The 57671-nt window shown below is 62.5% G+C and carries 49 protein-coding genes and 2 pseudogenes (2 of these 51 running past the window's edge); 39 read left to right on the plus strand and 12 right to left on the minus strand.

Going from position 1 to position 57671, the window contains the following annotated elements; all coding sequences use genetic code 11:
- The 5 genes from mexE to QRN48_RS05125 form a co-directional block, all read left to right on the plus strand.
- Window positions 1-587: the 3' end of a multidrug efflux RND transporter periplasmic adaptor subunit MexE gene (gene mexE / locus QRN48_RS05105; protein ID WP_037009707.1), read on the plus strand. Its footprint begins 655 nt before the window's first position; the window shows 587 of its 1242 coding nt (coding positions 656-1242); the start codon falls outside the window, past its left edge; the stop codon is at window positions 585-587.
- A gap of 12 nt (window positions 588-599) precedes the next feature.
- Window positions 600-3791, plus strand: coding sequence for an efflux RND transporter permease subunit (locus QRN48_RS05110; RefSeq protein WP_285349240.1), 3192 nt, complete (start codon window positions 600-602; stop codon window positions 3789-3791).
- A complete protein-coding gene (locus QRN48_RS05115) occupies window positions 3791-5188 on the plus strand; it encodes an efflux transporter outer membrane subunit (RefSeq protein ID WP_191943826.1) in 1398 nt (465 codons plus the stop codon). The genes QRN48_RS05110 and QRN48_RS05115 overlap by 1 nt, the downstream gene beginning before the upstream one ends.
- A gap of 200 nt (window positions 5189-5388) precedes the next feature.
- The gene (locus tag QRN48_RS05120) at window positions 5389-6486 is read left to right on the plus strand and encodes a tetratricopeptide repeat protein (RefSeq protein WP_191943825.1); all 1098 of its coding nucleotides are present in this window, start codon (window positions 5389-5391) and stop codon (window positions 6484-6486) included.
- A 339-nt stretch (window positions 6487-6825) separates the two neighbouring features.
- Window positions 6826-7191, plus strand: coding sequence for a histone-like nucleoid-structuring protein, MvaT/MvaU family (locus QRN48_RS05125; RefSeq protein WP_037009701.1), 366 nt, complete (start codon window positions 6826-6828; stop codon window positions 7189-7191).
- Between the two features lie 453 nt (window positions 7192-7644).
- Here the strand turns inward: QRN48_RS05125 and QRN48_RS05130 are convergent, their stop codons facing one another.
- Window positions 7645-8199 (minus strand): DUF4946 domain-containing protein, encoded by a 555-nt coding sequence (locus QRN48_RS05130; protein WP_285349241.1) that lies wholly within the window; start codon window positions 8197-8199, stop codon window positions 7645-7647.
- A gap of 140 nt (window positions 8200-8339) precedes the next feature.
- Between QRN48_RS05130 and gloA the strand changes: the two genes are divergently transcribed.
- Window positions 8340-8870 (plus strand): lactoylglutathione lyase, encoded by a 531-nt coding sequence (gene gloA / locus QRN48_RS05135; RefSeq protein WP_037009699.1) that lies wholly within the window; start codon window positions 8340-8342, stop codon window positions 8868-8870.
- 163 nt (window positions 8871-9033) lie between these two features.
- On the opposite strand, the gene QRN48_RS05140 is transcribed toward gloA, so the two are convergent.
- Complete coding sequence (locus tag QRN48_RS05140) at window positions 9034-10857, minus strand: EAL domain-containing protein (protein ID WP_052074987.1); 1824 nt, start codon at window positions 10855-10857, stop codon at window positions 9034-9036.
- A 1408-nt stretch (window positions 10858-12265) separates the two neighbouring features.
- On the opposite strand from QRN48_RS05140, the pseudogene QRN48_RS25300 reads away from it, so the two are divergent.
- Window positions 12266-12388, plus strand: a pseudogene (locus QRN48_RS25300) (HAMP domain-containing protein); the annotation flags it as partial.
- A gap of 108 nt (window positions 12389-12496) precedes the next feature.
- Window positions 12497-13252: a methyl-accepting chemotaxis protein gene (locus QRN48_RS25305; RefSeq protein WP_502944576.1), complete on the plus strand. Its 756-nt coding sequence runs from the start codon at window positions 12497-12499 to the stop codon at window positions 13250-13252.
- 3 nt (window positions 13253-13255) lie between these two features.
- Here the strand turns inward: QRN48_RS25305 and QRN48_RS05150 are convergent, their stop codons facing one another.
- The 5 genes from QRN48_RS05150 to QRN48_RS05170 are packed head-to-tail and all read right to left on the minus strand — an operon-like array spanning window position 13256 to window position 18680.
- Complete coding sequence (locus QRN48_RS05150; RefSeq protein WP_285349242.1) at window positions 13256-14167, minus strand: SMP-30/gluconolactonase/LRE family protein; 912 nt, start codon at window positions 14165-14167, stop codon at window positions 13256-13258.
- Between the two features lie 16 nt (window positions 14168-14183).
- Window positions 14184-15140 carry an ABC transporter permease gene (locus QRN48_RS05155; RefSeq protein ID WP_191943820.1) on the minus strand — a complete coding sequence of 319 codons (957 nt, stop codon included), beginning with the start codon at window positions 15138-15140 and terminating at the stop codon, window positions 14184-14186.
- The gene (locus QRN48_RS05160) at window positions 15137-16126 is read right to left on the minus strand and encodes an ABC transporter permease (RefSeq protein ID WP_081955288.1); all 990 of its coding nucleotides are present in this window, start codon (window positions 16124-16126) and stop codon (window positions 15137-15139) included. The genes QRN48_RS05155 and QRN48_RS05160 overlap by 4 nt, the downstream gene beginning before the upstream one ends.
- Complete coding sequence (locus QRN48_RS05165) at window positions 16123-17580, minus strand: sugar ABC transporter ATP-binding protein (RefSeq protein WP_285349243.1); 1458 nt, start codon at window positions 17578-17580, stop codon at window positions 16123-16125. Before QRN48_RS05165 ends, QRN48_RS05160 begins: the two co-directional genes overlap by 4 nt.
- A 59-nt stretch (window positions 17581-17639) precedes the next feature.
- Entirely contained in the window at window positions 17640-18680 is a 1041-nt protein-coding gene (locus tag QRN48_RS05170) for an ABC transporter substrate-binding protein (RefSeq protein WP_285349244.1), read from the minus strand.
- 258 nt (window positions 18681-18938) lie between these two features.
- On the opposite strand from QRN48_RS05170, the gene QRN48_RS05175 reads away from it, so the two are divergent.
- The 6 genes from QRN48_RS05175 to QRN48_RS05200 all read left to right on the plus strand — a co-directional run bounded on the left by QRN48_RS05175 (window position 18939) and on the right by QRN48_RS05200 (window position 25016).
- The gene (locus tag QRN48_RS05175) at window positions 18939-20213 is read left to right on the plus strand and encodes a GAF domain-containing sensor histidine kinase (protein ID WP_191943817.1); all 1275 of its coding nucleotides are present in this window, start codon (window positions 18939-18941) and stop codon (window positions 20211-20213) included.
- Window positions 20198-20947 carry a response regulator transcription factor gene (locus tag QRN48_RS05180; RefSeq protein ID WP_037009690.1) on the plus strand — a complete coding sequence of 250 codons (750 nt, stop codon included), beginning with the start codon at window positions 20198-20200 and terminating at the stop codon, window positions 20945-20947. The genes QRN48_RS05175 and QRN48_RS05180 overlap by 16 nt, the downstream gene beginning before the upstream one ends.
- Before the next feature lie 818 nt (window positions 20948-21765).
- On the plus strand, window positions 21766-22830 hold the full coding sequence (locus QRN48_RS05185) for a M4 family metallopeptidase (protein WP_285349246.1): 1065 nt from the start codon (window positions 21766-21768) through the stop codon (window positions 22828-22830).
- Window positions 22831-22868: 38 nt separating this feature from the next.
- Entirely contained in the window at window positions 22869-23174 is a 306-nt protein-coding gene (locus tag QRN48_RS05190) for a protealysin inhibitor emfourin (protein ID WP_191943815.1), read from the plus strand.
- Between the two features lie 166 nt (window positions 23175-23340).
- Window positions 23341-24879 carry a cryptochrome/photolyase family protein gene (locus QRN48_RS05195; RefSeq protein ID WP_285349248.1) on the plus strand — a complete coding sequence of 513 codons (1539 nt, stop codon included), beginning with the start codon at window positions 23341-23343 and terminating at the stop codon, window positions 24877-24879.
- Window positions 24876-25016, plus strand: coding sequence for a DUF2256 domain-containing protein (locus QRN48_RS05200; RefSeq protein ID WP_070356507.1), 141 nt, complete (start codon window positions 24876-24878; stop codon window positions 25014-25016). The genes QRN48_RS05195 and QRN48_RS05200 overlap by 4 nt, the downstream gene beginning before the upstream one ends.
- Before the next feature lie 47 nt (window positions 25017-25063).
- Here the strand turns inward: QRN48_RS05200 and QRN48_RS05205 are convergent, their stop codons facing one another.
- The gene (locus QRN48_RS05205; RefSeq protein ID WP_037009680.1) at window positions 25064-25285 is read right to left on the minus strand and encodes a hypothetical protein; all 222 of its coding nucleotides are present in this window, start codon (window positions 25283-25285) and stop codon (window positions 25064-25066) included.
- 287 nt (window positions 25286-25572) lie between these two features.
- On the opposite strand from QRN48_RS05205, the gene QRN48_RS05210 reads away from it, so the two are divergent.
- Window positions 25573-26199, plus strand: a complete 627-nt coding sequence (locus QRN48_RS05210) for a TetR/AcrR family transcriptional regulator (protein ID WP_037009678.1) — start codon at window positions 25573-25575, stop codon at window positions 26197-26199.
- Window positions 26200-26321: 122 nt separating this feature from the next.
- On the opposite strand, the gene QRN48_RS05215 is transcribed toward QRN48_RS05210, so the two are convergent.
- Window positions 26322-29063, minus strand: a complete 2742-nt coding sequence (locus QRN48_RS05215) for a beta-glucosidase (protein WP_191943813.1) — start codon at window positions 29061-29063, stop codon at window positions 26322-26324.
- 469 nt (window positions 29064-29532) lie between these two features.
- Here QRN48_RS05215 and QRN48_RS05220 point away from each other — a divergent pair, with 469 nt between their 5' ends.
- From QRN48_RS05220 to QRN48_RS05300, 17 genes and pseudogenes are all read left to right on the plus strand, one after another.
- Complete coding sequence (locus QRN48_RS05220; protein WP_191943812.1) at window positions 29533-29760, plus strand: hypothetical protein; 228 nt, start codon at window positions 29533-29535, stop codon at window positions 29758-29760.
- A 92-nt stretch (window positions 29761-29852) separates the two neighbouring features.
- Window positions 29853-31571: a type II secretion system ATPase GspE gene (gspE, locus tag QRN48_RS05225; protein ID WP_285349419.1), complete on the plus strand. Its 1719-nt coding sequence runs from the start codon at window positions 29853-29855 to the stop codon at window positions 31569-31571.
- A gap of 2 nt (window positions 31572-31573) precedes the next feature.
- Window positions 31574-32776 (plus strand): type II secretion system inner membrane protein GspF, encoded by a 1203-nt coding sequence (gspF, locus tag QRN48_RS05230; RefSeq protein WP_285349251.1) that lies wholly within the window; start codon window positions 31574-31576, stop codon window positions 32774-32776.
- Between the two features lie 10 nt (window positions 32777-32786).
- On the plus strand, window positions 32787-33212 hold the full coding sequence (gspG, locus tag QRN48_RS05235; protein ID WP_037009669.1) for a type II secretion system major pseudopilin GspG: 426 nt from the start codon (window positions 32787-32789) through the stop codon (window positions 33210-33212).
- Between the two features lies 1 nt (window position 33213).
- Window positions 33214-33651, plus strand: coding sequence for a GspH/FimT family pseudopilin (locus tag QRN48_RS05240; RefSeq protein WP_285349252.1), 438 nt, complete (start codon window positions 33214-33216; stop codon window positions 33649-33651).
- A complete protein-coding gene (locus QRN48_RS05245; protein ID WP_285349254.1) occupies window positions 33648-34016 on the plus strand; it encodes a type II secretion system protein in 369 nt (122 codons plus the stop codon). The genes QRN48_RS05240 and QRN48_RS05245 overlap by 4 nt, the downstream gene beginning before the upstream one ends.
- Window positions 34013-34624, plus strand: a complete 612-nt coding sequence (locus tag QRN48_RS05250) for a type II secretion system protein GspJ (protein ID WP_285349255.1) — start codon at window positions 34013-34015, stop codon at window positions 34622-34624. Before QRN48_RS05245 ends, QRN48_RS05250 begins: the two co-directional genes overlap by 4 nt.
- Entirely contained in the window at window positions 34621-35349 is a 729-nt protein-coding gene (locus tag QRN48_RS05255) for a type II secretion system protein GspK (protein ID WP_285349256.1), read from the plus strand. The genes QRN48_RS05250 and QRN48_RS05255 overlap by 4 nt, the downstream gene beginning before the upstream one ends.
- Entirely contained in the window at window positions 35346-36377 is a 1032-nt protein-coding gene (locus QRN48_RS05260) for a PilN domain-containing protein (RefSeq protein ID WP_285349257.1), read from the plus strand. Before QRN48_RS05255 ends, QRN48_RS05260 begins: the two co-directional genes overlap by 4 nt.
- Window positions 36367-36957, plus strand: a pseudogene (gspM, locus tag QRN48_RS05265) (type II secretion system protein GspM); the annotation flags it as partial. The gene QRN48_RS05260 and the pseudogene gspM, both read left to right, overlap by 11 nt.
- A gap of 125 nt (window positions 36958-37082) precedes the next feature.
- Window positions 37083-37604 (plus strand): general secretion pathway protein GspN, encoded by a 522-nt coding sequence (locus tag QRN48_RS05270; RefSeq protein WP_285349258.1) that lies wholly within the window; start codon window positions 37083-37085, stop codon window positions 37602-37604.
- Window positions 37601-39946, plus strand: coding sequence for a type II secretion system secretin GspD (gspD, locus tag QRN48_RS05275; RefSeq protein ID WP_285349260.1), 2346 nt, complete (start codon window positions 37601-37603; stop codon window positions 39944-39946). Before QRN48_RS05270 ends, gspD begins: the two co-directional genes overlap by 4 nt.
- A 343-nt stretch (window positions 39947-40289) precedes the next feature.
- Window positions 40290-41270: an alpha/beta hydrolase gene (locus QRN48_RS05280; protein WP_285349262.1), complete on the plus strand. Its 981-nt coding sequence runs from the start codon at window positions 40290-40292 to the stop codon at window positions 41268-41270.
- A gap of 598 nt (window positions 41271-41868) precedes the next feature.
- Window positions 41869-42684: a DUF1206 domain-containing protein gene (locus tag QRN48_RS05285; protein WP_037009656.1), complete on the plus strand. Its 816-nt coding sequence runs from the start codon at window positions 41869-41871 to the stop codon at window positions 42682-42684.
- A gap of 168 nt (window positions 42685-42852) precedes the next feature.
- On the plus strand, window positions 42853-44247 hold the full coding sequence (gene nosR, locus QRN48_RS05290) for a response regulator c-di-GMP phosphodiesterase, NosR family (RefSeq protein WP_191943801.1): 1395 nt from the start codon (window positions 42853-42855) through the stop codon (window positions 44245-44247).
- 555 nt (window positions 44248-44802) lie between these two features.
- Window positions 44803-46197, plus strand: coding sequence for a UDP-glucose dehydrogenase family protein (locus QRN48_RS05295; RefSeq protein ID WP_285349264.1), 1395 nt, complete (start codon window positions 44803-44805; stop codon window positions 46195-46197).
- A gap of 424 nt (window positions 46198-46621) precedes the next feature.
- Window positions 46622-46915 (plus strand): winged helix-turn-helix domain-containing protein, encoded by a 294-nt coding sequence (locus tag QRN48_RS05300; protein WP_285349265.1) that lies wholly within the window; start codon window positions 46622-46624, stop codon window positions 46913-46915.
- 69 nt (window positions 46916-46984) lie between these two features.
- On the opposite strand, the gene pmrG is transcribed toward QRN48_RS05300, so the two are convergent.
- Window positions 46985-47746 (minus strand): lipopolysaccharide core heptose(II)-phosphate phosphatase PmrG, encoded by a 762-nt coding sequence (pmrG, locus tag QRN48_RS05305; RefSeq protein ID WP_285349266.1) that lies wholly within the window; start codon window positions 47744-47746, stop codon window positions 46985-46987.
- Between the two features lie 268 nt (window positions 47747-48014).
- On the opposite strand from pmrG, the gene QRN48_RS05310 reads away from it, so the two are divergent.
- From QRN48_RS05310 to QRN48_RS05320, 3 genes are all read left to right on the plus strand, one after another.
- Window positions 48015-48794: a phosphatase PAP2 family protein gene (locus QRN48_RS05310; RefSeq protein ID WP_285349267.1), complete on the plus strand. Its 780-nt coding sequence runs from the start codon at window positions 48015-48017 to the stop codon at window positions 48792-48794.
- A gap of 248 nt (window positions 48795-49042) precedes the next feature.
- A complete protein-coding gene (locus QRN48_RS05315; RefSeq protein WP_285349269.1) occupies window positions 49043-51745 on the plus strand; it encodes a GAF domain-containing hybrid sensor histidine kinase/response regulator in 2703 nt (900 codons plus the stop codon).
- A 152-nt stretch (window positions 51746-51897) separates the two neighbouring features.
- Complete coding sequence (locus QRN48_RS05320; protein WP_037009653.1) at window positions 51898-53319, plus strand: sugar porter family MFS transporter; 1422 nt, start codon at window positions 51898-51900, stop codon at window positions 53317-53319.
- A 25-nt stretch (window positions 53320-53344) separates the two neighbouring features.
- On the opposite strand, the gene QRN48_RS05325 is transcribed toward QRN48_RS05320, so the two are convergent.
- Together QRN48_RS05325 and QRN48_RS05330 are read right to left on the minus strand one after the other, a co-directional pair.
- Window positions 53345-54040, minus strand: coding sequence for a tRNA (adenine(22)-N(1))-methyltransferase (locus tag QRN48_RS05325; protein WP_285349272.1), 696 nt, complete (start codon window positions 54038-54040; stop codon window positions 53345-53347).
- Between the two features lie 104 nt (window positions 54041-54144).
- Window positions 54145-54561, minus strand: a complete 417-nt coding sequence (locus tag QRN48_RS05330; RefSeq protein WP_285349273.1) for a RidA family protein — start codon at window positions 54559-54561, stop codon at window positions 54145-54147.
- A 130-nt stretch (window positions 54562-54691) separates the two neighbouring features.
- On the opposite strand from QRN48_RS05330, the gene QRN48_RS05335 reads away from it, so the two are divergent.
- The 4 genes from QRN48_RS05335 to QRN48_RS05350 all read left to right on the plus strand — a co-directional run.
- Window positions 54692-55618 (plus strand): LysR family transcriptional regulator, encoded by a 927-nt coding sequence (locus QRN48_RS05335; RefSeq protein WP_037009649.1) that lies wholly within the window; start codon window positions 54692-54694, stop codon window positions 55616-55618.
- Window positions 55619-55634: 16 nt separating this feature from the next.
- Window positions 55635-56120, plus strand: coding sequence for a GNAT family N-acetyltransferase (locus QRN48_RS05340; RefSeq protein WP_285349275.1), 486 nt, complete (start codon window positions 55635-55637; stop codon window positions 56118-56120).
- Between the two features lie 67 nt (window positions 56121-56187).
- Complete coding sequence (locus tag QRN48_RS05345) at window positions 56188-56769, plus strand: TetR/AcrR family transcriptional regulator (protein WP_285349277.1); 582 nt, start codon at window positions 56188-56190, stop codon at window positions 56767-56769.
- A gap of 58 nt (window positions 56770-56827) precedes the next feature.
- Window positions 56828-57671, plus strand: the 5' portion of a protein-coding gene (locus tag QRN48_RS05350) for an alkene reductase (RefSeq protein ID WP_285349279.1). The gene runs 260 nt beyond the window's last position; only the first 844 of its 1104 coding nucleotides appear in the window; its start codon is at window positions 56828-56830; its stop codon lies beyond the right edge, outside the window.

Here is a 57671-nt window from a genome sequence, read left to right on the forward strand (position 1 = left end):
TGTTCCTCAAGTACAACCAGTTGGCGCGCGACGGCAAACGCAGCGCGACCACGCCGGTGTATATGGGCCTGTCCAACGAAGTCGAAAACCCGCACCTGGGCCAGATGAACTTCGTCGACAACCAGGTCAATCCGCGTACCGGTACCATTCGCGGGCGCGCCGTGTTCGACAACAGCAAGGGCGAGTACACCCCGGGCCTGTACGCCCGCTTGAAGCTGGTCGGCAGCGGCACTTACTCGGCGATGCTGATCAAGGACGAAGCCGTGGGCACCGACCTGGGCAAGAAGTTCGTGCTGGTGGTGGACAAGGACAACAAGGCGATTTATCGCAGCGTCGACCTGGGGCCGAAGCTTGAAGGCCTGCGCATCGTGCGCAGCGGCCTGAGCAAGGACGACCGCATCGTTGTCACCGGCCTGCAGCGCGTGCGTCCGGGTTCGCCGATTGACCCGCAAGACACGCCGATGGCCACCCCTGAAACAATTTCCGCACTGCAACAACAACGCCAGGCCTTTGAAGCCAGCAACCCACCGAAGGCGCCGTCGAAGCTCGACGCCAAGGTCGCTGCTTCCGCCACGCCACGCGGTTAAGGGACACATTCAATGAATTTCTCCAAGTTCTTCATCACGCGACCGATCTTCGCGGCGGTGCTTTCGCTGCTGATCCTGATCGCCGGTGCCATCTCGCTGTTCCAATTGCCGATCAGTGAATACCCGGAAGTCGTGCCCCCGACCGTTGTGGTCCGTGCCAACTTCCCTGGCGCCAACCCCAAAGTGATTGGCGAAACCGTTGCCGCGCCGCTTGAACAGGCGATTACCGGCGTCGAGAACATGCTCTACATGTCCTCTCAGGCGACCGCCGACGGCAAGCTGACCCTGACCATCACCTTTGCGTTGGGGACCAACCTCGACACCGCGCAGGTGCAGGTGCAAAACCGGGTCACCCGGACAGAGCCCAAGCTGCCCGAAGAAGTAACGCGCATCGGCATCACCGTCGACAAGGCCTCGCCGGACCTGACGATGGTGGTCCACCTGACCTCGCCGGACAAGCGCTACGACATGCTGTACCTGTCCAACTACGCGGTGCTCAACATCAAGGATGAGCTGGCGCGCCTGGGCGGTGTCGGCGACGTGCAGTTGTTCGGTATGGGCGACTACTCGCTGCGTGTCTGGCTCGACCCCAGCAAAACCGCTTCGCGCAACATCACTGCGACCGATGTGGTCAATGCCATCCGCGAGCAAAACCGTCAGGTAGCCGCCGGTCAACTGGGCGCACCGCCCTCCCCGAGCGCCACCAGCTTTCAGATGTCGATCAACACTCAGGGCCGTCTGGTCTCCGAAGAAGAGTTTGAAAACATCATTGTTCGCGCCGGCGACAACGGTGAAATCACCCGGGTCAAGGACATTGCCCGCGTTGAACTGGGCTCCAGTCAGTACGCCCTGCGCTCGCTGCTGAACAATCAGCCCGCAGTCGCCATCCCGATCTTCCAGCGCCCTGGCTCGAACGCCATCGACATTTCCAATGAAGTGCGCGCCGAAATGGAGCTGCTGAAGAAGAGCTTCCCGGAAGGCATGGACTACAGCATCGTGTATGACCCAACCATCTTCGTGCGCGGCTCCATCGAAGCGGTGGTTCACACGCTGTTCGAAGCGCTCATCCTGGTTGTTCTGGTGGTGATCCTGTTCCTGCAGACCTGGCGCGCCTCGATCATCCCGCTGGTCGCTGTACCGGTGTCGCTGATCGGTACATTTGCGGTCATGCACCTGTTCGGCTTCTCGCTCAATGCCCTGTCGCTGTTCGGACTGGTACTGGCGATCGGTATCGTCGTCGACGACGCCATCGTGGTCGTGGAAAACGTCGAGCGGAACATCGAACTCGGCCACGCGCCGATGGAAGCCACCCAGATCGCCATGCGCGAAGTGACGGGACCCATCATCGCTACAGCGCTGGTGCTGTGTGCGGTGTTTATTCCGGCGGCGTTCATCTCCGGCCTGACCGGGCAATTCTATAAACAGTTCGCGTTGACCATCGCCATCTCGACGGTGATCTCGGCCTTCAACTCCCTGACCCTGTCGCCTGCACTGGCGGCGGTGCTGCTGCGCGCTCACGATGCGCCCAAGGACCGCTTTTCGCGCGTGCTCGACAAGTTGTTCGGTGGCTGGCTGTTCCGCCCTTTCAACCGCTTCTTCGTCAAGGCCAGTAACGGCTATGTAAATTCGGTCGGCCGGGTGATCCGCTTCAGCGGTGTGGCGCTGGTGGTGTATGTCGGCCTGATTGTCATGACCTGGCTGGGCTTTTCGACCACGCCAACCGGTTTCGTACCGGCGCAGGACAAGCAGTATCTGGTGGCGTTTGCCCAGCTCCCGGACGCCGCGAGCCTGGACCGTACCGAGGAAGTGATCAAGAAGATGTCCGCGATCGCCCTGGAACAACCGGGCGTAGAAAACGCGATTGCCTTTCCGGGCCTGTCGATTAACGGCTTCACCAACAGCCCGAACTCCGGCATCGTCTTCGTCGCACTCAAGTCCTTTGAAGACCGCAAGGGGGCCAGCAAGTCCGCCGGTGCAATTGCCGGTGCGTTGAACGGCAAATACGCAGGTATCGAAGAAGCCTACATGGCGATCTTCCCGCCGCCGCCGGTACAGGGCCTGGGCACGATCGGCGGCTTCCGTCTGCAGATCGAAGACCGTGGCAACCTGGGTTACGACGAGCTGTACAAAGAGACGATGAACATCATCGGCAAGAGCCGCAGCGTGCCGGAACTGGCTGCGCTGTTCACCAGCTACACCGTTAACGTGCCGCAGGTCGATGCCGCCATCGACCGTGAAAAAGCCAAGACCCTCGGCGTGCCGATCAGTGACATCTTTGACACGCTGCAGGTTTATCTTGGCTCGCTGTACGCCAACGACTTCAACCGTTTCGGTCGGACCTATCAGGTCAACGTGCAGGCTGAACAGCAGTTCCGTCAGGACGCCGAACAGATCGGTCAGTTGAAAGTGCGCAACAACCGCGGCGAAATGATCCCGCTGGCGACGCTGCTCAACGTCACCAACACTTCGGGCCCGGACCGCGTCATGCACTACAACGGCTTCATCACCGCCGAAATCAACGGCGCCGCTGGCCCAGGCTACAGCTCGGGTCAGGCGCAGGTGGCGATGGAAAAACTGCTCAAGGAAGAACTGCCCAACGGCATGACCTACGAGTGGACCGACCTGACCTACCAACAGATCCTGTCGGGCAACACTGCCTTGCTGGTCTTCCCGCTCTGCGTACTGCTGGCATTCCTGGTACTGGCCGCGCTGTATGAAAGCTGGAGCCTGCCGCTGGCGGTGATTCTGATCGTACCGATGACCCTGCTGTCCGCCATTGCCGGTGTGATCATTGCCGGCAGCGACAACAACATCTTCACCCAGATCGGCCTGATCGTACTGGTGGGCCTGGCGTGCAAGAACGCGATCCTCATCGTCGAGTTCGCCAAGGACGAGCAGGACAAGGGCAAGACCCCGCTCGAAGCGGTACTGGAAGCCTGCCGTCTGCGTCTGCGGCCGATCCTGATGACCTCCTTCGCGTTCATCATGGGTGTGGTTCCGCTGGTGCTTTCCAGTGGTGCCGGTGCAGAGATGCGTCATGCCATGGGCGTGGCGGTGTTCTCCGGGATGCTCGGGGTGACCTTCTTCGGTCTGCTGCTGACGCCGGTCTTCTATGTCCTGATTCGCAACTACGTGGGACGCAAAGAGGCACGCAAGGCGGCCAAGGCTCAACGCGTTCAGACCATCGCTCCGGAGGCTCATTGATGAAGGCTGTAAAACTGTTCCTGCCGAGCCTGCTGGTCCTGGCGCTGGCGGCCTGCGCCGTCGGCCCGGATTACAAAAAGCCCGAGACCGCGGCGGCCAATATCCAGGCTGCCACACAGCGCAACTACGACCGCAGCCACATCGAAACCATCTGGTGGCAGCAGTTCGACGATCCGACCCTGAACAAACTGGTCGCCGAATCGCTGCAGGGCAACCGTGAGTTGCGCGTCGCCTTTGCACGCCTGAAGGCCTCAAGGGCCATCCGTGACGACATCAGCAACGACGCCATGCCGGTCGTGACCAGCCGCGCCAGCAGCCAGATCGGCCGCTCGCAAGTGCCGGGTGAAACCGAGCACCGGGTCAATCAGGAACGCTACGACCTGGGGCTGGACATGGCCTGGGAACTCGACCTGTTCGGGCGCATTCAGCGTGAGCTGGAAGCCAGCGATGCAGATCAACAGGCCGCCGAAGCGAACCTGTACCAGCTGCAGGTGACGATGATCGCCGAACTGGTGGATGCCTACGGACAGCTGCGTGGCGCTCAACTGCGCGAGAACATTGCCCGGGACAACCTGAAGAACCAGCAGGAATCGCGCAGCGTCACCGCACAACTGCGTGACGAAGGCGTGGGCAACGAGCTCGACGTGGTGCGTTCCGACGCACGTCTGGCCGCGGTGGAAGCGACCATCCCGCAGCTGCAGGCTGAACAGGTTCGCCAGCGCAACCGCATTGCCACCCTGCTCGGCCAGCGTCCGGACGCCATGACCGTGAGCCTCGCCCCGGCCAAGCTGCCGGCGATCTCCAAGGCTCTCCCGATCGGTGACCCGACCAAGCTGCTGGAAAACCGTCCGGACGTGCTCAGTGCCGAGCGACAACTGGCGGCGCAGACTGCACGCATTGGTGTGCAAACGGCCGACCTGTTCCCGCGGGTCAGCCTGAGCGGCTTCCTGGGCTTTACCGCCAGCCGCGGTTCGCAGATCGGCTCCGGCGCGGCGGCGGCATGGGGCCTGGGTCCGAGCATCACCTGGGCCGCTTTTGACCTGGGCAGCGTGAGGGCGCGTATTCGCGGCGCCAACGCCGATGCCGAAGGCGCGCTGGCCAACTACGAGCAGCAAGTGCTGCTGGCCCTGGAAGAAACCGAGAACGCCTTCAGCGACTACGACAAGCGTCAGCAGCGTCTGGTGTCGCTGGTGCGGCAGAGTGAAGCGAGTCGTTCGGCGGCCAATCTGGCAAACATCCAGTACCGCGAGGGCACGGCTGACTTCCTTGTGCTGCTTGACGCCGAACGTGAGCGCCTGGCGGCCGAGGACAGCCAGGCGCTGGCCGAGATCGATCTGTACCGGGGCATCGTTGCGATCTACAAAGCCCTGGGCGGTGGTTGGCAACCAAACGCCTGATCGGCACGCAGATGGCGGAACTGCCGAGCCGAGGCCGTTCTGCTGACCTCAAAAAGCCCCGGACCCGCAAGGTTCGGGGCTTTTTTCTGGCGGGTGTCGATCGCTCGCCCGCGCAACGAGAGGCCTGATGAACGACCTCAGCGTTTGACACCCGGCGGTGTCTCCCCGAAGCTGCTGCTCACGCAAACACGGAAACCGATATGTCTGAATCGTCTTCCCGGCGCACACCTGACCCGCTGGGGGCCCGACGGCGCTGGCAGGTGGCACTTGCGCTGGCGCTGTTGCTAATGGTCATCGGCCTCGGGCTGCTGGTTCGTAACTGGCATGCGCCGCCTGCCGCCCCGCAGGTCAATCACAGCTACGCCGAAGCGCTGGAGCAGGCTCACGGCGGCAGACCGGGCGCTGCCCGCGTGCTGTATCAGCAATTTACCCGCACCGACCTGTCCGACATCCGCCGTGCCGGGCTGCTCGCCGAACTGGTCAATTACCCGGGCCCGCAGGCGCTGAAGATTCTGCGTGGCGACCTCAAGCGCCCTGCTCCGCTGGTTCAGCAAACGGCGATCCAGGCCGTGACAGCCATGTTGCCTGAAGCTCAGCGCAGCCTGCTGCTCGGCCCGCTGCTCGAGGACCCTGACCCGTCAGTGCGCTTCGGCGCTGTAGAGGCATTGCTGGACCTGAGCCCGGATGATCTGGGTCTTTACTACGGCGCGCTGCAGGAGGCGGCCCGGCAGTACGAACAGGCCCTGAACGCTCAGGTACCGAGCGCCTCCCGCCAACTCGCGCTGTCCCGGCTCTACATCAACGACGGCGCCCCGCAAAAAGCAATCGAGGCGCTGCAGGTGGCAACCCGTCTGGAGCCGGACAATCTCGAGGCCGGGCTGGCGCTGGTGCTGTTGCTTGACCGTCAGGGGCAAACCGATCGCTCGCGCCAGCTACTCGCACAGTGGCTGGAAAAACACCCGCAGTCGTCCATGGCCCAGCACGCCCTCGGCCAATGGCTGCTGCGTCATCAACAGAATGAATATGCCCTGCTCGCCTTGACCCGGGCCATCGAACTTGAACCCGACAACACCGCTTATCGCTATGACCTTGCCGTGGCGCTGCACGACCTCGACCAGCTGGAAGCTGCACAGCGCCAGCTTGAGGACATCCTCAAGCGCGAACCCGCTGACCGTCGTGCGAGGATCCTGCTGATCCGCTATTGGAAAGACGCCGGACAATTGCAAAAAGTACAGGTGCTGCTGGCGGAGCTGGAGCAGTTGAACGCCGATGACCCGGCGCTGCAGCAAGGCCTTTAGCCGCACAGTTTCCAATAACGCCAAAGTATAAGAAATTACTTACAACGCTTTACGCCTATTATTGGATTTTTGTCAGACCGGTTTGGGCGCCAGCGGCTGTTTGATTTAACAATTAACCACCGCCTATTTTACAACTCCGAAAAAAAGTGCATTATTTGCCCGCACCCCACTGAACTACCTGTCTTGCTCCGACCCTCATCGTCATCAAGTTAGTGTCGGCAGTCGGATCCGATTCAACAGCCGGACAGGCAGCGGGGAAACCACAGGCAGTGACACTGACACGGTCACACACTTGCTTGCGTTGGGCTGACAACAGCCATTTATTGCCGGAGTACCATTTTGTCCAGACTTGCCGAATTTCGCGCAGCAGAAAAAGCCCTTCAGGAGCAGCTGGCCCAGCTGGAACACCTGAAGAATGATGCCGGATTGAAGAAGGAAATCGAGTTTGAGCAGCAGCTCAAGGCCCTGATGAGCACGTACGACAAGACTTTGCGCGACATCATCGCCATTCTCGACCCTGGCACCGCCACTCATGGCACGACCCCGGCCGCACCAAAACGCCGCCGACCGCGGGTGGTCAAGGTTTACCAAAACCCACACACCGGGGAAGTGATTGAAACCAAGGGCGGCAACCACCGCGGTTTGAAGTCGTGGAAACTACAATACGGCGCTGAGTCAGTGGATTCCTGGTTACGCGGTCGTTAGTCATGTGTTCCGTCGCCACAAGAAAGTTCTGCTGGCAGGGCTTCCTTGTGGGACTTTTAACCGATGAGTGACTCACTGAGTGTTCCGATTAAAGTCTTGTTCAACCCATGACTTTACGGGCAATGAATCACAGTTTTGATATCCAACCTGACAATTAGCTGAACAGCTTTCTATTAATACATCCCAGCGCTCTTAATGATTCACCGGTTTATAGCATGCTCAGTCATCGTCCCTCATTGGGACAGAGACTTCGATAACCAAAATTCGCTTACGGCCGGAAAGCTGGCCAAGGGCCTCTAGTGCGCGGAAATTTAAAAGGTGAACGGAGGCTGAACGGCACCTGAGCTTCACGTTTTTTTCACACCGGTTTGTAGAGGATAGAGGCTGCTAAAGGATTAGCGCCCCAATGCCCGCTTCGGCGGGCTTCTTTATGCCTGCGATTTGTGTGTGCCTCTAGGGCGCTTCACCCAGGCGCAGCGAATTCCTGATGTGCATCACCTGATCCTTGTTGGCCGCGTAGCCCTCAGCCGAGCCGGCATAGGACAACGACCACGCCAGCGCCGGGCTTGCCGCAGCCACCAATGTCTGCGTCATGACATGGTTGCCGTTCTGGGTGATTGTGCAGGTGGTTTCCATCGCCGGAATATCGCTCAGCGTACTGTCCTTCATTCGTGTGCAGACGCTTTGAAACCCGCCCCTGGCGAAATTCACCTGCACCGCCTTGCGCATTGCCAACAGCACTCCCTGTACGTTGACCGCATGACCGGGCTCCAGCCGGGTCTGTGTCAACTCGACGACCATGGCCGGGTCACCGTTCTGATCGTTTTTCACCGCGCGCTGTCGTAACTGCACGGCCGGCTGGCCCTCACTTGCCGGCGGCTGGGGCAGCGATTCGACCTCCCAGCCTTCGGGCCAGAGGATCATCGCGTCGGCCGACATGGCAACGCCCGGAAGGATCAGCAGTAAAGAAACAGCAGCGCGGACGCATAAGCGCAGTGTGGAAGGCATGAGCGATACCTGAATGGCGAGCCGCCAAGTGTGAGCCGCGCGCTCAGCGCCGACAAGCCGCGCTTTGGAAGTTTGGCGTTTGGCGCGCCACGCTTGAGCCCGTATCATTACGCAACATTTTAGCGTTAACGGAGACAACCATGAGTCTGAACGACCTCAACACCTTCCCTGGCGTCACGGCCAGCCCGGACGCCTCGACCGCAAAATTCGTGTTCAACCACACCATGTTGCGGGTCAAAGACATTACCGCCTCCCTGGACTTCTACACCCGGGTACTGGGTTTCAGTCTGGTGGAAAAACGTGATTTTCCGGAAGCTGAATTCAGCCTGTACTTCCTGGCGCTGGTTGACAAGGCGCAGATTCCGCAAGACGACGCCGCGCGCAACGTCTGGATGAAAGGCATTCCGGGTGTGCTCGAACTGACCCACAACCACGGCACTGAAAAAGACCCCGAGTTCGCTTACCACAACGGCAACACCGACCCGCGCGGCTTCGGTCACATCTGCATTTCTGTGCCCGACGTGAAGGTGGCGTGCGCGCGCTTTGAAGAGTTGGGGGTGGATTTCCAGAAACGCCTGACCGATGGCCGCATGAAGAGCCTGGCGTTTGTGAAGGACCCGGACGGTTACTGGGTCGAGATCATCCAGCCCACGCCAGTGTCGGGCGACTAAACGCGACGTCAGTGGGACCGGCTTCAGCCGGGAAAGACCGAAGGGTTTCGATGCGGCCTGACGCGCTCCCTGCCAAGGCGGTCCTGCAAGCTACGGGTCTGGAGGCTGAAGCCGGTCCCACTGGATTGCATGTGAACGTGGAACTGGCGTTAGCCGGAAAGGCTCACGCCGCTTCGGTCACCTGACCGTCGTCGAACACCGCCGCGTTGATCAGCTCCTCGTCGCCCCACGCTTCCGGGGGTTGGGCGATGAAGGTCAGCGCGATGTTCTGGCATTGCTGCTTGAGCTTTGCCAGGCCAAGCGGCCGGCTCAGGAAATAACCCTGGGCCTCTTCGCAACCGTATTCCCTCACCAGGCTCATGCAGCGAAACGTCTCGACGCCTTCAGCGACGGTGCGATAGCCCAGTTCGCTGGCCAGGTGCAGAACGGAACGCGCAATGATGCGATTACGCGGGTTGCTTTCGAGGTCGCTGACCAGCGACTTGTCCAGCTTGAGAATGTTGGCGGGGATTTCGTGCAAATAGGCGAAGTTGCTGTAACCGGCGCCAAAGTCGTCAATGGCCACATCGACACCCAGTTCGCGAATCCGGGTCAGCTGAGCGATCACTCGCTTGTCGGCACGGATCCACTCGCCTTCGGTGATTTCGACTTCCAGCCGCGCAGGTTCAACACCATGTTGATGGCAGGCGTCCTGCAGCGTTTGAGCGATGTCCAGCTCAGCGAAATCCAGTGGCGACAGGTTCAGCGAGAGGCGTACGTCCTGATCGATCCAGCCGCTGAGATCGGTGAGCGCGCGATCAATGACCCAGCGCGTTACCGTGCTGATCCTGCCGGCGCTTTCGATCAACGGAATGAATTCGGCGGGCCAGATCTTGCCGAGCAGCGGGTGGGTCCAGCGGATCAACGCCTCGACGCTCAGCAGTTTGCCGTCCTGGAGGCTGAAACGCGGCTGGTATTCCAGATAGATGTCGCCGCTGTCCAGTGACTCGTTCAGTTCATTGAGCAACAGCAGTGCACGGCGCTGGGCGCAATCTTCCGCTTCGTCATACGACGCCCACTGCACCTGGCGGTAGGTGGCCATTCCCACAGCGTGTATGGCTTTGCCCATCAGCGCGGCGGCAGAGTTTTCACCGTCGTCGCAACAGGCCAGGCCCACCGCCACTTGCTGATGGGTGAAAGGCTCGGTGATCAGCGCGAGCATCACCCGAATCAGCTCATCGCGCCGATGCCGTTCGCACGTCATGAGCAGGCAGAAGTCCAGCTCACTGACATGATAGAGCTCGGCAATTCCGTCCAGACGGCGGCGCAGGCAGTGGGCAATGTCACGGCGCTTTTGCTGCGCATCCAGGTTGCTGGTCACGCTGACATCTGCAGCGCTGGGCACTGCCTGTGTGCGCATGACCATCATCAGGCGCACCTGAGTGTCTGCCACCGCCACATTGTGGGTGTCCAGCAAGAACTGGTGCAGATTGGGCAGCTTGCTCACCGGATCGCGGTAGCGCATCAGTTGGCACTGCTCGATCTGCCCCATGACCAACTCGGCAAAATCTTCGAGAACCGTGATCTCAGCCGGGAGCAGCTCGCGCGGCACGCTGTCGATCAGGCAGAAACTGCCGAGCACTTCACCGTGCTGATTGCGCAGCGGCGCACCGGCGTAGAAGCGTATGCCACCCGGCCGGGTGACCAGCGCCGTGTCGGCGAAGCGCGGATCAAGGTGTGCGTCGTTGACCACCATGACCCCGGAATTCTGGATCGTGTAGCGGCAGAAGGACTGCTCGATCGGAGTCTGGCCCGCGTCGAAACCTACGCGACCAGGGAACCACTGCCGGTCCTTCTCCACTAGCGACACCAGCACGGTAGGCACGCCGAAATGAGCAGCGGCCAGACGGCAGAGCCGATCAAAATTCTCGTTATGCGCCGTTTCCAGCCATTGCAATGCATGCACAGCCGACAGGCGCTTCTGTTCGATTTCCAGCAAACAGGTCATGGCAGAAGCCCTCGGCTGTCAAAAATTTACGGAACCAATGATATCGCATGGCCATCACAGCTGGGTAGTTGATAAAGACGAAAGGTCGGTGACTCATGACACCCGTCAATAGCCACTGCTCGGCAACATGGATTGATATCACAAAGACACTAGTTAAACGTTTCAGTTCCGGAATTATACAAATATAAATTCTTGTACAAGTTTTCATAAAGTTAACCGGATCGCCGCCGACAGGCTGATAGAGCCTAGTGAAATCAGCCCCTCGCATGAGCTCCAAGAGCGTATCAACGCCACCCTAAAACCCGAGAAAAACGGAACGTTCTCACCGACAACCACCCAACGCGCCCCGCTCCGGGGCTGTGAGAACTGCATGAATATTCTTGCGCCTGCCGTGTACCTGACCAACCGCCTACGTTTTCCTGCCAAATTCGGAGTGCTTGCACTCATCGTACTGATTCCCCTGGCGCTGCTGGGCTCTCGCCTGCTCAGCCAGATCAACGAAAGCATCGCCGGCATCCACTCCGAACAGGTGGGCCAGCGTTACCTGACGGATGTGACGCCCGTGCTGCGCCTGTCGATGCTGCAACGCGCGCTGACCAATCGCCTGCTCAGCGGCGATCAGACGGCACAGGCTGACCTCACCGCGAACCAATCCAAATTGCTGGACGCCTTCACTGCACTTGAGAAGACCGACCGGCAGTACGCGACCGCACTCGAAACCGGTGACCGCGTCCAGCGCTTGCGCTCCTCGGCCGAGCGTCTGATCAACCAGAGCAAAACCGCAGCTGACCAGGCCAGCATGTTCGATGCGTGGAATGATCAACTCACCGACACGCTCAACTTCATCTACTTTGTGTCGGCGACGTCAGGGATGGTGCTGGACGAAGACTACGCATCGTTGTTCCTGATCGACCAAAGCACGTTGCGACTGCCACGTCAGATCAACGTGGTCGGGCAAATGCGCGGCCTGGCCAGCGGCCTGCACGAAGGACAGCCATTGACGGGGTCCGATCGGGGCGTCATCAAAGCGCTGCTCAAGCAGGAAAGCCAGATCCGTCAGGAGCTCCTGCAAAGCATCGCCTTGCTGCGCCGGGAAGAAGCGGGTCTTGCCGAACGCATCCAGTCGCCCGTTTCAAACGCCTTGTCCGGCCTGGACAGCTTCCGCAGCGATCTGGACACCCTGATCGCATCGAGCCAAGGCATCGTCACTGGCATGCAGGGCCTGGCGGGCAAGGGCAACGCTGTGGTGGCCGAACTGTATAAGGCCCAAGACGCGCTGCAGGGGGCTCTCTCCTCGGTGATGGAACAGCGCGTGCACGCACGCACCATGGAGCGCACCTACCTGCTGGCCATGTTTGCCATTGCCGGCCTGCTGCTGATCTACGCGTTCAGCGGTATCTACAGTTCCATGCGCCGGGCCATGGAGGAAATGCTCGATGCCACTCAACGCATCGCCAAGGGCGATTTGACCGCGCGTGTGCCTATCGCAGGCAAAGACGAAATGGCCGACATCGGCAGCGGCTTGAACCACATGGTGCAAGCCTTTGGTGAGTCCCTGGCCCAGGTTGAACGCAGCTCCAGCTCGGTGTCGGATGCAGCGACGCGCCTGAGCGCCTCCATCGACCGTGCCAAGCTGTCGATGAACGCCCAGCAAGGTGAAACCGAGCAAGTGGCCACGGCCATCAATGAAATGACCGCCAGCGTCGCCGACGTTGCGCAGAACACCGAAGGCGCTGCCCGTGCCGCGGAACAGGCCAGTCAGGCTTCCGGCAAAGGGCTGGGCGTGATGCAGCAGACCCGCCAGACCATCGAAGCGCTGGCTGGCGAAGTCGATCTCAGCGCGCAGAAAGTGGCAGCGCTGGCGGTGCACAGCCAGGAGATCGGCGGGGTCATAGAAGTGATCCGCAACATCGCCGATCAAACCAACCTGCTTGCGCTTAACGCCGCCATCGAAGCCGCCCGCGCCGGCGAACAGGGCCGTGGCTTCGCCGTGGTCGCTGATGAAGTGAGAACCCTGGCCTCGCGCACGCAGAACTCCACCGCCGAGATCCAGCGGATCATCCAGCAACTGCAGACGGCAACCAACGCCGCCGTCGAACAGATGAAGGCCGGCAAAGAGCGTGCGCAGGATTGCCTGACGTCCGCCGACCAGACCTCCAGCAGCCTGGACGCCATCAACGAGGGCGTGGAATCCATCGTCGGCATGAACACGCAGATCGCCAGCGCCGCTGTGCAGCAACATGCGGTATCGGAAGACATCAACCGCAATGTCACTGAAATCCGCAACGGCACCTTTTTGCTGATGGAAGGCATTGAGGACAACGCCGTGACCGCTGATGAGCTGTCGCTGCTGGCGGGCGAACTGCGCACCGTGGTCGGTCGCTTCAAGCTCTGAGCCTCACGGCACCTGTGCCCCCGCCACCGCCACATACAGTGAATACAGCGACGTATTGGCGGTGATGAACAGGCGGTTGCGGCGCGGGCCGCCGAAGGTCAGGTTGGCGACCTTCTCCGGCAAGCGGATCTTGCCTAGCAGCGTGCCGTCGGCGGCGAAGCATTGCACGCCGTCGCCGGCGCTGGTCCAGACGTTGCCCTGAACATCCACGCGCATGCCGTCCGGCACCCCCGGCTCGATGACCGCAAACACCGTCGACTTCCCCAGCTCGCGTCCGTCGATCACCTCGAAGGCGCGAATATGGTGGGGACCGTCGGGGTCATGGGAGCGGCCAGAATCGGCGATGTAGAGCGTGTGGCCGTCGGGTGAAAACGCCAGGCCATTGGGCTGCACGAAATCATCGGCAACGCAGGTGACCTCACCGCTAAGCGGGTCGATGCGATAGACGTGGCGGCCGGATTGTTCTTCATCCGCCTGATAGCCCTCGTAATCGCTGAGGATGCCGTAGCTGGGGTCGGTGAACCACACCGCGCCGTCCGGGTGTACCACCACGTCATTGGGTGAATTCAGACGTTTGCCTTCGAAGCGCTCGGCCAACACGGTGATCGAGCCGTCCGGTTCAGTGCGGGTGACGCTGCGCGTACCGTGCTGGCAGGTGATCAGTCGGCCTTGCAGATCACGGGTGTTGCCGTTGGCGAAATTTGAAGGGCTGCGGAAGGTCGATACGCCCTGCTCCGGGGTCCAGCGCAACATGCGCTGGTTGGGGATATCGCTCCACAGCAGATAACCGCCGTCGTTGAACCACACCGGCCCTTCGGCCCAGCGGCACTGATCGTACAGGCGCTCAAGCTGGGTGTTGGGCAGGATCAGGCGGTGGAAGCGCTTGTCATGGCATTCGTAGAGGTCGTCGGACACGGGATTGATCCTTGGTTCAGGCGCGGGCATTTTTGCGTCCGCTGACAGCGGTAATCACCGCGATGATGATCAGCCCGGTGAGGATCAGCCGCACCCCGGCGCTGGCGCCGAAGGTGTTGAGCATGCTCACCAGCAGGTAAAGAAACAGCGAGGCGCCCCAGATTCCGGGGACGTTGGAAAACCCGCCGGCCACCGAAGTACCGCCGATGACCACGACGGCGATCGACGCCAGCAGGTATTCCTCGCCCATGCCCAGCGATGCACCGCCGGAAAAACCCGCCAGGGTCAGGCCACAGAGGCTGCCGAACACGGCGCACAACACGTAGGTCGCGAAGCGCATCCGGCCGACGCGAATGCCGGCCAGTTCAGCTGCGCGAGCGTTCTGACCGATGGCCAGCACCGAGCGACCGTAGCGGGTGCGGGTCAGCACATACCCCATGAGCACCGCCACACCGATGACCACCAGGGCAAGGTACGGCACGCCAAACACCCGGCCGGTGGCGAAGCTGTAAAAACTGTCCGGCGGTGGCACCCGCACGCTGCGGCCGTAGGCGATGGCCAGCGACTGCAAGATGAAGCTTGCCGACAGGGTCGCGATGATCGGCGGAATCCGCAGCAAGCGGATCAGCACGAAATTGCCGCAGCCCACCAGCACTCCGATGCCCAGCACGCCGACCACGCCCAGCCAGACGTTGGCGTCCTGGCCATCCATGAGTTTCATGCCCAGTGCGCCACTCAGGGCGATGTTGGCCGGGATCGACAGGTCGATGTTGCCAGGCCCCGTGCTGATGACGAACATCTGGCCGATGCCGACAATCGCGAAGAACGTCGAAAACGCCAGCGCACCGGACAGCAATGCACCTGCGCCCTGCCCGCCGGTGAATACCAGCGTCGCGCCCCAGATGAGCAATGCGGCGAGAAACGACCACAGCCACGGCTTGCCGCGCAGGGCTGTCAACGTTGATGTGCTCATACAGGGCGTACCTCCAGACGATTGACCGCCGCACGCAACGCCAGCACGAAAATCAGAATCGCGCCCTGAGCGCCGATCTGCCAGTCCGGCGAGATGCGGATGAACGACAGCAGCGAACCGGCCAGTACCAGCGTCAGCGCGCCCAGCACCGCGCCGATAGGCGACACGCGCCCGCCGACGAATTCACCGCCACCCAAGATCACTCCGGCGATCGACAGCAGCGTGTAGCGCAGCGCCACGTTGGCGTCCGCCGACGTCGTCAGTCCCACCAGAAACAGCCCCGACAACACACCGAAGCTGCCCGCCATGGCGTACATCGCCACTTTGATGCGCAGCAACGACCAGCCCGCCTTGGCAATCGCCAGCGGGTTGCCCCCGGCCCCGCGCAAGACCACGCCCACGGTCGAGCGCATCAGGAAAAAATGCATGGCAACCCCCAGCACGATGCACGCGATGATCGCCAGCGGGACCAGCGGCGGCTTGATCCGCACCATTGCCTGCAACCACTGCGGTGCGGTTCCGCCCGGCGAAGGCAGCAGCAAAATCGCGCCACCGACCCAGATGAACGACATGCCCAGCGTGACGACAATCGACGGCAGATTGCGGCTGTGAATCAGCGCGCCGAGCAGCGCATACACGCCGACGCAGCCGGCCAGCGCCAGCCAGCCGAGAAACGGATGCTGATCGAGCAACGTCACCGAAACGCAGGCGACGAAGCTGATGAAACTGCCCATGGACAGGTCCAGATCGTTGACGCTGATGATCAGCATCTGGGCGATGGTCGCCAGCGCGATGGGCACCGCCAGGTTGAGCATCAGGTTCAGGCCCATGTAGCTCATGGCCCGGGGCTGCATGATGAAAATGGTCGCCAGCAACACGACCAGCGACACCGCCGGCAAGGCGGCACGCAGCATGCGCGCCCGCCGTGCGGCGGGGTTGCGAGTTGCCACGGGGGCGCTCGCGACGGTGTTCAACGGGGCATTCATGCGGTTTCCTCGGCGAAGGAGCTGCGCAAAATCCGCTCCTCGCTCAGTTCGCTGCGCGGCATGTCCAGCACGGTCTGGCCGTCGCGGAATACGTACACATGGTCGCAATAGGTCAGCTCTTCCAGCTCGGTGGTGTACCAGATGAACGTGCGACCGCGCGCCGCCTCCTCCATCAGGATCGAATACACCTCGCGCTTGGTGCCGACGTCGACGCCGCGCATGGGGTCGTCCATCAGGATGATCTGGCTGTCGGACGCCAAGGCACGCGCAAACAGGGCTTTTTGCTGGTTGCCGCCGGACAGCGAGAGGATCGGATTGCGCATGTCGGGGGTGCGGATGCTCATGCGCTTCATCCAGTCATCGGCCATGGCCTGCTCGGCGTCGGGGTTCAACAGCAGGCCGCGCTTGAGCTGGTTGAGCGAGCCGACGGTGATGTTCTCGCCGATGGACCACAGCGAGAACACACCATCGGTCTGCCGGTCACCGGCGACGAAGCTGGCGCCCGTGCCGCGCTTGACGCAATCGCGCAGCACCTGGGTCAGCCACTGGCTCTGGCCATGGCCGGCGAGACCGGACAAGCCGACGATCTCCCCGGCAAACGCCTGCACGGTGCGCCCGTCGGTTTGCCGGGCCGGCTGCTGTTGCACGCGGGGGCTGCCTTGCTCCCGGCGCGATGCAAACACCTGAGCGGCCGCCTGAGTCTCGCGGGCAGTGCCGCCCATGACTTCCACCAGCGAGTCATGGGTGAAGGCGCTCGCGGCACGGGTTTCCACCACTTTGCCGTCACGCATCACAGCGATGCGGTCACAGGTGCCGAGCATTTCGCCGAGGATGTGGCTGATCAGCACGATGCTGCCGCCGCCCTCGACGAAGCGCCGCACATGGCGCAGCAGTTGCTCGGCCACGCGTGCGTCCAGCGACGAGGTCGGTTCGTCAAGAATGACCAGGTCCAGACGCTCGTCCACGTGAATGAACGCGCGGGCGATCTCTACCATTTGCCGCTTGCCGATGGACAGATCAGAAACGATGTCATCGGCGTCGATGCCGTGACCGGGGAAAATCTGCTCCAGCATGGCCTCGATCAGCGCCCCTGCCCTGCGCCGCCAGCCAAAGCCGCGCAGGGCCGGTGACATCAAGCGGGTGTTTTCCGCCACGCTCAGGTTCGGGCACAGCGAGAGCTCCTGAAACACGCAGCGGATGCCGTGCTGACGAGCCACCTGCACCGAATAGCCGTCGCGCACGTCGCGGCCTTCGATCAATAGCTGCCCACAGTCAGCTGCAAGGGTGCCGGCAAGCACTTGCATCAGGGTCGATTTACCCGCGCCGTTGTGGCCGATAAGGCCCAAACACTCGCCGGCGCGGATGCTCAGATCGACGTCAGTCAGGGCGCGCACGGCGCCGAACGATTTGCCGGCGCCAGCGAAGGCGACCCGCACAGGTCCATTTGCGTTCATGTCGGAAATTCCTTGGCGGGCCGCAGGCAGCGCGGCCCGCGGTGCTCAGATGGAAACGCTCACAGGGAAGCGGCAGGCTTGAGCTTGGCGACGTCGTCGACGGTGTAGGTCTCGCTGACGATCCCGCCTTTTGGCAGGTCCTTGAGGCTCGCGTCGAGGGTCTGCTGGGTGACGGTCACCGCTGGCGAGAGCAAGTCATGGGGCATGGTCTTGCCGTCGAGTAGCTGCTGCGCGACATAAAACGCCAGGCTGGAGATGCTCGGTCCGCTGCTGATCGAGAAACTCTGATACCCCTGCGTGTCGCTCTGCTTTTTCCACCAGCTCAGTTCTTCTTCGCGGTTGCCAAAGATGATTGCTGGCAACGGACGGCCCGCTGCTACAAAGGCCTGCGCAATACCCACCCCCTCGCCGCCCTGGGTGACCACCGCGTCGACTTTCGGCAGGCTGGGCAGCACGCCGGACACGGCTTTCTGTGCCACGGTGGGCGACCAGTTGCCGTTGACCTCGCCGACGACTTTCAGGTTCGGGTGCTTCTGCGCGCCGGCGGTGATACCGGAGTGAATACGCTCATCCACGGAGACGCCGGCCAGCCCGCGGACCTCCAGCACATTGGCGCCCTGGGGAAAGCGTACGGCCAGATAGTCCATCTGCTCGATGCCGGTCTGCTTGAAGTCCATGGAGATGCGGTACGCGCAGGGTTCGGACACGGTGCCGTCGAAAGAGACCACGATAATCCCGGCATCGCAGGCCTGCTTCACCGCGCCGTTGAGCGCTGTCGGCGAGGCTGCGTTGATGACGATGGCGTCATAGCCCTGCAGGATCATGTTCTGGATTTGCGCGGCTTGCTCGGTGGCCTGGTTTTCGGCGGTGGTGAAGGTGTCGGCCGATTTGATCACGCCATCCTTGACCGCCTTGTCGGTGGTCTGTTGCCAACTGGCGAGCATCAGTTGGCGCCAGGAGTTACCGGCGTAATTGTTGGACAGCGCGACCGTTTTATCAGACGTGTCGGCGTGGGCAGCGACAGGCAGAGCCATCAGGGGCGCTACGGCCAGTGCAGCGCAGAGCAATGAACGGCGTAGCGGATGACGACGACTTTTCATAGTTGAACCCTTGTTATTTTTGTGGGGCTGCAGAGTGGCCGACGGCGTCGGTCGCACCTTCTTACGAACAGTACGCGGCGAGTCTGCACTGCCCGGCGCGGAGCGTCAGGGGTCAATCGTGCAGACCTGATGCGGGATCCCGCAACCGGGCTGCTGGATCCTGCGTTCTTTTTAGCGCACAAGGGCCATAATGGCGCGACTGCCCCTCGTTCGATGCAAAGACGGGTCGATTCCAAAAATAAAAGCAGGTTGGAGCTCATGGCACAGCGACCGCACACCCTCGCCGAAGACGTGCTGCACCACTTTCTCGGCATCTCCCGCGCCCTGGCCGGCCAGCTGGACTTCCAGTCGATGATCGACGCCGTCTCGCGGGAGATCAGCCCGATCCTGCCCCACGATCACCTCGATGTGTGTCTGTTCGTCCTCGATGGCCGCGAGCACATCACTTATGAGAGCGGCGTGCACACGCTCTGGGGTGATGTCGCACAGCCCATGCCGGTGCACACCAGCCCGATTCGCACCGTGCTGCTGGGTGAACAGGCGTTTCTCCTGACCCACGATGCGATGAACGATGCCCGGTTTGCCTTTCCCGGCGCCATCAACCACCCGATCTTCGATGCCCGTTTGCGCAGCCGCCTGCATGTGCCTCTGCGGGCGCGCGGTGAAATCATCGGCGCGTTGAGCTGCTCAAAACACACCGAGCATTTCTACACGCTGGATGACGTTCGCCACACCCAGCACGTTGCCGATCTGCTGGCCTCCTACGTATATGCCCTGCGACAGACCGAGCAGGCCAAGCAACTGGCGATCGCCGAGGCCCAGGTGCGCGCCCGTGAAGAAGGGTTGCGTCAGGGTGCATTGCGCCTGACCGAAGAGCTGGAGCGCGAGCGTCAGCGGGTCGGCATGGACTTGCACGACCAGACCCTCGCCGACCTGACCCGCCTGCATCGGCGCATCGCCCGCCTGGAAACCCTGCCCAACGTGCCGGGGGAAGACTTGCGCGGGATCGCGCGGGCGCTGAAAGACAGCATGCAGGAGCTGCGGCAGCTCATCGACGCGGTGAAGCCAACGGTGCTGCAGCTGTTCGGATTTGAAGAAGGCCTTGAGGATTTGTTGCGGCGCAGCGTGCGCGACAGCGGGCTGAGCATCGCGACGCGGCTGCAGGACAGCACGCAGGGCATGGGCGACCGCTTGCCGGAGTCGGTGAAGGTCGCGCTGTTTCGGATCATTCAGGAAGCCGTCAACAATGCGATCAAGCACGCCATGCCGGACAGCATCGTCATCAACATTGGCCAGACGCGCGAGGGTTTGCAACTGACCATCGACGATGATGGCGTGGGCCTGGAGGCCGATCAACGCTTCAACACGGGGGGCATCCAGAACATGCAAGTGCGCGCGCAGCTGATGGCGGCGCAGTTGCAGATCGAGCCGGGGCCCGGTGAGCGCGGCACCCGGGTTCGTGTGTGCCTGCCGCTGACAGACTTTGCGCTTGAACCTGTTATCGCGCCGGAGGTGCCATGCAAGTCTTGTTGATCGAAGACGACCCGGTGCACCGGGCGTTCCTGCGCGAAGTGATCGAGGTGGCCCTGCCGGAATGCACGCGCCTGCTGGAGGCCGAAGACGGTCAGATTGGCGAGCGGCTGTTCAGCCAGAGCCCGGTGGATGCCGTGGTCATGGACCTGCAGATGCCTTGCCGCACCGGCGTTGAGGCAGCAAAAACCATCTGGCGGCTGCAGCCGGACACGTCAATTTTGTTCTGGTCCAATTATTCGGACGAGGCCTATGTACGCGGGATTGCGCGGATCGTGCCCCAGGGCGCTGCTTACGGCTACATCCTCAAAACCGCGTCGGAAGAGCGCTTGCGTCTCGCGTTGAGGGGGCTGTTCATCGAGCAGCAATGCGTGATCGACCGCGAAATTCGCGGCGTGCAACTCAAGGCCCATGACCAGCTCTCCGGGTTGAGCGATGGCGAGTACGAAGTGCTGCAAGACATCGCCCTGGGGCTGACCGACCGCACCATCGCCACGCGGCGCAACCTGTCACTGCGCAGCGTGCAGAACCGCTTGCAGCAGCTCTATGAAAAACTCGGCGTGTACCAGCCCGACGACGCCAGCGAGCGCAGCACCGCCTTCAACCTGCGCGCCCGCGCCGTCAACGTCGCCCTGCTGCGACGGCTGCTCAACCGCACCGCGCTGGAACAGGCTGAAGCCGAGCTGCAACTGTGGCTGAAAAACCCGCCGCCACTCGCCGAAAACGCGCGGCCGTAGCCGGGAATGCAGCGCCCGGGGCTCTGCGTCCTGCGGCGCGGGATTCTTCAGCTGGTACCCGATGACGCAGAGCGTCGCGGCATGCATACCCACGCGGACCGTGGGCACGATTGTCCGCACGATGAGCCTCTTTGTAGGAGCGCGCTTGCCCGCGAATGCGGCGTGTCAGCCATGCAATAGGTGGTTGAAGAAACGCATTCGCGGGCAAGCGCGCTCCTACAGGGTGAATGCGTTTCTTCAGTCACCCACTTGATGATCGTTCTCACGCTCTGCGTGGGAATGCAGCTCCGGACGCTCCGCGTCCTCCCGCCCAGACTTCCTCAACGGTCCTACTAAGCAATCGCATACATCCAGTGCGATGTGCGCCGACTGTAGGACCGGCTTTAGCCGGGAAGCTGTTGATCTGCTTTTGATCTTCATGCACATAACATTCAGACGACACCAATCGCGACTTGGGCGCTGGCCGAACGCAGACGATGCGCAGTGGGCCGAGCCGCATGGATGCGGCGAGAGCGCCGTCAGGACAGGGATGTCCGTTCGACGCGGGCCCACGGAGCGTCGTCGGAGTGAGGGTATTCCGACGCAGGAGGAACCAAGCCAGGAGCAGACACCCTTGGTTACTTGGGGATGGTGCGACTTTCGATTTTTCCAAGTAACTCGCCGAAGGCGAAACAGTCTGCCCCCAGGCAGACGCTCTTCCCGGCTAAAGCCGGTCCCGCTAACGGCAAGCGGGGAACGCCGCACCCTCCGCACTTGTCGATTAAAGCGAGACCGAACCGTGTCGCCCACCCGAAACAGGTCACTCAGGAGCATTGTCCATGTGCAGGAACCACACCCGAAACCCTGTTCTTTGCCTCATCCCTCCCTACCTGCTGGATCAAATTGCGCGCAACGGCAGCAAAGCCCAACGCGAAGCCGCCCTGCGCACCCGGGCCAAGGACAACACCTTTCGGTCACTCCGCCTGAGCGCCCAGCCTGATCGGCGCCTGGTTCATCTCGCCGCCACTGCGCTGACCGGCAAGCGTCGCTCGATCTACACCGCAGATGGCGGCGAAACCCTGCCCGGCACTCTGGTTCGCGGCGAAGGCCAGCCGGTCAGCGGCGACGTGGCCGTTGACGAAGCCTATGACGGGCTGGGCGCCACCTTCGATTTCTTCTCCGAAGTCTATGAACGCAACTCCATCGACGATGCCGGCATGGCCCTCGACGCCACCGTGCATTTCGGCAAGGGCTACAACAACGCGTTCTGGAACTCCGCGCAAATGGTGTTCGGCGACGGCGACCAGTCGCTGTTCAACCGCTTCACCATCGCCCTCGACGTGATCGGCCACGAACTCGCCCACGGCGTCACCGAGGACGAAGCCGGGCTGGTCTACTTCAACCAGGCCGGCGCGCTGAACGAATCGATGTCGGACGTGTTCGGCTCGCTGATCAAGCAGTACGCCCTGAAACAAACGGCCCGGCAGGCCAGCTGGTTGATCGGCGAAGGGCTGTTCACCGACAAGATCACCGGCAGCGCCCTGCGATCGATGAAAGCGCCTGGCACTGCCTTCGACGACAAGGTACTGGGCAAAGACCCGCAGCCCGGTCACATGGACGACTTCGTCCACACCTATGATGACAACGGCGGCGTGCACATCAATTCCGGCATCCCCAATCATGCGTTCTACCAGGTCGCAACACGCCTCGGCGGGCATGCATGGGAGAAGGCCGGGCGCATCTGGTATGACGCACTGCGCGATTCGCGGCTGCGCCCCAACACCGGCTTCGTGCGTTTTGCGCGGATTACCCACGACGTCGCCGGCCGGCTGTACGGTGTAGGCGAGACAGCACAAAACGCGGTAAAAGAAGGTTGGGCGGCCGTGGGCATCAACGCACAATGATCCGCCGCGACGAGGATCCACCCGGAGGAACCGCGAACATGCGTATCTCATTCAGTGAAAGCGGCGGGGTCGCCTACTTCCCGGGCTTGAACAAGCCCAACACCATTGAAGTGGACGCCCTGCCCGAATGTGATCAGCAGGAGCTGCGGCAATTGGTGGCCGCGTCCAGGTTCTTTGCGTTGCCTGAAGGCCGCCGCCCGGCCCGCGCGCTGCGTGGCATGCAGCATTACACGCTGACCATCAGCGAAGGCGACCGGGAGCGCACGGTGTGCGTACCGGCGCCGGTCGAGTCCGGACCGTTGCAGGGTCTGATGCAGTGCGTCAAACGCCACGTCGCGGGCTAATCCCCAGCGCCGCCGTCCACCGCCACTATTCTCGACGCGATACGCCGCTGGGCTGACCAGCGACGGGCGTCCTTCGAACGTCCAGGAATCCCGTGTCCGAGCTCATCGCCCTGCCAGTCGCGCCTTCACTACCCGGCATGCCGTCGTGGCTGTCAGGCTCACACGAATGATGCCCGTGCGCCGCGTGTGCCTGGTGCTCGGCGACCAACTGTCTTTTGACCTCGCTTCCCTCGCCGACCTTGATCCCAGACGCGACGCCGTCCTGATGGTCGAAGTCATGGAGGAAGCCACCCATGTCGGCCATCACCCTCAAAAAATCGCCCTGATCTTCAGTGCCATGCGCCATTTCGCCCAGGCGCTTCAACAGCGCGGCATCTTGGTGCAGTACGTCACACTCGACGATCCACTGAATACAGGCTCGGTGCCCGGTGAACTGCAGCGCTGGCACGCGTCGCTGCACGCCCAAGAAATCCACGCCACCGAATGCGGCGACTGGCGTCTGGAACACGCCATCAAGACCAGTGGCCTGCCCATCACCTGGCACAGCGACAGTCGTTTCCTCTGCTCGCGCGCCGAATTTGCAGCCTGGGCCAGCGGCAAACCCCAGCTGCGCATGGAATTCTTCTACCGCGAGATGCGGCGCAAACAGCGGCTGCTGCTCAATAACGATGGCTCCCCCGTCGGTGGTGCATGGAATTTCGACGCTGATAACCGCAAGGCGCTGCCGAAAAAAGTCATGGCGCCCTACCCCGCACGCTTCGCCCCTGACGCCATCACTCACGAAGTCCTGATGCTGGTCGGCGAGCGCTTTGCCAGCCATTACGGCTCGCTGGAAGGCTTCGATTACCCGGTAACTCACACCGACGCGCAGGCCCTCTGGCAGTACTTTCTCGATTATGGCCTGGCCGCTTTCGGTGATTATCAGGACGCCATGGCCATCGACGAGCCGTACCTGTTCCACGCGCGCATCAGTGCGGCGCTGAATATCGGCCTGCTCGACCTGCGCCAGTTGTGCAGCGACGTGGAGTCTGCGTACTGGTCAGGCAGCGTCGGGTTGAACGCCGCGGAGGGTTTTATCCGCCAACTGATCGGCTGGCGGGAATACGTGCGCGGTGTCTACTGGCTGAAGATGCCGGACTATGCCGAAGGCAATTCCTTCGGCAACACCCGCGCGCTGCCCGAGTTTTACTGGACCGGGCAGACCACCATGAACTGCATGCGCCAGGCCATCGGGCAGAGCCTCAAACACGCCTACGCCCATCACATCCAGCGGCTCATGGTGACCGGCAACTTCGCCCTGCTGGCCGGCATAGCACCCAGGCAGGTCTGCGAGTGGTACCTGGCCATCTACATGGATGCCTACGACTGGGTCGAACTGCCGAACACGCTGGGCATGGTCATGCACGCGGACGGCGGCTACCTCGGCTCCAAGCCCTATTGCGCCAGCGGCCAATACATCAAGCGCATGTCCGATTACTGCGGCGGCTGCGCTTACAAGGTCACCGAGAGCACCACCGATGACGCGTGCCCGTTCAACGCGCTGTATTGGCATTTCGTGATGCGCCACGGCAACGTGCTGCGCGATAACCAGCGCATGGTCATGGTGTACAAGAATCTCGACCGCATGGACGCAGCCAAACAGAACGCGCTGTGGCAGCGGGGCGAAACGCTGCTGAGCCGGCTCGACGCCGGGGAGGCGTTGTGAAAAAGAGCGAACTGCCGGTCAAGACCTGCGCGGTATGCGGGCTGCCGTTCACCTGGCGCAAGAAATGGGCGCGCTGCTGGGACGAGGTTCGTTATTGCTCGGAGCGATGCCGACGCGGCAAGCGCTCCGAGCCTTGAGGGGTGGGCTGAAAAGCCGTGGGCATGCAGCGTCACACACCGATCGATCAATGAATCTGCGCGCGGCTGGCCCTGCCGATGAGTCGGATCAACAACTGCTGCTTGGGCCCCACCGGGGTCTCGCGAGCGACCTTGATCAAGTATTCCTGAGGAATGAGCCCGCCCGCCTCGGCAAGCGCTTCATAGATGGCAAACAGGCGAGAATCGATGGTCGTCTCCTCGGCACATTCAATAAGGTAGGCAACTCCGGGACTGGCTTGGTCGTTCACAATGGATCCTCTTCATAAGGCGATTACATCAACGGAGAGGCGCGCGCTGCGGGAGTTCCCACTTTCTGGACCGCGCACAGCCGAACGGCGGGCAGGCTTGCCGCGCGCAGGCAGTCGTCAGTTTTTGCTTGCCAAAAAACGGTCGCCCCCTTAAACAGGGCGTGCCGTTTCTGCACCCTCGCGACTGGCTGCATCCTTGCCCTCCTGCAAGGCCGCCAGCTGCCGTCGCGACAGCCCTGCCGAAACCCTACGACACCTGCAAATCATGGAGGCGCCAGGTAAACCCGATGACAGGAAATTCGTCAGACACATTGCCCCGCACGCGCCGGGCACCCAAGGGTGAAAAGCGCCGCGAAGAACTGCTCGACGCCGCACTGCAACTGTTTTCGCTGGAGGGCTACACCGGCGCCTCCATTGCCCGCATCGCCGATCTGGTCGGCATCTCCGTCGCCGGCGTGCTGCATCATTTTCCGAACAAGGTAGCCCTGCTGATGGGTGTGCTGGCGCGCCGCGACGAGGTTAACCACAAGGTGGTGAGCAGCCTGCACAGCGAGCCAACGCTGCAGGGCTTTGTGAGTGGCTTGCGCCAGATCAACCGGTCCAACGCAACGGCGCCGGGTGTGATTCGCGCCTTCAGCATGCTCAACGCCGAAAGTCTGGTGGACAGCCATCCGGGCTGGGAATGGTTTCAGTCCCGTTACGTCACTATTCACGGGCGCATGCGTGCCCGGCTCGACCACTTGGTGGCCACCGGCGAAGTGCGTGGGGATGTGGACCTGGACGCGATCATCCACCAGATCCTGGCGATGATGGACGGGCTGCAGCTGCAATGGCTGCGCTTCCCGGAAACCGTAGATCTGGTGCAGCGTTTCGACAGCTACATGGCTCAGGTCGAACGCGAGATCCGCGCGTAAAAAAAGAGGCGATCCAGGTGGCTGGATCGCCTCTTTCATGTCACTGACTCAGGCCCTGATGCCTGCCCCGGAACACAGCCCCGGCGCAGGCGGGTCAATCAGCCCTCGTCCTTCACGGTCAATCAGTACTCGGTGTTGCCGTCGTAGTCGGTGTTGCCGTTGCCTGCGTCGACGTTCTCGCTCTGATCGAACACACCGCCGGTCTTCACCGCCGGCAAGGTCACTTTGACCGAGTTCAGCGCCGAACGTGGCAGCGGGTTGCTGGTGGTGGTCGACAGTTCCTGACGGAACGAGTTAACCAGCTTGGCATTCAGACGGATGTCGTCCGAGGCCGAGCCCAGGCTGATGTTGAAGGTGTCGGCATCGACCACCCACTGCTTGCTCGCCTCGTCGAAGTACGCCAGCGAACGGTCGTTGAGTTCGATGGTGACGCGACGGGTTTCGCCCGGCTGCAGGAAGACCTTCTTGTAGCCCTTGAGCTCCTTGACGGCGCGCTCGACTTTCGGGTTCTGCTGGCCGACGTACAGCTCGGCGACTTCGGAACCGGCACGCTTGCCGCTGTTGGTCAGGTCGAACGAGACCTTGATCGGCGTGTTGCCCACTGCAACGCCCGGGGTGACCGAGATGTTGTTGTAGGTGAACTGGGTGTACGACAGGCCGTGACCGAACGCGAACAGCGGTTTGGTGTTGGTCTTGTCGTAGCCACGGTAGCCGAGCATGGTCAGGTCGTTGGCGTAGCTGATTTCCTTGACCTGGGTGCGGGTGTTGTCGAAGTTCGGGAAATCCTTGTACAGCGGGTTGTCTTCGATGTTGCGTTCGATACTGATCGGCAGCTTGGCCGACGGGTTGACCTTGCCGAACAGGATCTCGGCCAGGGCCTGACCACCGTTCTGACCCGGGTAAAACGCGTGCAGCGCAGCCGGAACCTGATCGATCCAGTCGCCCATTTTCAGCGCGGTACCGCCGTGCATGGTCACCACGGTGTTCGGGTTGGCCTTGGCGATGTTCTGGATCAGCTCGTTCTGGTACTCAGGCAGATCGAAGCTGTGGTCGAAACCTTCACCTTCGTATTCGGCGCTGTTACCCACGGCAACCACGACCGCGTCGTACTGCGACAGGTCAGAAGGTGCAGTCAGAGACGCGGTCGACAGCTGCACGCCCACCAGGCCGCCCATGGTCGACAGGTAGCCGTCACGGCGCGAGTACTCAAGCTTCACGTCGTAGGCTTTGCCGGCTTCCAGCTTGATCTTGCCGGAAACAGGGATGGTCGGCGGAATGCTCTTGTTGGTGATGTTCTCACCGTCGCCGTTGTCGATGACCTTCTCGCCGTTGACCCACAGACGCACGGCGCCGTCGGCACGCACTTTGAAGACCTGGTCGCCACTGATGGTCGGGGTGACCTGACCGCTCCAGCGAATCGAGGTGTTGGCGGTGTCGCCATTGCTCGGCACGGTGTCGGTGGACCAGTCCAGATTAACGTACGTGTCGATCTGGGTGGCCGATGGGTCGCCGGACCAGGTGGCGTTGTTGAAGTACTCGGTCTTCATGCCAGCGACGCTGTTGCCTTTGCTGTCGGTGGTGGTCCAGTGCATGGCTGTCGGGTCGAGGGACAGGGTGTCGAGGAACTCGACCTTGGCGCCCGGTGCGATCTGACGCAGGCCGCTAAGCTCGCTGATGTAACGCGTGGCATCAACGTGAGCACTGCCGAAACCGGTCGGCGGCGCGTACTTGGCCAGATCGCCCACGACGGCGATGCGCTTGACCTTGTTCTTGTCCAGTGGCAGCACGTCGCCCTGGTTTTTCAGCAGCACGATGCCTTCGCGAGCGATGTTCAGGGCGACCTTGTTGCTGGTGGCGCTGTTCATGTTGTGCGTAGTCAGCGGCGCGAACTTGTCGAACTGGTACAGGTAGATGTTCTTCAGGATGCGGCGGACTTTGTCGTCCACGGTCGCCATGTCCAGCTCGCCGCTGTCCAGGTACGGCTTCAACACGCGGCTGTTCATCTGGCCGCCCATCATGTCCAGGTCGGTGCCGGCCTGTGCAGCAGGCAGACCGTGAACCACGGCGTTGTAGTCGCTCTGTACCAGGCCCTTGAAGCCCCATTCCTTTTTCAGGATGTCAGCGATCAGGTGCTTGTTCTCGCACGCATATTCGCCGTTCACCTTCTGGAACGAGCACATCATCATCGCCACGGTGCCGTTCTTGGACGCGGATTCGAACGGCGGCAGGGTCATCTCGCGCAGTACGCGTTCCGGCATCACCTGATTGAGGATGAAGCGGTTGGTTTCCTGGTCGTTACCGGCGTAGTGCTTGGCTTCTGCCCAGACGCGACGCTGCTGGATACCGTTGATGACCGCTGGACCCAGGCTGGCGCCCAGGAACGGGTCTTCACCGGAGAGGTATTCGAAGGCGCGTCCGCTCCACGGCATGCGGTACAGGTTCATGCCCGGACCTGTGACGAACTGATAACCGCCGCTGGCGGTGTCGTAGCCCAGTGCGCGACCGAAATCGATGGCGCGACGCGGGTTGAAGGTAGCGGCCAGGTTCGGACCGGACGGATAGACCACGCCCGGATCGTTGCCTTCGCTGGTGTAACGGATGCCTGCGCCGCCATCAGCGCCATGGATCTGCGGAACGCCATACTGTGAAAGCGGCTTGACGTCCCAGCCGCCGATACCGCCGATGTAGGCCAGCTTTTCTTCCTGGGTCATCTTGGCCAGGGTTTTTTCTGCTGCTTTGTCAGCGCGCAGTTCTTTGGCAGCCAGTTGCTCTTGGGTGGTGGTGTCGGCTGCGTTGGCGTGGCAGATGGCCAGGCTCAACAAAGCCAGTGCCGAGTGGGCACCGAAAGTTTTACGATTTCGCATGGGGGACGCTCTCCAGATACCGCCCGCGCTCATTTGTCGCAGTTGACACGCCACAGCCCTTTGTTTCAGGCAATACACAGCCTATACCGAAGTTTCAAATGGAAACATCGATCAACGAAAAGTGACGTAACAACCGGATAATAAGTGTGGGCGATAAGATCTTCTATAACTTACGTTTATGGCAATGAGCCACCGAACTGCACGAGCGATGCCCGAGACGTTTAAATTAAGGCAATTGTTTTCAATTGATGTCAAACAAAAAAATCATCCGAATACAAACTCGACATTTTTTGATACATCCACTGAACTCTCGCTAAACCTATAGGTCTGTAGGTTTAGCAATTTTTACGAATCGTCGCCCCGGACCCCGTGGATCCGGGCATTTCACCCCGGACCGGGTGGCGATTTCGCGCTGAAGGCCAGCGCGGCGATCACTTCTTACCCCTGAAGAACATTGGAGAAACATCACATGAAACTGCCAGTACTGGGCGCTATCGCCGCACTGACCCTGTCGTTTGCAACCGCCAGCATGGCCGCAGACTCCGACACTCAGGAAACCATTTCCGGCGCACCGGACTCCACCGTCATGACCCAGACCCAAGACGCCAAAGCGGTGAAGAAGTCCACGAAGCAGAACCAGGCTGACGAAAACAAGCGCGGTCGTCCGACAGCCAATAGTTCGTCTGCGACAAACTAACGCAGCAACGCTTAGTTATTGCATTCAACGTTTTTAATTAACCCAAGAGGTCTCGTGAGAGGCCTCTTATTATTTGAACCGGTGCTGTGTCCATTAACCTGTCTCCTATCAATAGCCAACAACTCAGCGCGCATTCTGTTGAAGCGCTGTGCGCGTGGCTGTTGGCGAACGCCGGGCTCAAGGCAGGTGATCTGGAGCGGGCACAGCGTCTGGCCCTTGAGTCGGAAGGTAGTTCGCTCACCGAATTGCTGACGCGTCTGGGCCTGGTGTCCGAACTCGATCTCGCCCGGGCCTGGGCCGCTGCCCTGCAAGCGCCGCTGCTGCTGTCGGAAAATCTCTCGCTGTCCGGCGAGGCCCTGCCGGAGCTCAGCGAGCGCTTTTTGCGGCACTACCGTTTGCTGCCCATCGGCACCCATGCCGACGGCGTGCATGTGTTGGCGGCCAACCCGGGCAATGCCTATGGGCTGGACGCCGTGGCGTATGCCTGTCAGGCGCCGGTCTACGTGTCGGTGGGCGCTGCCAGTGAGGTCGACGCACTGATCGAGCGTTTATATGGACAGGGCCGTTCGGCGATGGGCTCGTTGATCGAGACTCTCGACGAGCACGGCGGGACCGAAGAAGACATCGAGCATCTCAAGGACCTCGCCTCCGAGGCGCCGGTGATCCGGCTGGTCAATCTGATCCTGCAGCGCGCCGTTGAGCAGCGCGCTTCCGACATTCATATAGAGCCGTTTGAAAGCCAGCTGAAGGTGCGCTATCGCATCGACGGCGTACTTCACGAAGCCGAAGCGCCGCCGTCCAGCTCGTCGGCGGCAATCATTTCGCGACTGAAGATCATGGCCCGGCTCGACATCGCCGAGCGTCGCCTGCCCCAGGATGGCCGCATCATGCTGCGCATCCAGGGCAAGGAACTCGACCTGCGGGTGAGCACGGTGCCCACCAGTTTCGGCGAGTCGGTGGTGATGCGTCTGCTGGACCGGCAGACCGTCAGTTTCGACTTCCCCAGCCTGGGCATGGACGGCGAGCGCCTGCAGAACTTCCTCGACGTGCTGGAAAATCCCCACGGCATTCTGCTGGTCACCGGCCCTACCGGTTCCGGCAAGACCACGACGCTGTATACCGCGCTGTCGCGGCTCAACACCGCCGAGCGCAAGATCATTACCGTTGAAGACCCGGTCGAGTACCAGCTTGAAGGGATCAACCAGATTCAGGTCAAGCCGGCCATCGGTCTCGATTTTGCCGGGGCCCTGCGCTCCATCGTCCGGCAAGACCCGGACGTGATCATGATCGGTGAGATGCGCGACCTGGAAACCTGCCGCATTGCCATTCAATCGTCGCTGACCGGTCACCTCGTGCTGTCGACGCTGCACACCAACAGCGCGGCAGCGAGTATCACGCGGTTGCTGGACATGGGTGTGGAAAGCTACCTGATCGCGTCCACCGTTAAAGGCATCCTGGCCCAACGACTGGTGCGAAGGCTTGATCCGCTGACGCGCGTCGCCTTCGACGCACCCCCCGAGTTGGTGGCCGAGCATGGCCTGGACCGTTTCACCGAGCAGCGCCCGATCATCCTCTATCGCCCCGCCAGCGAATTGCCCGGCGGCGGCTATCACGGCCGCAGCGCGATCACCGAATTGCTGGTGATGAATGAAGAGCTGCGCGGCCTGCTGATGCGTCAGGCCGATGCTGCAACGCTGGAGCAGGCCGCCCGGCGTGGCGGCCTGCGCACACTTTATGAAGAAGGCCTGCGTCAGGCCGTGGCCGGTGTTACCTCACTTGAGGAGGTGCTGCGCGTCACGCGCGGCGACTGACCATGGCTCATTTCAAATACCGCGCCCTGGACGCCGACGGCGTTGCGCAGCACGGCACCCTCGAAGCTGCCGATGAAACCGCCGCGACCGCCATCTTGCAGAAGCGTGGCTTGTTGCTGATGGGCCTTGAGGCCAGTGCGAACAGCGGCTTGCGCGCGGCCATGCGCCGGGGCGCCATGAACGGCGCGGCGCTGGTCAGCTTCACCCAGCAACTGGCGACCCTGCTCGGTGCCGGTCAGCCGCTGGAACGCGCCCTGACCATCCTGCTCAAGCAGACCCACGAACCCAAGCGTCAGGCGCTGCTGGAACGGATTCGCGAACAGGTCAAAGCCGGCAAGCCACTGAGCCAGGCGCTGGAGGAAGAGCACGGCCAGTTCTCCAGCCTCTACATCAGCATGGTGCGCGCGGGTGAAGCCGGTGGTTCGCTGGAAAACACCCTGCGCCAGCTCAGCGATTACCTGGAACGCAGCCAGATGCTGCGCGGCGAAGTCATCAACGCGCTGATCTACCCGATCTTTCTGGTGGTCGGCGTGCTCGGTTCGCTGGCCTTGCTGCTGGCCTACGTGGTGCCGCAGTTCGTGCCGATCTTCCGCGATCTGGGCGTGCCGATCCCGTTCATTACCCAGGCCATTTTGTGGCTGGGCGAATTTCTCAGCGCCTATGGCCTGCTGTTGCTGGGCGCCATCGTCGCGCTGATCTGGGGCGTGGCGGTGCTGCGCCGCGACCCGCAACGGCGGCAACGGCACGACCGGCGCCTGCTGTTCATCAAAGTCATCGGCCCGCTGTTGCAGCGGATCGAAGCCGCGCGTCTGGCGCGAACCCTGGGCACCTTGCTCAGCAACGGCGTCGCCTTGTTGCAGGCGATGACCATCGTCCGTCAGGTCTGCGGCAACTACGCCCTGCGCGCTCAAGTCGAGCAGGCCACTGAGTGGGTCAAGGGCGGCGGCACGCTGGCGCAGGCGTTCGGCGAACAGCCGCTGCTGCCGGAGCTGGCCTTGCAGATGATCGAAGTCGGCGAACAGGCCGGCAATCTGGACGGGATGCTGCTGAAAGTCGCCGACGTGTTCGACGTCGAGGCCAAGCGTGGCATCGACCGTCTGCTCGCCGCCCTGGTGCCCAGCCTCACCGTCGTCATGGCGGTGATGGTGGCGGTGATCATGCTCGCCATCATGCTGCCGCTGATGAGCCTTACCAGTAACATTTGAGGAACTACACATGCCACGATTCAACGCTGCCCAAGGCCGTCGCCAGGGCGGTTTCACCCTGCTGGAAATGCTCGCCGTGATCGTGCTGCTGGGCATTGTCGCCACCATCGTCGTGCGTCAGGTCGGCGGTAACGTCGACAAGGGCAAATACGGCGCGGGCAAGGCACAACTTGCCAGCCTGGGCATGAAAATCGAAAGCTATGGCCTGGACGTCGGTACGCCGCCGGCCAATCTGCAGCAACTGGTCAGCAAACCGGCCAATGCCAGTGGCTGGGCCGGCCCGTACGCCAAGCCTTCGGACCTGAAAGACCCGTTCGGTCACGCATTCGGCTACCGCTACCCGGGCGAGCACGGCAGCTTTGACCTGATCTTCTTCGGTCAGGACGGGCAGCCTGGCGGTGACGGCTACAAGGCCGACATCGGCAACTGGGAATAACATGCACGCCCTGCCCCGCGCCCGCGGTTTCACCCTGTTCGAATTGCTGGTGGTGATCGTCTTGATCGGCATCAGCGTCGGCTTGGTGAGCTTTGGCGTGGGTCGCGGTTTGCATTCGGCAGGCGAGCGTCGCGCCTTGAGCGAAGTGGTGCAGTCACTGCGCGCCGCGCGAGTGCAGGCAATCGTCAGCGGTCAGCCAGCGCAGACCCGCTTTGATCTGCGCAACGGTCGTTTGCAGGGCCCGCACCTGAAAGCCGTGCAACTGCCCGCCGACATGCGCGTGCAATTACAGACCGCTGATGGCCTGGGCTCGGCGTTCGAGTTCTACCCCGACGGCGGTTCCAGCGGCGGCCATTTGCTGCTGGCCCGTGGCGATAAGCACTGGCGGGTCGACATTAACTGGCTGACCGGCAACGTTCAGTTGCGCACCCTCAATTGAGTCGTCAGCGCGGTTTCACTTTGCTGGAAATGCTCGCCGCCCTCGCTGTCCTGGCGGTGTGCAGCAGCGTGTTGGTGGTGGCTTTCGGGCAGAGCGCGCGCGCGTTACAGCAGGCGCAGCGCAGCGACCGCTTGAGTCTTGCGGCACGCTCGCTGATGGATGAAGCCAGTGCTGGTCGGTTGCAGCCCGGTCGCACCGAGGGCAAGTGGAGCGGCGTGAACTGGCAGATGGACGTCAGCGCCCTGCCCCGTGGCAATGCGCCCGCGAGCGCATGGCGACTGGATCTGGAAGTGAGCGACGGTGCGCGCCGCGCCCACTACAGCAGCCTGCAAGTGCGCAGTGCCGGTTCGGGTGCCGGTCAATGACGCGCCGAAGCCAGGGTTTCACCTTGCTCGAAGTGCTGGTGGTGCTGAGCCTGCTCGGCGTGCTGCTGACCATGGTCGGCGCCGCGATCACCGGGGCCAATCGGGCCATGGCCAAGGCCGAGCGCTACAGCACGCGGCTCGATGAGATACGTTCGACACAGAACTTTTTGCGCAGCGCGATCGGTCAAGCGCTACCACTCGCGGCCGGCGGATCTGAGCCAGGCCAGGCGCCGGTGTTCGAGGGCGACGCCCGGAGCATGCGTTTTTATGCGCCGCTGCCGGCGACATTGGGCGGTGGTTTGTACCGGCACAGCGTGACGCTGGGGGCCGGTCAGCGGTTGCAGATCAGCCTGGAGCGCTTGCGCGGTCAGGGCCTGTTGGCCGCCGAAGAGCCTCAGGTGCTGTTGCATAACGTGCGGTCGCTGCAATTGAGTTATCGCGGCGTGTCGCCCACCGGGGAATCAACGGCGTGGCTGGACCACTGGCCATGGCCGGGGCGTCTGCCGGTCAGCGTGCGCATCGACGCGCAGCTGGCAGGGCCGGTGCCGTGGCCGTTACAAAGCGTCAACCTGCGCCTGGACCTGTCTGGCGAGGCGCACACGTTATGAATGACCGTCGGCAAAAAGGCGTGGCGCTGCTGTTGGTGTTGTGGGTGCTGGCACTGCTCAGCACCCTGCTCGCCGGTCTGCTCGGCTGGGTGCATTTGCAGAATCGCCAGGCCCTGTGGCAGCGCCAGCACACGCAAGCCGTGCTGGCGGCTGAAGCTGGCATCGGCATGGCGGTCCTGGCGCAACTGAACCGCGACCCGGCGCGTCACTGGAAGGCGGACGGTCAGCCCCACGGTTTGCGCTTCGACGACGCCGCGCTGGCGGTGAGCCTGGGCAGCGAGACCGGCAAGCTCGACCTCAACGCCGCCCCGGCCGAGTCGTTCGCCCGTCTGCTGGTGGCGTGCGGCGCAGCCCCGGGGCTGGCGACAGAGGTTGCCCAGGGCCTGGAGCAGCGCCGCGGCGGTGGTCGGGCGCCGCTGCGCATGGTCGAGGAGGTGCGCGAACTGCCAGGCATCGGCCAGCCGCTGTATCAGTGCGCCAGCCCGCACGTGACCTTGTGGAGCGGGCAGACCGCACCCGACGCGCGCATGGCGTCGCCCTGGCTGCGGCGCGCGCTGGGCCTGCCGCAAGCGGGCCCGGCCACAGAAGACGCAGGCCCGGTCATCAGCATTCAAAGCCAGGCGACATTGCCCGGCGGTTACACCACGACGCTCAACGTCACGTTGTTATTGAACCCATCGAAGGAGGGAGCGCGACCGTATCGCGTTCTGCGTTGGCAAGAATGAAGCAATCATTTTTACAGCAACTCGCGCCCTTGCAGGCCCGCGTGCGCAATCAGTGGCGCGACAGCCCGGCGCAACAGTTGTGGCAGGTCTGGCTGCAGGAGTTGCAGGCGATGCTGCCGGCCAATGTGCGCGCACGGCTGATGCCCAAGGTGCGGGTATGGCTGCTCGATTGGCCCTTGCCGGAAGCGCTGCCACCGATGACCGGCGAGCGTCTGATCCTCATGCTGCCGGCGAGCATGGTGCTGGCGCAGCCGCTGCAATTGCCGCTGGCCGCGCTGCGCGATCTGCACAGCGTGGTGGGCTTTGAACTGGACAAGTACACGCCCTACCCGCGCGAGCAGATGCAGTACGTGGCCCGCGTGACCGGCAAGGGCAAGACCCTGGCGCAGGTGCTGCTGGTGGCGATACTGCGTGAGCGTCTGCAGCCGATCATCGACAGCTGCCGCGAGCAAGGCCTGTCGCTGTATGCGGTGGATGCACGCCACGCCAACGGCGAACGGCTGAACGTTGATCTGCTGCCCGCCGACATGAAGCCGGCCGCTGCGGGCTCGGCACGCCTGCCGCGTTTTCTCGCAGTGGCGTGTGGCGTCTTGCTGCTGACGTGCATGGTGCTGTGGCTGGATGCGCGCACGGCCAGGGTCGAGGCGATGCAAGCGCACGTCGACGAACAACGTTCCCAGGTGCAGGCGGTACAGAACCTGCGTCGCGAGCTCAACAACACCCAGGGCGCCGCACGCTATCTGGCCCAGCAAAAGGCTGCGCAACCGACCACCTCCAGCGTCCTCGCCGACCTCACCGGTTGCCTGGGCGCCGACACCTGGGTCGAGCAGCTGGAGATCGCCGATGGCGGCAGCGTGTCGATCACCGGTCAGAGCGCCAAGGCGAGTGCCCTTATCGGCCGCATGAAAGACTGCCGCACCCTCAGCGATGCGCAGTTCCAGGGGATCATTCAGCCCGATGCACAGACCGGCAAAGAGCGTTTCTCGCTGCGCGCCCAGTTGCGCAAGGAGACCGCCAATGCGCCGTGAACTGACCCCACGTGAGCGCCGTGGCGCCGCGCTGATCGCCTTGGCGCTGGTGCTGTGGGCCGCCTGGTGGTTGCTGGTGCAAAGCTGGTTTCTCGACCCGTTGAGCGACCTGCAGGAGCAGGCCGACACCCTGCGCCATCAGGAGCAACGCTATGCCGGCGCGCTCGCCCAACGTGACCGCCTTGAGCAGCAGTTGCAGGCCGCCCGCCGCGATCCGTCGAGCCGCAGCAGCCTGTTGCCGGGTGAAGACCCGAGCGCCGTGGCCGCCGACCTGATGCAGCGCAGTCTGGACCTGGTCAAGGCCCACGCCGATCAGGGCCCCGGTTGCCAGGTCACCCAGCGCATGCCGATCACCCCCGAACGCGACAGCGCCGAGCCGTACCGCCAGGTGAAGGTCAGCCTGACCCTGGACTGTGCCATGGAGCCATTGGTGACGTTGCTGCATGACCTTGAATACGGTCAGCCGTTTCTGTTCGTCGACAACCTGAGCATTCGCCGTGCGACCACGGCCCCTGCCTCCGGCGGTGCCGGGCGTTTGCAGGTGCACCTGCTGCTGCGCGGTTATCTGCAACAAGCAGCGCCGCACAAAGCTCAGGCTGCCGAAGCGACAGGCGAGGCGCAGAGCACATCGCCGCCCGATCAGGCGGATCAAGCCGATCAGCCTGATGAGCCCGATGAATCCTCAGCGAGCGAGGCGCCTGACGCATGAAGTTCGACACCTTGAGTCTCACCCTTGGCGCCGCCACTGCGCTGCTGGCCGCTGCGGCGGTCAGCCTGAGCATGGGCGCCGGTCAGGACATCGACTGGTTGCCAGCCAGCGCAGCCCGTGAAACCGCTGTGGCTGCCGGGCCTGCCGCATTGCCCGCGCTCTCGGCCCAGGCGCTGACCCTGACCCTGACCTGGCAGCAGTCGATGTTCAGCCCCGACCGCAAGCCCGATCTGGTCAGCGGCAAAGCACAGGCCTCGTCGCTGGACGGCATCAGCCTGAGCGGCGTGATCGTTGACGGCTCGTCGCGCTGGGTGCTGCTGCAACTGCCGCAAAAGCGCCGCCTCAAGCTGGCCGTCGGCAGCACGCTGGACAACGGCTGGACCCTGGATTCGGTCACGCCGCAAAGCGCCACTTTCAGCCATCAGGGCCAGACCCGCGAACTGCGCCTGCCCCTGCTGCGCCTTCCGCCGCCGTCGCAAGTCCCCCCTATTACTCTTCCACACGTACCCACACCATGAACAATCGCACCCCTGAGTTTTCCCGTCTGCGCAGCCCCCTGTTGTGCCTGGCCACTGCCGTGGCGCTGGCCGGATGCGCGTCCACCCCGGAGCGTTTTGAAAACGACCCGGCCCTGATGCAGGAAGCACTCAACGGTACCGGTTCGCAGCGAGGCCCGGTCAGCGATCCGGTCGAAGCACCGAGCCCGAACAACGCGGGCGCCAGGCCTGCGCCGGCACGGCAGCAGATCATTCGCGGCAACCAGACGTTCGTGCGCGGCTCGAACCCTGCCCCGGGTACAGCGGGCAACAAAGGCGCCGCGTCGGCCGCTGGCGACATCAGTTTCAACTTCGCCAATCAGCCCATCGAAGCGGTGATCAACACGGTCATGGGCGACCTGCTGCACGAGAATTACAGCATCAATCAGGGGGTGAAAGGCGACGTCAGCTTTTCCACCTCGCAACCGGTGAACAAGCAGCAGGCAATGTCGATCCTGGAGACCCTGCTGTCGTGGACCGACAACGCGATGATCCGCCAGGGCGACCGCTACGTCATTCTCCCGGCCAATCAGGCAGTGGCCGGCAAACTGGTGCCGGAAATGCCGGTGGCGCGGCCTTCCAGCGGCCTGTCGGCACGCCTGTACCCGCTGCGCTTCATTTCGGCAACCGAAATGCAGAAGCTGCTCAAGCCGTTTGCCCGCGAAAACGCGTTTCTGCTGGTCGATCCGGCGCGCAACGTGCTGAGCCTGGCCGGTACGCCGGATGAGCTCGCCAACTATCAGGACACCATCGACACCTTCGACGTGGACTGGCTCAAGGGCATGTCCATCGCGGTGTACGGCCTGCAGCGCGCCAGCGTCGGCGAACTGATGCCCGAACTGCAGAAGATGTTTGGCCCGGACAGCGGCATGCCGTTGGCGGGCATGGTCAAGTTCCTGCCGATCGAGCGGACCAACTCGGTGGTGGCGATTTCCTCGCAGCCGCGTTACCTGAGCGAAGTCGGCGACTGGATTCACACCATCGACGAGGGCGGCGGCAACGAGCCGCAGATGTACGTCTACGACGTGCGCAACATGAAAGCCTCGGACCTCGCCAAGTACCTGCGCCAGATCTACGGCAACGGCCAGATCAAGGACGACAGCGCGGCCAAGGTTGCACCCGGCCTGCGCACCCGTTCGTTGTCATCGCTCAACGGCAGTGGCAATGGCAGCAGCGGCGGCATGGGCGTGAGCGGTCAGGGCCTCAATGGCAGCTCGGGCATGGGCGGCGGGATGAATGGCGGCATGGGCGGCGGGCTCGGCAATGGCGGCAGCGGCAACTTCCAGGCCGGCGCGCAGCAGGGCGATGAAGAGCAGGACGGCGAAACCTCCGAGGACAGCGCCGACAGCAGCCAGAGCGACAGCGGCGATGCGACCGGCAGCGGCTCGGGCGCCAGCAAGCGGCTGGATGACAGCACACGCATTACCGCTCAGCAGAGCAGCAACCAATTGCTGATCCGCACGCGCCCGGCGCAGTGGAATGAAATCGAAGCCGCCATCAAACGGCTGGACAACGCGCCGATGCAGGTGCAGATCGAAACGCGGATTCTTGAAGTCAACCTCAGCGACGGGCTGGACCTCGGCGTGCAATGGTACCTCGGGCGCCTGGCGGGAAATTCCGGCAGCACCACGGTGGCCAATGCGCCTGGCAGCCAGGGCGCGCTGGGCGGCGGCGGCGCGGGCCTGGGCGCCGACTCGCTGTTTTATTCATTCGTCAGCAACAACCTGCAGGTCGCGCTGCACGCGCTGGAAACCAGCGGTCGCACGCAGGTGCTGTCGGCGCCGTCGCTGGTGGTGATGAACAACCAGCAGGCGCAGATCCAGGTCGGCGACAACATCCCGATCAGCCAGACCACGGTCAATACCAACACCTCGGGCACTACCCTCAGCAGCGTCGAATATGTGCAGACCGGCGTCATCCTCGACGTCGTGCCGCGGATCAATCCGGGCGGTCTGGTGTACATGGACATTCAGCAGCAGGTCAGCGACGCCAACGACGCGAACGGCACCGACACTAACGGCAACCCGCGCATCTCGACGCGCTCGGTGTCCACGCAGGTGGCGGTGCAGAGCGGGCAAACCGTGTTGCTTGGCGGCCTGATCAAACAGGACAACAGCGACAATGTGTCGGCGGTGCCTTATCTAGGGCGCATTCCGGGCCTGCGCTGGCTGTTCGGCAATACCAGTAAAAGCAAGAAACGCACCGAGCTGGTCGTGCTGATCACCCCGCGCGTGATCACCAGCAACAGCCAGGCCCGACAGGTTACTGATGACTATCGCCAGCAACTGCAGCTGATCAAGCCGACGCCGGCAGGCCGGTTGTAACGACCCGCGAGGCGTTTAGCACGGGTGACGCGGAGCGTCGGGGGATGCAGACCCACGCGGAGCGTGGGCACGATCATCGGCAGGCAGGTTTCACGATTCGGGTGATACCAACGCGCAATCTCGTGTAGGAGCGCGCTTGCCCGCGAAGACGGTATCCGGACGCAATAGAGGCGGCGGATGCACACACCTTTTCGCGGGCAAGCGCGCTCTTACAGGCCGAGGCCGCAACTGATCGCTGTGCGCCCAGATGGTCAGGTTGGGCGTCGCGATCACGGGCGTGAAACTCTCGAGCCTCGCCAGACACCAAGAGATACCCGACTGGCGGGTTCATTCACAAGAGAGCATGCATTTGGACAGCAACGATGGTTTGCGTTTTCAAGACGATGAATTGGCGCAAGCCCGGCAGTTCAACAAGAAGCTGGCCTGGATGCCGCGCTTTCGCATCCGCAACCGCTTCGCGCCCCTGCTGATTCAGTCGCTGCTGCGCGTCGGTCAATTGCGCGGTGCGGCCAAGCTGGCACGCTACGGCCTGCATGCACAAAGCGCGACGGCAAGCGTTGACGGCCGGCAGGTGCCCGTACGGATCATTCGTCCCAAAGGCCAACCTAAAGGCGTGGTGCTGGATATACATGGCGGCGGTTGGGTGATCGGCAACGCGCAGATGAACGACGACCTCAATATTGCGATGGTGCGGGCCTGCAACGTCGCCGTGGTCTCGGTCGACTATCGGCTGGCCGGGGCGACACCGGTTGAGGGCCTGATGGACGATTGCCTCGTCGCCGCGCGCTGGCTGCTGGGCGAAGGTTGCCCGGAATTTGCTGGCCTGCCGGTGATCGTCATTGGCGAATCGGCCGGCGGACATCTGGCTGCGGCTACGCTGCTCCAGCTCAAGGCTTGGCCGGCGTTGTTCACCCGCGTGTGCGGCGCCCTGCTCTATTACGGCGTGTATGACCTGACCGGCACACCGAGCGTGCGCACCGCAGGCCGCGACACGCTGGTGCTGGACGGTCCAGGCATGGTCGAAGCCCTGCGCCTGTTGACCCCGGGCATCAGCGAGGAGCAGCGCAAAGCGCCACCGCTGTCACCTTTGTATGGGGACTTCGCAGGGTTTCCGCCGTCGCTGATGTGGGTCGGCTCGCTGGACCCGCTGCGTGACGACACGCTGCAGATGGCAGAGCGCTGGTCGAAACACAGCGGGGTTGAAATTCATCTCGTCCCGGATGCACCCCACGGCTTTATCCACTTCCCTACCATGATGGCCGACCGGGTACTGGAACACAGCCGGGACTGGATCTGCCGCCGAATCGAGTCCGTTGCAGGCTAACCCTGTTAAATGCACCCGCCAACGCGCCGACGCTGAGCGTCGCTGGAGGCATTACCACGCGGAGCGTGGGACCGCGCGCGCATTTTAATGACGTCGGACTTGGCGCCATCATGTGGGACCGGCTTCAGCCGGGAAAGCGTCGGCAGCCATAACGCGGAATTATGGGTACCCACAAATCTGTAGGAGCCGGCTTGCTGGCGAAGGCATCTTGTCCGCCAACACATTCAGCGCCGACCCACCGCGTTCGCCAGCAAGCCGGCTCCTACAGGGCTAGCGCCGTGCCCTTCCACGTGTAGATCGCAGCGACACCGAGCGTCGCAGAACGCATTACCACGCAGAGCGTGGGAACGATCAATATCACCCGCGTGCATTCAAATTACGCGGACTTGTGGGACCGGCTTCAGCCGGGAAGGCGCCAGCCGCCACAACGCAAAAAAGTGGTTGTCCGCCAGGGTCCCTTCCCGGCTGAAGCCGGTCCCACCATAGGCACCGCCCGAGGCAGGTTTTCTGTGTAAAGCCGTCCTGCCAGTCAACGCAATCGAACCCCGCGCCCCGTCTCGGGTCTGCTCATCTGTCGCTTACCCCGGAGATTGCCCCGATGTCCCCGCATCACACCCTTGTCATGCTCGCCCGAGCCGGCTATGCCGCCCGCGGCGTTCTGTACCTGATCATTGGTATTTTCGCTCTGCTCGCTGCGCGCGACTCGTCCAGGCCAAAAGACAGCCACAGCAGCCTGGAAGCCTTATTCAGCCAGCCGTTTGGCCACATTCTGGTCGGTCTGGTGGTGGCCGGTCTGTTGGCGTTCGCGGCGTGGCGGGTCTTGCAGGCCACGCGTGATGTCGACCACCACGGCACAGAGCTCAAAGGCCTGGTCATCCGCGCGGGGCTGCTGGCCGGCGGCGTGGTCAACGGCGCACTGGCGTTCTTCGCCCTGGGCCTGCTGGTCGACGGCCTGAGCAGTTCAGGCGGCTCGGGTGGCGGTCAGACCGAAGACCTGCTCGCCAAAATGCTGTCCTGGAAGCACTCCAACCTCGTCGTCTATCTGATCGCGCTGGTCCCGCTGGGCGTCGGGATCGCGCATTTCTTCAAGGGTTGGAAGGCCTCGTTCGAGAAGTACTTCGAGGCCGATGAGGAAGTGATGCGGTACGTGCGCCCAGTGTCCCGCTTTGGCTTGATCGCCCGCGGCGTCTCGTTCGTCGAGATCGGCGTGCTTCTGGCGATCAGTGGCTCAAGTTATCAGGCGATGCATCCGCCGGGCCTGAAAGACGCACTCAACGCGCTGCAAAACCTGCCGGCCGGCGGTGTAGTGCTGATGGTCATGGCACTGGGGTTGATTGCCTTCTCGGTGTACAGCTTTGCCGAAGCCGCCTGGCGCCGGATCAACATGGACGTGCCCGGCGTCACCCACGCCTGATCACAACGGCGGCAGCGTCCAGCCCGCTTCCCCGGCGGGCCACTGCTGCGGATCCACCCTGCAATTTTTTGTGCTTGAACCCTGCATGCCGCACCGATATCTGGACTAACCTTTGGGGATCCAGCAGTCCGTGTCAGTCACCCGTCGGTCCAGACGCGAGGGTTCATCATGGAAGCTTCAGCCCCTGTGCAAGTGCAGCAACGCCCGTCGCAGCAACGCCCCACCGTTCTGTTGGTGGACGATGAACAACCCATCCTCGACAGCCTGCTACGCCTTCTCGGCGAGCAACCCTACGACGTGCTGTGGGCGACCAGTGGCGAACAGGCGCTGGCGATCATGGCCGAGCGCTCTGTCGACCTGATCGTCAGCGACGCGCGCATGCCCGGCATGGACGGCGCGGCGTTGCTGGCGCAGGTTTACAGCCTGTACCCGGACACCACGCGGATCATTCTCTGTGGTTATGCCGAGCTCGATACTCTGGTCAACGCCATCAACGAAGGCCACGTCCATCGCTACATCGCTAAACCCTGGACCGACGAGGATCTGATTCTGGCCCTGCGTCAGTCGCTGACGTATCAGTTTTCCGAGCGCGAACGCCACCGCCTCGAACAGCTCACACAGCACCAGAACGATGAGCTTAAGCGCCTCAACGCCACGCTGGAAAAACGCGTGCAGGCGCGCACTGCCGAGCTGCAGCAGACCGCCGACATGCTTGACCTCGCCTACGAAGAGCTCAAACACAGCTACGCCACCGGCACCGAAGTGTTTTCGATGCTGGTCAATCAGCGTCTGCCCCCGGACAAACAGACCAACCGTGAGGTGATCGACCTGATCAACGCGTGCAGCAGCCATCTGGACGTTGACGAGTCGATGCGCCGCGATCTGTGCATGGCCGCCGCGCTGTACAACATCGGCAAACTGGGCTGGAGCGATGCACTGATCAATACCCCGTCGGACATGGTCAGCCACGCCGACCGGGACACCTGGCGCAGCTACCCGCGCCAGAGCGAGTCATTGCTGATGACGCTGGAACCGATTCAGGACGCCGCCAGCCTGATCCTTCACCATCAGGAGCGCTGGGACGGCAGCGGCTTTCCGGGACACCTCAAAGGCGAGGCCATTCCGTACGGCGCTCGCCTGCTCAAGCTCGCGGTGGACTTCATCGAACTGCAGCGCGGGCTGATTCTGGAGCGACACCTGAGCAGCGGTGAAGCGCTGTTGTTCATCCGCCGCTATGCCGGCAAGCTCTACGACCCCGCGCTGGTCGAGGACTTCGCCGGCGCCTGCGCCACGTACCTGCACGACGCGGTGCTGACCGACCCGACCGTCAAAGCCGTCAGCACTCGGGAGCTGGTGCCGGGCATGACCCTGGTGCGCAACCTGAACGCGGATAACGGCATGTTGCTGCTCAACGCCGGAAAGGTGGTCAGCGCGGCACTGATCGAGAAGCTCGCCGCATTCGAGGCAATAGAAAACAAGACCCGCTACAGCATCTTCGTGCGCCTGCCTGCTCAGGTGCCCGGCGCAGAAAAAGCCAAAACCCATTGGACCGAGGTCGAGTAGCTCGGTCACGCCGGCCCCTTCCCGGCTAAAGCCAGTCCTACAAAAGATGTCCCGTGCAGTCAGATGAACCCTGCGCGACGCCGACCTGTGGGACCGGCTTTAGCCGGGAAGCCTTGCCGCGTGACGTCGCGATAATGGGGGTGCCAGGGCTGGCCCCTTCCCGGCTGAAGCCAGTCCTACAAAAGATGTCGCGTGCAGCGAGATGAACCTTGCTGCGCTGCGGTCCCACACAAAAAGCCGGCTTGCTGGCGAGTGCGATGATTCAGCCACCTCCGGGCCGAATGACAGATCGGTTCGCCAGCAAGCCGGCTCCTACGACGCGTGCGCAGCCGCCATCCATTATCTACGTCAACATCGCCTTGAGAGGGCGACTAAGCCTGCGGCGACGTCGGGAGGCGTCTTTCATTTACCCCGCACATCCACAAGCTGTTAACCCTCTGTTGGCCATAAAACGTTCACGGGATCGAAATTTGAAGGTGTCACGCTAGGGCTGACGGGCCAATTCCCCCATCAAGCCTCGGCGAGTTTCCAGCATTCTTCTTCAGGATGATCCCCATGAAAATCAGCGTTTTCGGTAGCGGGTATGTCGGTCTGGTGCAAGCGAGTGTGCTTGCGGAAGTGGGCCACGAGGTGGTCTGCATGGACATTGACCACGCCAGGGTCGAGCAGCTGCGCCAAGGCCAGGTGCCGATATTCGAGCCGGGGCTGGCAAACCTGGTACGCGAACACTTGGACAACAGGCGTCTGCAATTCACCACCGACAGCCGTTTTGCCATTGAGCATGCCGACGTGTTGTTCATCGCCGTCGGCACGCCCTCACGCGAGGACGGCTCGGCAGACCTGAGCGGTTTCTACGCCGTCGGCGAGGCGATTGCCACGCACCGCTCCGAGCCACTGATCATCGTCGAAAAGTCCACGGTGCCGGTGGGCAGTGGCGACGCCTTGCGCGGGCACATCGACAAGGCCCTGCGCCAAGCCGGGCGCTTGCTGCAGTTCGATATCGTCTCCAATCCGGAATTTCTCAAGGAAGGCTCTGCGGTCAACGACTGCCGGCGCCCGGACCGGATCGTCATCGGCTGCGACAACGATGCCGTGCGCAACGTGATGCGTGAGCTGTACGCGCCCTTCAATCGCAACCATGACCGGATCATGTTCATGGACCTGCGCAGCGCGGAACTGACCAAATACGCGGCCAACTGCATGCTGGCGACCAAGATCAGCTTCATCAACCAGATCGCCGAACTGGCGGAACACCTGGGTGCGGACGTGGAGTCAGTGAGGCTCGGCATCGGCGCGGATTCGCGCATCGGCTATGACTTCATCTACCCCGGCTGCGGTTACGGCGGTTCATGTTTTGGCAAAGACCTGCGTGCGCTGATCCACAGCGCCCGAGAGGCCGACTGCTCGAATGACCTGTTGGCGGTGGTCGAAGCGATCAATGAGCGGCAGAAGAGCAAGCTCTTTGAGCGGGTCAGGGCTTTTTACGACGGGGATCTGCGTGGCAAAACATTCGCGTTGTGGGGCCTGGCGTTCAAGCCCAACACCGATGACATGCGTGACGCGCCCAGCCGGGTGCTGATGGAGGCGCTGTGGGAAGCCGGCGCAACGGTGCGAGCGTTTGATCCAGAGGCGATGCAGGAAACGCAACGTCTCTACGGGCAACGCAAGGACCTGGTGCTGATGGGCACGCCCGAGTCGACCCTCGATGGCAGTGACGCGCTGATCATCTGCACCGAATGGCAGCAGTTCAAGGCACCGGACTTCGAGCTGATCCAGCAACGCCTGCGTGCGCCGGTGATCTTTGATGGTCGCAATCTGTACGACACAGAACGACTGGGCCGAAGCGGTTTTCGTTATTTTCCGATCGGACGCGGGGAGTCCTGCGAACTGCCGATCCCGCAGAAGCAATGGCGCCCTTACAAACGTATTGCAAGCGGGACCCTGGGCTGAATTCATGGTGCCCTTCCCGGCTAAAGCCGGTCCCACAGAGGTGCAGTGCAGCCCAGTGATGCATGCATCCACCTCAGTGAGACTGCGAGAAGCAAAGCCACCCGCCCAGTGGGACCGGCTTCAGCCAGGACAAATCCAAGCCACCCCCCAGTGGGACCGGCTTCAGCCAGGACAAATCCAAGCCACCCGCCCAGTGGGACCGGCTTCAGCCGGGAAGAAGCCAAGCCACCCGCCAGTGGGACCGGCTTTAGCCGGGAAGAAGTCGAGGCATCCGCTCGACCTTGCGTGTGAAACCTCACGCCCCGACCGCCAGGGCGATGACCATGACGCCCTGCTGCTGAACGGCTTGTTCACGGGACCCGAACTAATTTTTGACAACTGCCCACCTACTATCCCGCCCACTGTCGCAAAGGTGGGCGTATTTATGCTGGTGGTTGAAGATCTGATGCTGGACACGGAGAAATACCGAGCGTTCAGGGCCGATAAACATTTGAAGCTCAATCCAACCAACATCGACATCCTGGCCTTGCTCATGGCCAGAAGTCCGGCGATCGTCAGCAAGGCGGAAATTGCGGCGAAGTTGTGGGGTGAAGACGGGGTTGAAAGAAGTATGGGGCTCGGCACTCGGGTGCATCAAATCAGAAAAGTCGTCGACGATGGCTTTGACTTTCCGCTGGTGCATACCGTGTATGGCGTCGGTTATCAATTGTGCAAATAAACCCTGCGACCAAGTGACTGCGTGTTGAGCAAGTGCACTGCAGTTGTCTGACGTTTATTTATCGCGCATTCATTTACTGCCCTTCACCACGAGTTGATTCCAGCCTTCGGGATTCAACAGCCCTCTTATCACTGGCCGGCCTTGCCGGTTCATTGAAATGAATACCGCGCTGTCGTAGTCGCTCATATCAGCGTGGTAATAACCCTGTTGTTTCTCGATCTGGCTGATACAACCGCTGTGGGTCACCAGCACCAGATTGCGCTGGCTCACTTTGTGGGCCATCACTTGATCCAGGCTCATGTTTTCGCAGTCAAAGAGCCAGTCTTGCGCCGCCACCGGATGGCCAACCAGAAACTCGGCCGTCTGCAGGGTCCGCGTCGACGGGCTGGCAACGACGTCGGTCTGCGTCAACCCAAGCCCCTCAAGCGACCGGCCGACCTCTGCCGAGACCTGCTGCCCGTGGCGGGTGATGCCGTCGTGCGGCCCGACGCAGTCGTTGTTTGATCGGTCACAGCGCTCGCCGTGGCGCACCAGCATGACCACCTCGCCCTTCTTCCAGCTGTCGTAAAGACTGGCGATGCGCGAGTGGCTGTCGATTGCCAGATCGACGGGCGACCGGGGCCAATAGGTGTAACCGGTCAATATCAGCAACGACACGGCGATCGCTACAACGGTCATCAGTAGCCTGGATGTTTTGCCCGGTCGTGACAACTTGCCGGCCTTGTCAACCGGCGGAACAAACAAGGGTTTGCGCATCATTGAGTTCAGGCCATTATATGAATCGACAACGGCGTCCATGTCGAGATTGATGGCCATCTTAAAAAGAGACACATCGTTATTTGGTTATGGCCTTGTGAAAAAAACAGTGGGCGTTGCAACCGTCGAGCAGTGGAATAAAACATGACGAAGAGTTAAATCAGGTTTGTTGACCGGGCCGGATAACTTTCCCCCGTCAATAAGAGCAATCCAGCGTCGCATCCTGCGCCCAATGAACCTTTCACATCGCCGTCACCCGACATTGACCTGAACAACGATAGGTTCGGCGCGCCGTCGGTTCGAACCGGTCGAGGCAATGACGCAAACTTTTCGGGATACAACCGTGCGCAGCGAACGATCAAGATTTTATGCCTGGAACCTGGGTCTGCCGATCGCCATTGCGCTGGCGATCTTCGTGGTCTTCGACCTGACGTCGCTGGACGAAGTCATCAGCAACTGGCTGTACTACCCCGATCATGCCTTCCCCTATGGGCACAATCGTCTGTTTGAAAACCTCACCCACCGCTGGCCCCGGATCATCCCGGATCTCACCGGGGAAGCGGTCATCATTGGCGCCCTCCTCTCGTTCATCTGGCCACTGTTAAAACCGGATCGCCCCGGCCGATTGCTGAATTTGCTTGAGAAATTGCACATCGCACCACTGCTGCGTTTTACGGCGCGCCATCGCCGCGACCTTCTGTACGTGGTGGTGGCCTTCGCTGTGGTCACCGGCATGATCCATTTCTTCAAAAGCCACACCAGCATTTACTGCCCGGTGGAGACGACGCTGTATGGCGGGGCTATGGCGAAAAAGGAATGGTTCGAGAATTTCACGCTGCTGCATGAGGCAGGCCCGGGCCGTTGCTGGCCGGGCGGCCATGCTTCGGGCGGCTTCACCATGGTCGCGTTGTATTTTGTGGCGCGTCGTTACCGTTGGCGGCATGCCAGGGCCGTCCTTTACGGCTCGATGCTCCTAGGCATGATCTACGGCACCACGCGTGTGCTGCAGGGCTGGCATTTCATGTCGCACACCTTCTGGGCCGGCGTGATCGTGTGGCTCGGTGCGCTGCTGACAGCCCTGGCCTTTTATGGCTGGCGCCAGTTGGCAACGCCGTACCGCTGAACGGCATCGAAGCGCGCTCGATAAACCCCACACCGCTCCCGTTTGCTGGCAAACTGCCTCCCCGTGACCAGCATGATAGCTTGAGGCCATAATTTCCTGGCGTTCAAGCCATCCGCCGCCTGGCGAATAACGGCCCGTGGCAGTCCCAGCACTGGCGGGCGGGCATCTGCCGTTCGTCCAGGCGCTGAACTCTCTTGCGCCAATCCCGGTCCATCACCTTCCCGAATGCCCGTTTCGAGATGTCACCCATGAAGTCGGATAACGTACATATGCCTCCTCAAACCCCGGATTTTCTCCGCGGCGGCGGTGAAATGGGGCAATTGATCCGAGACTTCGACTGGGCGGCCACCTCATTGGGCGAGCCCGCGCAATGGCCGCAGTCATTGCGCTCGGCCATCAGCATTTGCCTGCACTCAAGCTTTCCCACGGCCATCTACTGGGGAGCGGATTTCTGCCTGTTATACAACGATGCCTGGGCGCCGATTCCGGCGGATCGGCACCCGGCCGTGCTGGGCCGGCCGGCGCGCGAAGTCTGGGCCAGCATTTGGGACATCGTGGGGCCGCAAATGGAGGCCTCCGTCAGTAAGGGCGAAGGCTTCTCGGCGTTTGATCAACTGCTGATGATGGAGCGCGGCGGCCAACTGCAGGAAACCTGGTGGAACTACAGCTTCACGCCTATCCGTGGGGAGAACGGCCTGATCGCCGGCATCCTCAATCAGGGCCACGAGGTCACCGAGCGGGTGCTGGCCGAGCGGCGCAAGGCCGAAGAACTGGTGCGCCAGCGCAAAATGTTCGAGCAGGCACCGGGTTTCATCACCATTCTCAACGGCCCCGAGCATCGCTTTGAATTCGTCAATCAGTCCTACACCCGTCTGTTCGGCGAGCGCGATTACGTTGGCAAGACCATTTATGAGGCGTTCCCGGAGCTGGGCGGCCAGGGCTTTTATGAGTGGCTCGATTCGGTGTACCACACGGGCGAGCGCCTGGTGCACCAACGCACACCGATCCAGTTGAGCCATCCCGATGCCCCGTCCGAAGTCCGTTACCTGGATTTCATCTATGAGCCCCTGCTTGACCCCGCAGGCCAGGTCACCGGGATCTTCTGTGAAGGCTACGACGTCACCGACGCGCACCTGTCCCGCGCAGCCCTTGAAGCCAGCGAAGCGGCGCTGCGCGAAGAAACGCGCACGCTGGAGACACTGAACCGGGTCAACGCCGAGCTGGCCGTCGATCTCGACCTTAAACGCCTGGTGCAGACCGTGACCGACGCCGGCCGTGAGATGACCGGCGCTGCATTCGGTGCGTATTTCCATAACATCGCCGACGACAACTTCGACCTGTTCACCCTGTCAGGCGCTCAGGCGCAGGACTTTGCCCACTTGCCCGGGCCACGGGCGACGCCGGTGTTCGCACCGACCTTTCTCAACGAAGGGGTCATGCGCTCCGACGATATCCTGCAGGACCCGCGCTACGGCCTGACCTCACCCCACTTCGGCCTGCCCGCCGGTCACTTGCCCGTGCGCAGTTACCTGGCGGTGTCGGTGGTGTCGCGCTCGGGAGAAGTGCTGGGCGGTTTGTTTTACGGCCATCCCGAGCCGGGGCGCTTCTCCTCCCGGCATGAAAACCTGATGTCGGCGCTGGCAGCACAAGCAGCCATTGCCTTCGACAACGCCACCCTGTTCCAACAAGTCCAGAGCGCCAACGAGACCCTTGAGCAGCGCGTGCTGGCGCGCACTCAGGAGTTGTCAGAAGCCCATTCAGCCCTGCGTCAGGCGCAGAAAATGGAAGCGGTCGGACAACTCACCGGCGGCATCGCTCACGACTTCAACAACCTGCTCGCCGGCATCCTCGGCAGCCTGGAAATGATCGAGCGGCGCATCGCCAACGGCCGGGTGGACGCTCTGGATCGCTACGTCAATGCGGCCCACGATTCGGCCACCCGCGCAGCGTTGCTCACCCAGAGGCTGCTGGCGTTCTCGCGACGTCAGACGCTGGACCCCAAACCGACCGACATCAACCGGCTGGTGGCGGGCATGGGCCAGTTGATCTCCTCCACCATCGGCCCGTCCATCAGCACGCAGACCCTCGCCAGCGGCGACCTGTGGTTTAGCAAGATCGACGCACCGCAGCTGGAAAGCGCGCTGGTTAACCTGACCCTCAACGCGCGCGATGCCATGCCGGGCGGCGGTGAACTGACCGTGCGCACGCGCAACGTCGCCAGCGCGGACGCAGCCAGAATAGAGGCGCAACTGGCCGAGGGTGACTACATCGAAATCAGCGTGACCGACACGGGCACCGGCATCGCCCCGGAAATTCTGGACCGGATTTTCGATCCGTTCTTCACCACCAAACCCATCGGTCAGGGCACCGGCCTTGGCCTGTCGATGATCCACGGGTTCGTGCACCAGTCCGGCGGCACCGTCAGGGCGCGTTCCACCCCGGGAGCCGGCACCACCATCGCGCTGTACTTGCCGCGTTATTGCGGCGAAGCGGAGCCGGTGTCGAACCGATGCGCCTTGCAGGAACAGGGCTGCGGTGAAAGCGTGCTGGTGATCGACGACGAACCCCACGTGCGCATGTTGATGTGTGATGCCCTGCGCGAGCGTGGTTACCGGGTCGGCGAAGCGCAAGACGGCGCGTCCGGGCTACAAGTGCTGCGCGCCATGGAAGAAGTCGATCTGCTGGTGACCGACGTCGGCCTGCCCGGTGGCATGGATGGCCGGCAAGTGGCTGACGCGGCGCGGGCAATGCGCCCTGCCTTGCGGGTGCTGTTCGTCACCGGCTATGCGGAAAACGCTGCGGTCGACGGCGACCAGCTGGAGACCGGCATGGCCGTGCTGCTCAAACCGTTTGGCATCAACAATTTCACGCACAAGGTGGCCGAGATTCTGGGCCCTGGTTCGGCCGTCAGCCACGCTCAAACCGAGGCTACAACGGTCGCGAACGACTGAAACCATTCAGCCCCAGGTGCGCTGGGGTTAACCCTCCCAGTAAGATCGTTGAGTTTTTTCGCCACGGCACGGAACTCACAGGGCCGACATGCCCCTAACCACGACGTCAGCGAGCAGGCACAACGCCGGTTCCACGAGAGGTTTAGGTTTTCATGTCTTCCAGTTCCCCATCCGCCGCCATAGGCCAACCAGGCGAACAGCGCGCTTCGGCGCGGCGCCTGATTTTCATCTCGGTCCTTGTCGCCACCATGGGCGCACTCGCTTTCGGTTACGACACGGGCATCATCGCGGGTGCCCTGCCCTTCATGACCTTGCCGCTCGACCAGGGCGGTCTGGGCCTGAACCCCGTCAGCGAAGGGCTGATCACCGCATCGCTGATCGTCGGCGCAGCCTTTGGCTCGCTGGGCAGCGGTTACCTGTCCGACCGTTATGGCCGGCGCGTGACCCTGCGCATGCTGTCGATACTGTTCATCGTCGGCGCACTCGGCACGGCGACGGCGCCTTCGGTGCCGTTCATGGTCGCGGCGCGTTTTCTGCTGGGTATCGCCGTCGGGGGCGGTTCTGCCACGGTGCCGGTGTTCATCGCCGAGATCGCCGGGCCTTCGCGACGCGCAAGGCTGGTCAGCCGCAACGAACTGATGATCGTCAGCGGCCAGCTGCTGGCCTACGTGCTAAGCGCCGTGCTGGCAGCGCTGCTGCACACGCCCGGCATCTGGCGTTACATGCTGGCCATCGCCATGGTGCCGGGCATTCTGCTGCTGATCGGCACCTTCTTCGTGCCGCCGTCGCCGCGCTGGCTGGCGTCCAAGGGCCGCTTTGACGAAGCGCAAGACGTGCTGGAACAGCTGCGCGACACCAAGGACGCCGCCCAGCGCGAAGTCGAGGAGATGAAAGCCCAGGAGAAGCAGGCCCACAAGCGCGTGCCCGCCCGCGAACTGCTGCGTCAGCCGTGGATCCTGAAACTGCTGCTGATAGGCGTGGGGCTGGGGTTTACCGCGCAGTTCACCGGCGTCAACGCATTCATGTACTACACGCCGATCATCCTCAAGAACACCGGCATGGGCACCAACGCCGCGCTGACCGCGACCATCGGCAACGGCATCGTATCGGTCATCGCCACGCTGCTGGGCATCTGGGCCATCGGCCGCTACGGGCGTCGGCACCTGCTGATGACCGGCCTGGTGATCGTGGTCCTGATGCAGGCGGCCCTCGGTTGCGTCCTGCAGTTCATGCCGCAGAACCTGACCCAAAGCTACACCGCGCTGGCGTGCATTCTGGTGTTCCTGCTGTTCATGCAGATGTGCATTTCACCGGTGTACTGGCTGCTGATGTCGGAGCTGTTCCCGATGCAGGTCCGCGGCTTGCTGACCGGCACGGCGGTGTCGATGCAGTGGCTGTTCAACGCCACCGTCGCGTTCCTGTTCCCGATTGCCGTGGACACGATCGGCAACCCGACCTTCTTCGTCTTCGCGGCCATCAACATCGGCTCGCTGATCTTCGTCTTCACCTGCCTGCCGGAGACCAAGGGCAAGTCCCTTGAGCAGATCGAAAAACACATGAAGAAGGAGCTCTGAACAAATCGGTCCAGGCTCCTGGTATTCAGCCCAGCAGCTCGGTGATCCAGCGAATCTGTAGCGAAAGGTCGCTTATCGTTTGCTCGGGCACAGCACCTCGTGCCCGGGCAAGCCCTTCCAGCGTGCGGCGTTTACGGGCCAGCGCACGCTGCCACTTGTCGATGAACGCCGGACTGCGCGTCTGCAACTGCAGCGGCCCGAAATACAGCTCTTCGGGGCTGTAAGCCACCGGTCCGCTGCGCTCGGCCACGATGATTTCGTAATCGAAGCGGTTTTCCCGCAGCAGTTCCTCATGGAGGATGCGAAAGCCATTTTCCATCAACCACTGACGCAGCTCAGGCTCGCCGCCGTTGGGCTGCAGGATCAAACGCTCGCGCCCGCTCAGGCGTGACGACCCGCTGTCGAGAATGTCGCGGATCGTCTCGCCGCCCATGCCGCACAGGCTCACCGCCGATATCTCATCCGACGCGTCGATGGCGTCGAGCCCATCGGCCAGGCGCACCGCAATCTGTTGCTCGAAGCCACTCTCGCGCACCGTCCGCCCGGCTGCAGCGAAGGGCGTCAGGGCGATTTCCCCGGCCACCGCCGCCTCAATCAGCCCTCGGCGCAGCAAAGCCACCGGCAAGTAGGCATGGTCCGAGCCGATGTCGGCCAGCCGTGCGCGGACTGGTACCTGCGCCGCCACGCGCTCCAGGCGCCTGGACAAAGTGTGTTCGTTCAACTGCAGCCCTCTTCACCTGGCCGCCTGGCGCCAACGGCCAAAACGGGGCGCAGAGTCTGTCGGGCCGGGGCGAAGATTTCAACCGCCACCGGCCTGCTGCCACACTAGGCCGCGTGAACCACTGAGGCTTTATCCGGCAGTTGCGCGATCACCTTGATCTCGAAATCAAAGCCGTACAGCCACGTCACTCCCACCGCTGTGATCGTCGGGTGCGGCGCCTCGCCCCAGAACTCCGGCACCACCTCCCAGGCGGTTTCAAATATCGATTCGGGATCGACCATGAACACCGTCACGTCGATCACATCGTCAAACGTGCAGCCCGCCGCCGCCAGAATGGCGTTGAGATTGGTAAACGCCAGTCGCACCTGCGCCCGCAGATCAGGTTCCGGCGAGCCGTCTTCACGGCTGCCGACCTGTCCCGAAACAAACAGCAGGCCTTGGGATTTGATCGCCGGCGAGTAGCGGTTGCGCTCGTACAGCGCGTGGCGGCCAGGCGGAAAAACAACGTCGCGAACAGTCATGTGAAACCTCCTTCAGCGGAGCGGGATGCTCCGTCGTTTCGATGAGGCCACTGTAGAGCGGCGGATTCGCTAGATAAACGCGCGAGGCTGATCAAGACTGTTTGCAATCCCCAAACAATCAGGTGGCGTGATGGACCGTTTCGACGCGATGCAGGCCTTCGTCCGGGTCGTGGAAACCGGCAGCTTCACCAAAGCCGCCGGCACGCTGCACATGAGCAAAACCACCGTCACGCAGTTGGTGCAGCAGCTCGAAGCGCGGTTGCGGGTCAAGCTGCTCAACCGCACCACGCGCAAGGTCAACGTCACCGCCGACGGCGCCGTGTTTTACGAACGTGCGGTGCGGGTGCTGGCTGACCTCGACGACGCCGAAACCGGCCTCTCCAGCGCCGCCGCCGCACCCCGAGGCCGCCTGCGGGTCGACGTGCCCAGCCCCTTCGCGCGGATGGTGCTGATCCCGGCGCTGCCGGATTTCCAGGCGCGCTACCCGGACATCCAGATCGACCTCGGCGTGAGCGACCGCATGATCGACCTCATCGGCGAAAACGTCGATTGCGTGGTGCGCGGCGGTGAGCTGACCGATCAATCGTTGATGGCGCGGCACATCACCGACCTGCGCCTGGGCGTGTATGCCGCGCCCGCCTACCTGGCGCGAACCGGGGTGCCCAGTCATCCCGGTGAGCTCGAAGACATCCGGCACTCCATCGTCGGTTACCGCTGGGCGCGTACTGGGCAGTTGTTTCCCATGACCCTGCAGCGTGAGGGCGAAAGCCTGCAGATCCAAAGCCGCTACCGGCTGGCCGTGGACGACGGCAACGCCTACCTCGCGGCGGGCCTTGCCGGCATGGGTGCGCTCTGGCTGCCGCAGTACATGGCCGAGCCTTCCGTACGCAGTGGCGAACTGCTGCCGCTGTTCGAAGACTGGCAGCTGGAGCCGATGCCGATGTACATCGCCTTCCCGCCCAACCGGCACATCAGCATCAAGCTGCGGGTGTTCATCGACTGGGTTGTGGAGTTGATGGCCGACGGGTACAACAGCCGATCACCCGCAACCGCCTGACAAGGACGACAACGCCATGGACAACACCCTCCGCTACCGCGAAGCCACACCCGAAGACATCGCGGCGATCTGCGAACTGGGGCAACTGCTCAACGCCATTCACCACGCTGAGCGTCCCGATATCTACGCCGCCGAGACGACCGATTACAGCCGCGATGCGTCGCACTGGCAGGGCTTTTTGAGCAACCCGCAACAGGTGATCTACCTGGCGTTGATCGACGGACAGCCAGCGGGTTTTGTGAGCGCCGGGATGTTCACCGCCAGCGGGCCGCTGCTGCAACCGATGACCTTCGTGCGGGTAGGCTCGGTGTGCGTGGCGGAGCGATTTTGGGGCAAGGGCCTTGGGCGTGGGTTGATGGAGCAGGTGCGGGTGTGGGCGGAGGGGCGTGACGCGAAAGATATTCGGCTCTCGGTGTGGGCGTTCAATGGCCGGGCGCGGCGGATGTACGAGGAGTTGGGGTATGAGGTGCGGGCGCTTGAGATGGGATTAGGGCTGAGGTAGGCCTTTCATCGGGGCGCTGAACTGGCTGTAGACGACCGGTCAGTTTTGCCCTATGGTGTTGCGCATTATGAAGAAACCCAACCTGGAAATGCGCCAACATATCATCGACGTTGCCAAGTCGCTGATGATCCACAAAGGCTACACCGCCGTGGGTCTGGCTGAAGTCGTGAGCGCGGCGGGCGTGCCCAAGGGCTCGTTTTACTATTACTTCAAATCGAAGGAAGAGTTCGGCGCCGCGTTGCTCGACGAGTACTTCTGCGAATACCTCGGCCGCGTCGAAACGGTAATGACACGATCAGGCAGCGGCGCTGAAAAGCTGCTCGCCTATTTCGATTACTGGATCGAGACCCAGGGTGCTGATCATCCGGAAGGCAAGTGCCTTGTGGTCAAGCTGGGCCCGGAGGTCTGCGACCTGTCCGAAGACATGCGCAGGGTGCTGGAGGCCGGCACCGCGAAGATCATCAAACGCATCACCGCCTGCGTCGACACGGGCGTGGAAGACGGCAGCCTGCACATCGAGGAAAGCAGCGAGGCCTTCGCTGAAACCCTGTATCAACTATGGCTGGGCGCTTCCCTTCTGGTGAAGGTCAACAAGTCCACCACGTCCTTCGACACGGCCATGAGCCTGACCCGACGCCTGCTGCGGTAGCAGGCGCTTTTTTTTGGAAGATTGGTAGACGACCGGTCAAATATGCGAGTAATTATCAATGAATGACATCAACAACAGCACCGATTTGTTTTCTCCTGTGCAGATAGGCGCCATCAGAATGGCCAACCGAATCGTCATGGCGCCCGTCACCCGCAGCCGCTACGAAGAAGACGGCGTGCCCGGTGAACTGCATGCCACCTACTACGCCCAGCGCGCCACCGCCGGGTTGATTGTCGCCGAGGCCACCAATATCTCGGCCCAGGGGCGCGGCTATGCGGCCACCCCCGGGATCTGGAGCGAAGCGCAGGTCGCCGGCTGGCGCACCGTCACCGACGCTGTACACGCGGCCGGCGGCAAAATCGTTTGTCAGCTCTGGCATGTGGGCCGGTTCTCCAGCGTTGAGCTGCAGCCCAACGGAGAAGCTCCGGTCGCGCCGTCCGCCATTCAAGCCGAAGGCAACACCTACACGGCCAACGGCTTCGTCCCGGTGTCGATGCCCCGCGCGCTGGAAACCGACGAGATCCCCGGCATCATCGAGCAGTACAAGCACGCTGCCGAGAACGCCAGGCGAGCAGGTTTTGATGGCGTTGAGGTGCACTCGGCCAATAGCTACCTCCTCGATCAGTTCCTGCGCGATTCAACCAACCAGCGTACCGACCCATACGGCGGCTCGATCGAAAACCGCGCCCGGCTGACGCTGGAGGTCACCCAGGCGATCGTCGACATCTGGGGCAACGACCGCGTGGGTATTCGCCTGTCGCCGGTCACGCCAGATGCGGGCAACACGCCGCCGGACAGCAACGTGATGGCGTTGCACGGCTACCTGATTCAGCAACTGAACCGCTTCGACCTGGCGTATTTGCACTTTGTCGAAGGTGCCACCGCGACCTCCCGCGAAGTGC

The organism is Pseudomonas sp. ME-P-057, from assembly GCF_030208975.1.
GTDB classification, from domain to species: domain Bacteria; phylum Pseudomonadota; class Gammaproteobacteria; order Pseudomonadales; family Pseudomonadaceae; genus Aquipseudomonas; species Aquipseudomonas lutea.

Bases quoted from the DNA above. Each gene is read 5' to 3' on its own strand.
- QRN48_RS05315 (WP_285349269.1), top strand. From the start codon at position 49,043: ATGAAGTCGGATAACGTACATATGCCTCCTCAAACCCCGGATTTTCTC.
- QRN48_RS05215 (WP_191943813.1), bottom strand. From the start codon at position 29,063: ATGCGAAATCGTAAAACTTTCGGTGCCCACTCGGCACTGGCTTTGTTG.
- QRN48_RS05180 (WP_037009690.1), top strand. From the start codon at position 20,198: ATGCAAGTCTTGTTGATCGAAGACGACCCGGTGCACCGGGCGTTCCTG.
- QRN48_RS05210 (WP_037009678.1), top strand. From the start codon at position 25,573: ATGACAGGAAATTCGTCAGACACATTGCCCCGCACGCGCCGGGCACCC.
- QRN48_RS05165 (WP_285349243.1), bottom strand. From the start codon at position 17,580: ATGAACGCAAATGGACCTGTGCGGGTCGCCTTCGCTGGCGCCGGCAAA.
- QRN48_RS05120 (WP_191943825.1), top strand. From the start codon at position 5,389: ATGTCTGAATCGTCTTCCCGGCGCACACCTGACCCGCTGGGGGCCCGA.
- QRN48_RS25305 (WP_502944576.1), top strand. From the start codon at position 12,497: ATGAACGCCCAGCAAGGTGAAACCGAGCAAGTGGCCACGGCCATCAAT.
- QRN48_RS05175 (WP_191943817.1), top strand. From the start codon at position 18,939: ATGGCACAGCGACCGCACACCCTCGCCGAAGACGTGCTGCACCACTTT.
- QRN48_RS05250 (WP_285349255.1), top strand. From the start codon at position 34,013: ATGACGCGCCGAAGCCAGGGTTTCACCTTGCTCGAAGTGCTGGTGGTG.
- QRN48_RS05255 (WP_285349256.1), top strand. From the start codon at position 34,621: ATGAATGACCGTCGGCAAAAAGGCGTGGCGCTGCTGTTGGTGTTGTGG.
- QRN48_RS05280 (WP_285349262.1), top strand. From the start codon at position 40,290: ATGCATTTGGACAGCAACGATGGTTTGCGTTTTCAAGACGATGAATTG.
- QRN48_RS05345 (WP_285349277.1), top strand. From the start codon at position 56,188: ATGAAGAAACCCAACCTGGAAATGCGCCAACATATCATCGACGTTGCC.
- QRN48_RS05195 (WP_285349248.1), top strand. From the start codon at position 23,341: ATGATGCCCGTGCGCCGCGTGTGCCTGGTGCTCGGCGACCAACTGTCT.
- QRN48_RS05260 (WP_285349257.1), top strand. From the start codon at position 35,346: ATGAAGCAATCATTTTTACAGCAACTCGCGCCCTTGCAGGCCCGCGTG.
- QRN48_RS05110 (WP_285349240.1), top strand. From the start codon at position 600: ATGAATTTCTCCAAGTTCTTCATCACGCGACCGATCTTCGCGGCGGTG.
- QRN48_RS05190 (WP_191943815.1), top strand. From the start codon at position 22,869: ATGCGTATCTCATTCAGTGAAAGCGGCGGGGTCGCCTACTTCCCGGGC.
- QRN48_RS05320 (WP_037009653.1), top strand. From the start codon at position 51,898: ATGTCTTCCAGTTCCCCATCCGCCGCCATAGGCCAACCAGGCGAACAG.
- QRN48_RS05300 (WP_285349265.1), top strand. From the start codon at position 46,622: ATGCTGGTGGTTGAAGATCTGATGCTGGACACGGAGAAATACCGAGCG.
- QRN48_RS05140 (WP_052074987.1), bottom strand. From the start codon at position 10,857: ATGACCTGTTTGCTGGAAATCGAACAGAAGCGCCTGTCGGCTGTGCAT.
- QRN48_RS05170 (WP_285349244.1), bottom strand. From the start codon at position 18,680: ATGAAAAGTCGTCGTCATCCGCTACGCCGTTCATTGCTCTGCGCTGCA.
- QRN48_RS05295 (WP_285349264.1), top strand. From the start codon at position 44,803: ATGAAAATCAGCGTTTTCGGTAGCGGGTATGTCGGTCTGGTGCAAGCG.
- QRN48_RS05160 (WP_081955288.1), bottom strand. From the start codon at position 16,126: ATGAATGCCCCGTTGAACACCGTCGCGAGCGCCCCCGTGGCAACTCGC.
- QRN48_RS05155 (WP_191943820.1), bottom strand. From the start codon at position 15,140: ATGAGCACATCAACGTTGACAGCCCTGCGCGGCAAGCCGTGGCTGTGG.
- QRN48_RS05340 (WP_285349275.1), top strand. From the start codon at position 55,635: ATGGACAACACCCTCCGCTACCGCGAAGCCACACCCGAAGACATCGCG.
- gloA (WP_037009699.1), top strand. From the start codon at position 8,340: ATGAGTCTGAACGACCTCAACACCTTCCCTGGCGTCACGGCCAGCCCG.
- QRN48_RS05270 (WP_285349258.1), top strand. From the start codon at position 37,083: ATGAAGTTCGACACCTTGAGTCTCACCCTTGGCGCCGCCACTGCGCTG.
- QRN48_RS05115 (WP_191943826.1), top strand. From the start codon at position 3,791: ATGAAGGCTGTAAAACTGTTCCTGCCGAGCCTGCTGGTCCTGGCGCTG.
- gspG (WP_037009669.1), top strand. From the start codon at position 32,787: ATGCCACGATTCAACGCTGCCCAAGGCCGTCGCCAGGGCGGTTTCACC.
- gspF (WP_285349251.1), top strand. From the start codon at position 31,574: ATGGCTCATTTCAAATACCGCGCCCTGGACGCCGACGGCGTTGCGCAG.
- QRN48_RS05220 (WP_191943812.1), top strand. From the start codon at position 29,533: ATGAAACTGCCAGTACTGGGCGCTATCGCCGCACTGACCCTGTCGTTT.
- QRN48_RS05335 (WP_037009649.1), top strand. From the start codon at position 54,692: ATGGACCGTTTCGACGCGATGCAGGCCTTCGTCCGGGTCGTGGAAACC.
- nosR (WP_191943801.1), top strand. From the start codon at position 42,853: ATGGAAGCTTCAGCCCCTGTGCAAGTGCAGCAACGCCCGTCGCAGCAA.
- QRN48_RS05185 (WP_285349246.1), top strand. From the start codon at position 21,766: ATGTGCAGGAACCACACCCGAAACCCTGTTCTTTGCCTCATCCCTCCC.
- QRN48_RS05285 (WP_037009656.1), top strand. From the start codon at position 41,869: ATGTCCCCGCATCACACCCTTGTCATGCTCGCCCGAGCCGGCTATGCC.
- QRN48_RS05330 (WP_285349273.1), bottom strand. From the start codon at position 54,561: ATGACTGTTCGCGACGTTGTTTTTCCGCCTGGCCGCCACGCGCTGTAC.
- gspD (WP_285349260.1), top strand. From the start codon at position 37,601: ATGAACAATCGCACCCCTGAGTTTTCCCGTCTGCGCAGCCCCCTGTTG.
- QRN48_RS05240 (WP_285349252.1), top strand. From the start codon at position 33,214: ATGCACGCCCTGCCCCGCGCCCGCGGTTTCACCCTGTTCGAATTGCTG.
- QRN48_RS05130 (WP_285349241.1), bottom strand. From the start codon at position 8,199: ATGCCTTCCACACTGCGCTTATGCGTCCGCGCTGCTGTTTCTTTACTG.